The sequence below is a fragment of the Stenotrophomonas sp. STEN054 genome (assembly GCF_056854535.1).
This window is the reverse complement of record NZ_JBXFWG010000020.1, coordinates 1-55,825: the sequence shown is the minus strand read 5'-3', so window position 1 is coordinate 55,825 and position 55,825 is coordinate 1. Positions and strand designations below refer to the sequence as shown.

General features: G+C 67.5%; 51 protein-coding genes and 1 riboswitch (1 of these 52 cut by a window edge). Of the genes, 21 read left to right on the top strand and 30 right to left on the bottom strand.

The window, feature by feature from the left end; genetic code table 11:
* The 9 genes from recO to rpoE all read right to left on the bottom strand — a co-directional run.
* Positions 1–572 carry the 5' portion of a DNA repair protein RecO gene (recO, locus tag AC1VXD_RS10325; RefSeq protein ID WP_482991989.1) on the bottom strand. 148 nt of this gene lie to the left of the window's left edge, so 572 of the gene's 720 nt are visible here — the first part of the coding sequence; its start codon is at positions 570–572; its stop codon lies beyond the left edge, outside the window.
* Between the two features lie 18 nt (positions 573–590).
* Positions 591–1,487 (bottom strand): GTPase Era, encoded by an 897-nt coding sequence (era, locus tag AC1VXD_RS10320; protein WP_108769590.1) that lies wholly within the window; start codon positions 1,485–1,487, stop codon positions 591–593.
* Entirely contained in the window at positions 1,484–2,164 is a 681-nt protein-coding gene (gene rnc, locus AC1VXD_RS10315; RefSeq protein WP_482991988.1) for a ribonuclease III, read from the bottom strand. Before rnc ends, era begins: the two co-directional genes overlap by 4 nt.
* Complete coding sequence (locus AC1VXD_RS10310) at positions 2,154–2,537, bottom strand: DUF4845 domain-containing protein (RefSeq protein WP_482991987.1); 384 nt, start codon at positions 2,535–2,537, stop codon at positions 2,154–2,156. Before AC1VXD_RS10310 ends, rnc begins: the two co-directional genes overlap by 11 nt.
* 32 nt (positions 2,538–2,569) lie before the next feature.
* On the bottom strand, positions 2,570–3,364 hold the full coding sequence (gene lepB, locus AC1VXD_RS10305) for a signal peptidase I (protein WP_482991986.1): 795 nt from the start codon (positions 3,362–3,364) through the stop codon (positions 2,570–2,572).
* A 54-nt stretch (positions 3,365–3,418) separates the two neighbouring features.
* Positions 3,419–5,212 carry a translation elongation factor 4 gene (gene lepA, locus AC1VXD_RS10300; RefSeq protein WP_482992004.1) on the bottom strand — a complete coding sequence of 598 codons (1,794 nt, stop codon included), beginning with the start codon at positions 5,210–5,212 and terminating at the stop codon, positions 3,419–3,421.
* Between the two features lie 180 nt (positions 5,213–5,392).
* Entirely contained in the window at positions 5,393–6,928 is a 1,536-nt protein-coding gene (locus tag AC1VXD_RS10295; protein WP_482991985.1) for a DegQ family serine endoprotease, read from the bottom strand.
* 76 nt (positions 6,929–7,004) lie between these two features.
* Positions 7,005–7,877, bottom strand: coding sequence for a sigma-E factor negative regulatory protein (locus AC1VXD_RS10290; protein WP_482991984.1), 873 nt, complete (start codon positions 7,875–7,877; stop codon positions 7,005–7,007).
* Entirely contained in the window at positions 7,874–8,494 is a 621-nt protein-coding gene (gene rpoE / locus AC1VXD_RS10285) for an RNA polymerase sigma factor RpoE (protein ID WP_482991983.1), read from the bottom strand. Before rpoE ends, AC1VXD_RS10290 begins: the two co-directional genes overlap by 4 nt.
* Before the next feature lie 235 nt (positions 8,495–8,729).
* Here rpoE and AC1VXD_RS10280 point away from each other — a divergent pair, with 235 nt between their 5' ends.
* From AC1VXD_RS10280 to AC1VXD_RS10270, 3 genes are all read left to right on the top strand, one after another.
* A complete protein-coding gene (locus AC1VXD_RS10280) occupies positions 8,730–10,793 on the top strand; it encodes a 3-hydroxyacyl-CoA dehydrogenase NAD-binding domain-containing protein (RefSeq protein WP_482991982.1) in 2,064 nt (687 codons plus the stop codon).
* 633 nt (positions 10,794–11,426) lie between these two features.
* Positions 11,427–12,287: a pirin family protein gene (locus tag AC1VXD_RS10275; protein WP_482991981.1), complete on the top strand. Its 861-nt coding sequence runs from the start codon at positions 11,427–11,429 to the stop codon at positions 12,285–12,287.
* 202 nt (positions 12,288–12,489) lie between these two features.
* A complete protein-coding gene (locus tag AC1VXD_RS10270; protein ID WP_482991980.1) occupies positions 12,490–12,948 on the top strand; it encodes a hypothetical protein in 459 nt (152 codons plus the stop codon).
* Positions 12,949–13,080: 132 nt separating this feature from the next.
* Here the strand turns inward: AC1VXD_RS10270 and AC1VXD_RS10265 are convergent, their stop codons facing one another.
* A complete protein-coding gene (locus AC1VXD_RS10265; RefSeq protein WP_482991979.1) occupies positions 13,081–13,932 on the bottom strand; it encodes a pirin family protein in 852 nt (283 codons plus the stop codon).
* A gap of 233 nt (positions 13,933–14,165) precedes the next feature.
* Between AC1VXD_RS10265 and AC1VXD_RS10260 the strand changes: the two genes are divergently transcribed.
* Positions 14,166–16,247: a carbon starvation CstA family protein gene (locus AC1VXD_RS10260; RefSeq protein WP_482991978.1), complete on the top strand. Its 2,082-nt coding sequence runs from the start codon at positions 14,166–14,168 to the stop codon at positions 16,245–16,247.
* A complete protein-coding gene (locus AC1VXD_RS10255; protein ID WP_108765908.1) occupies positions 16,247–16,471 on the top strand; it encodes a YbdD/YjiX family protein in 225 nt (74 codons plus the stop codon). The genes AC1VXD_RS10260 and AC1VXD_RS10255 overlap by 1 nt, the downstream gene beginning before the upstream one ends.
* Positions 16,472–16,755: 284 nt before the next feature.
* Here AC1VXD_RS10255 and AC1VXD_RS10250 read toward each other — a convergent pair whose 3' ends face one another.
* Positions 16,756–18,006, bottom strand: a complete 1,251-nt coding sequence (locus AC1VXD_RS10250; RefSeq protein WP_482991977.1) for a DUF819 family protein — start codon at positions 18,004–18,006, stop codon at positions 16,756–16,758.
* Positions 18,007–18,186: 180 nt separating this feature from the next.
* On the opposite strand from AC1VXD_RS10250, the gene AC1VXD_RS10245 reads away from it, so the two are divergent.
* Positions 18,187–18,576, top strand: coding sequence for a VOC family protein (locus tag AC1VXD_RS10245; RefSeq protein WP_482991976.1), 390 nt, complete (start codon positions 18,187–18,189; stop codon positions 18,574–18,576).
* A gap of 73 nt (positions 18,577–18,649) precedes the next feature.
* Here the strand turns inward: AC1VXD_RS10245 and AC1VXD_RS10240 are convergent, their stop codons facing one another.
* Positions 18,650–19,936, bottom strand: coding sequence for a sensor histidine kinase (locus AC1VXD_RS10240; protein ID WP_482991975.1), 1,287 nt, complete (start codon positions 19,934–19,936; stop codon positions 18,650–18,652).
* A complete protein-coding gene (locus tag AC1VXD_RS10235) occupies positions 19,920–20,630 on the bottom strand; it encodes a response regulator transcription factor (RefSeq protein WP_482991974.1) in 711 nt (236 codons plus the stop codon). The genes AC1VXD_RS10240 and AC1VXD_RS10235 overlap by 17 nt, the downstream gene beginning before the upstream one ends.
* A 132-nt stretch (positions 20,631–20,762) precedes the next feature.
* Between AC1VXD_RS10235 and AC1VXD_RS10230 the strand changes: the two genes are divergently transcribed.
* From AC1VXD_RS10230 to AC1VXD_RS10215, 4 genes are all read left to right on the top strand, one after another.
* The gene (locus AC1VXD_RS10230; protein ID WP_482991973.1) at positions 20,763–22,466 is read left to right on the top strand and encodes an ArnT family glycosyltransferase; all 1,704 of its coding nucleotides are present in this window, start codon (positions 20,763–20,765) and stop codon (positions 22,464–22,466) included.
* Between the two features lie 111 nt (positions 22,467–22,577).
* The gene (locus AC1VXD_RS10225; protein ID WP_482992003.1) at positions 22,578–23,345 is read left to right on the top strand and encodes a phosphatase PAP2 family protein; all 768 of its coding nucleotides are present in this window, start codon (positions 22,578–22,580) and stop codon (positions 23,343–23,345) included.
* Positions 23,342–24,991 (top strand): phosphoethanolamine transferase, encoded by a 1,650-nt coding sequence (locus tag AC1VXD_RS10220; RefSeq protein ID WP_482991972.1) that lies wholly within the window; start codon positions 23,342–23,344, stop codon positions 24,989–24,991. The genes AC1VXD_RS10225 and AC1VXD_RS10220 overlap by 4 nt, the downstream gene beginning before the upstream one ends.
* A gap of 777 nt (positions 24,992–25,768) precedes the next feature.
* The gene (locus AC1VXD_RS10215) at positions 25,769–27,733 is read left to right on the top strand and encodes a M2 family metallopeptidase (RefSeq protein WP_482991971.1); all 1,965 of its coding nucleotides are present in this window, start codon (positions 25,769–25,771) and stop codon (positions 27,731–27,733) included.
* Positions 27,734–27,808: 75 nt separating this feature from the next.
* Here the strand turns inward: AC1VXD_RS10215 and AC1VXD_RS10210 are convergent, their stop codons facing one another.
* Positions 27,809–28,213: a hypothetical protein gene (locus AC1VXD_RS10210; protein ID WP_482991970.1), complete on the bottom strand. Its 405-nt coding sequence runs from the start codon at positions 28,211–28,213 to the stop codon at positions 27,809–27,811.
* Positions 28,214–28,303: 90 nt separating this feature from the next.
* Positions 28,304–29,530: a multidrug effflux MFS transporter gene (locus tag AC1VXD_RS10205; protein ID WP_482991969.1), complete on the bottom strand. Its 1,227-nt coding sequence runs from the start codon at positions 29,528–29,530 to the stop codon at positions 28,304–28,306.
* Positions 29,531–29,837: 307 nt separating this feature from the next.
* Positions 29,838–29,940, top strand: a riboswitch (glycine riboswitch).
* A 62-nt stretch (positions 29,941–30,002) separates the two neighbouring features.
* Between AC1VXD_RS10205 and gcvP the strand changes: the two genes are divergently transcribed.
* Positions 30,003–32,870: an aminomethyl-transferring glycine dehydrogenase gene (gene gcvP / locus AC1VXD_RS10200; protein ID WP_482991968.1), complete on the top strand. Its 2,868-nt coding sequence runs from the start codon at positions 30,003–30,005 to the stop codon at positions 32,868–32,870.
* 169 nt (positions 32,871–33,039) lie between these two features.
* Here gcvP and AC1VXD_RS10195 read toward each other — a convergent pair whose 3' ends face one another.
* From AC1VXD_RS10195 to AC1VXD_RS10185, 3 genes are all read right to left on the bottom strand, one after another.
* A complete protein-coding gene (locus tag AC1VXD_RS10195; RefSeq protein WP_482991967.1) occupies positions 33,040–33,450 on the bottom strand; it encodes a VOC family protein in 411 nt (136 codons plus the stop codon).
* A 340-nt stretch (positions 33,451–33,790) separates the two neighbouring features.
* Positions 33,791–35,161 carry an amino acid permease gene (locus tag AC1VXD_RS10190; RefSeq protein ID WP_482991966.1) on the bottom strand — a complete coding sequence of 457 codons (1,371 nt, stop codon included), beginning with the start codon at positions 35,159–35,161 and terminating at the stop codon, positions 33,791–33,793.
* 81 nt (positions 35,162–35,242) lie between these two features.
* Positions 35,243–35,977 (bottom strand): PAS domain-containing protein, encoded by a 735-nt coding sequence (locus tag AC1VXD_RS10185; RefSeq protein ID WP_482991965.1) that lies wholly within the window; start codon positions 35,975–35,977, stop codon positions 35,243–35,245.
* A 114-nt stretch (positions 35,978–36,091) separates the two neighbouring features.
* Between AC1VXD_RS10185 and AC1VXD_RS10180 the strand changes: the two genes are divergently transcribed.
* A complete protein-coding gene (locus tag AC1VXD_RS10180; RefSeq protein WP_482991964.1) occupies positions 36,092–38,182 on the top strand; it encodes a catalase in 2,091 nt (696 codons plus the stop codon).
* Positions 38,183–38,205: 23 nt separating this feature from the next.
* A complete protein-coding gene (locus AC1VXD_RS10175) occupies positions 38,206–38,403 on the top strand; it encodes a hypothetical protein (protein WP_482991963.1) in 198 nt (65 codons plus the stop codon).
* A gap of 3 nt (positions 38,404–38,406) precedes the next feature.
* Here AC1VXD_RS10175 and AC1VXD_RS10170 read toward each other — a convergent pair whose 3' ends face one another.
* Both AC1VXD_RS10170 and AC1VXD_RS10165 read right to left on the bottom strand, forming a co-directional pair.
* On the bottom strand, positions 38,407–39,099 hold the full coding sequence (locus AC1VXD_RS10170; protein WP_482991962.1) for an alpha/beta fold hydrolase: 693 nt from the start codon (positions 39,097–39,099) through the stop codon (positions 38,407–38,409).
* A gap of 8 nt (positions 39,100–39,107) precedes the next feature.
* A complete protein-coding gene (locus AC1VXD_RS10165) occupies positions 39,108–39,920 on the bottom strand; it encodes a hypothetical protein (RefSeq protein ID WP_482991961.1) in 813 nt (270 codons plus the stop codon).
* A gap of 162 nt (positions 39,921–40,082) precedes the next feature.
* On the opposite strand from AC1VXD_RS10165, the gene AC1VXD_RS10160 reads away from it, so the two are divergent.
* Positions 40,083–40,619 carry a hypothetical protein gene (locus AC1VXD_RS10160; protein ID WP_482991960.1) on the top strand — a complete coding sequence of 179 codons (537 nt, stop codon included), beginning with the start codon at positions 40,083–40,085 and terminating at the stop codon, positions 40,617–40,619.
* A 72-nt stretch (positions 40,620–40,691) separates the two neighbouring features.
* On the opposite strand, the gene AC1VXD_RS10155 is transcribed toward AC1VXD_RS10160, so the two are convergent.
* Positions 40,692–42,818, bottom strand: coding sequence for a methyl-accepting chemotaxis protein (locus tag AC1VXD_RS10155; protein WP_482991959.1), 2,127 nt, complete (start codon positions 42,816–42,818; stop codon positions 40,692–40,694).
* A gap of 99 nt (positions 42,819–42,917) precedes the next feature.
* On the bottom strand, positions 42,918–43,283 hold the full coding sequence (locus AC1VXD_RS10150; protein ID WP_482991958.1) for a MerR family transcriptional regulator: 366 nt from the start codon (positions 43,281–43,283) through the stop codon (positions 42,918–42,920).
* Positions 43,284–43,362: 79 nt separating this feature from the next.
* Between AC1VXD_RS10150 and AC1VXD_RS10145 the strand changes: the two genes are divergently transcribed.
* The 3 genes from AC1VXD_RS10145 (at position 43,363) to AC1VXD_RS10135 (ending at position 45,464) form a co-directional block, all read left to right on the top strand.
* Positions 43,363–43,767 carry a hypothetical protein gene (locus AC1VXD_RS10145; protein ID WP_482991957.1) on the top strand — a complete coding sequence of 135 codons (405 nt, stop codon included), beginning with the start codon at positions 43,363–43,365 and terminating at the stop codon, positions 43,765–43,767.
* Between the two features lie 94 nt (positions 43,768–43,861).
* A complete protein-coding gene (locus tag AC1VXD_RS10140) occupies positions 43,862–44,818 on the top strand; it encodes a L,D-transpeptidase family protein (protein ID WP_482991956.1) in 957 nt (318 codons plus the stop codon).
* Positions 44,819–44,822: 4 nt separating this feature from the next.
* On the top strand, positions 44,823–45,464 hold the full coding sequence (locus AC1VXD_RS10135) for a M23 family metallopeptidase (RefSeq protein WP_482991955.1): 642 nt from the start codon (positions 44,823–44,825) through the stop codon (positions 45,462–45,464).
* Positions 45,465–45,484: 20 nt separating this feature from the next.
* Here AC1VXD_RS10135 and AC1VXD_RS10130 read toward each other — a convergent pair whose 3' ends face one another.
* From AC1VXD_RS10130 to hflK, 7 genes are all read right to left on the bottom strand, one after another.
* Complete coding sequence (locus tag AC1VXD_RS10130; protein ID WP_482991954.1) at positions 45,485–45,892, bottom strand: hypothetical protein; 408 nt, start codon at positions 45,890–45,892, stop codon at positions 45,485–45,487.
* On the bottom strand, positions 45,855–46,499 hold the full coding sequence (locus AC1VXD_RS10125; protein ID WP_482991953.1) for a nucleotidyltransferase domain-containing protein: 645 nt from the start codon (positions 46,497–46,499) through the stop codon (positions 45,855–45,857). Before AC1VXD_RS10125 ends, AC1VXD_RS10130 begins: the two co-directional genes overlap by 38 nt.
* 72 nt (positions 46,500–46,571) lie before the next feature.
* Positions 46,572–47,216, bottom strand: coding sequence for a hypothetical protein (locus tag AC1VXD_RS10120; protein ID WP_482991952.1), 645 nt, complete (start codon positions 47,214–47,216; stop codon positions 46,572–46,574).
* A gap of 154 nt (positions 47,217–47,370) precedes the next feature.
* Complete coding sequence (locus AC1VXD_RS10115; protein ID WP_482991951.1) at positions 47,371–48,663, bottom strand: adenylosuccinate synthase; 1,293 nt, start codon at positions 48,661–48,663, stop codon at positions 47,371–47,373.
* Between the two features lie 480 nt (positions 48,664–49,143).
* Positions 49,144–49,329 (bottom strand): DUF2065 domain-containing protein, encoded by a 186-nt coding sequence (locus AC1VXD_RS10110; protein WP_079222788.1) that lies wholly within the window; start codon positions 49,327–49,329, stop codon positions 49,144–49,146.
* Between the two features lie 68 nt (positions 49,330–49,397).
* Complete coding sequence (gene hflC / locus AC1VXD_RS10105) at positions 49,398–50,261, bottom strand: protease modulator HflC (protein ID WP_116864314.1); 864 nt, start codon at positions 50,259–50,261, stop codon at positions 49,398–49,400.
* On the bottom strand, positions 50,258–51,391 hold the full coding sequence (gene hflK / locus AC1VXD_RS10100) for an FtsH protease activity modulator HflK (protein ID WP_482991950.1): 1,134 nt from the start codon (positions 51,389–51,391) through the stop codon (positions 50,258–50,260). The genes hflC and hflK overlap by 4 nt, the downstream gene beginning before the upstream one ends.
* A gap of 152 nt (positions 51,392–51,543) precedes the next feature.
* On the opposite strand from hflK, the gene AC1VXD_RS10095 reads away from it, so the two are divergent.
* Together AC1VXD_RS10095 and pilH are read left to right on the top strand one after the other, a co-directional pair.
* Positions 51,544–52,539 carry a YhdH/YhfP family quinone oxidoreductase gene (locus tag AC1VXD_RS10095; RefSeq protein WP_482991949.1) on the top strand — a complete coding sequence of 332 codons (996 nt, stop codon included), beginning with the start codon at positions 51,544–51,546 and terminating at the stop codon, positions 52,537–52,539.
* Between the two features lie 88 nt (positions 52,540–52,627).
* On the top strand, positions 52,628–52,999 hold the full coding sequence (gene pilH, locus AC1VXD_RS10090) for a twitching motility response regulator PilH (RefSeq protein WP_005410644.1): 372 nt from the start codon (positions 52,628–52,630) through the stop codon (positions 52,997–52,999).
* A gap of 141 nt (positions 53,000–53,140) precedes the next feature.
* Here pilH and AC1VXD_RS10085 read toward each other — a convergent pair whose 3' ends face one another.
* Positions 53,141–54,034, bottom strand: a complete 894-nt coding sequence (locus AC1VXD_RS10085; RefSeq protein WP_164074729.1) for a DnaJ C-terminal domain-containing protein — start codon at positions 54,032–54,034, stop codon at positions 53,141–53,143.
* A gap of 226 nt (positions 54,035–54,260) precedes the next feature.
* On the opposite strand from AC1VXD_RS10085, the gene AC1VXD_RS10080 reads away from it, so the two are divergent.
* Positions 54,261–54,743 carry a redoxin family protein gene (locus tag AC1VXD_RS10080; RefSeq protein ID WP_482991948.1) on the top strand — a complete coding sequence of 161 codons (483 nt, stop codon included), beginning with the start codon at positions 54,261–54,263 and terminating at the stop codon, positions 54,741–54,743.
* A gap of 46 nt (positions 54,744–54,789) precedes the next feature.
* Complete coding sequence (locus AC1VXD_RS10075) at positions 54,790–55,362, top strand: ferritin-like domain-containing protein (RefSeq protein WP_482991947.1); 573 nt, start codon at positions 54,790–54,792, stop codon at positions 55,360–55,362.
* The last annotated feature ends 463 nt before the right edge of the window (positions 55,363–55,825 follow it).

Genomic DNA, 55,825 nt, shown 5'->3' with positions numbered 1-55,825 from the left:
GCCGAGCCCGTTGCCGCCGCCCGGCGTTCGCCGCCGCGCTCGCTCAGCAGGCGCTGCGGGCCCTCCTGCGGGTCCAGTTCGTAGCGGGCCGCCGGGTCCACCGGCTGGCCGTCGCTGGCGGTGTCCAGTTCGAAGCCCAACCCCAGCGCCGCCAGCAGCTCACGCTCGAATCGGCGCAGCGTCCACGCCAGACCGGCACCCACCGCCAGCCGCGCGCGCGCCTCGCCGTAGGCCAGGTACAACTCCGGCAGCGGGTCCTGGCGCGGGGCCAGGCGCAGGGTCAGTTCACTCAGGTAGAAACCGGCCAGCATCGCCTGGCCGACCAGGCGCGGGGCCGCGTCCAGCGCCTCGGCGCCGCGCAGCTGGGCCAGTTCACCGCGCTGCAGGCCACTGAAGCGTATCCACTGCAGCGGCTGCAGGGCCGCGCGCAGCACCTGGCCCTTGGCGGTGGACACGCCACGCGCCAGCAGGCCGATTCGGCCGTGCTGCGCGCTCAGTACCTCGACCAGCAGGCTGGTCTCGCGGTAGGCCCGTGCATGCAGCACGAACCCGGTGTCGTCCTCGATCAGCATCGAAGCGACCGTCGCGGCTTATTCGTAGCCGAAGGCCTTCAGTGCGGCCTCGTCGTCAGACCAGCCTTCACGCACGCGCACCCAGGTTTCCAGGAACACTTTGGCCCCGAACAGACGTTCCATCTGCATGCGGGACTTGGCCCCGATGTCCTTCAGGCGGGCGCCGCCCTTGCCGATCACGATGGCCTTCTGGCCTTCGCGCTCGACCCAGATGACCGCACCGATGCGCAGCAGGTTGCCGTCTTCGGTGAAGCGCTCGATCTCCACGGTGGTGGCGTACGGCAGCTCTTCGCCGAGCTGGCGCATCAGCTGTTCACGCACCAGCTCGCCTGCCAGGAAGCGCTGGCTGCGGTCGGTGATCTCGTCCTCGCCGAACATCGGCGGGGCTTCCGGCAGCAGGGCCAGCACGTCGCGGACCAGGGCTTCCAGGCCGTTGCGCTTCTGCGCGGAGATCGGGTGCACGGACGCGAAATCGCGGCCTTCGGTCACCTGCTGCAGGAACGGCAGCAGCGCGCCCTTGTCCTTCATGCGGTCGATCTTGTTGACCACCAGCACCACCGGGATGCCGGCATCGCGCAGCACGTTGAAGGCCAGGCTGTCTTCTTCGTCCCAGCGACCGGCTTCGATCACCAGCAGGCCGGCGTCGACGCCTTCCAGCGAGCCGCGCGCGGCGCGGTTCATCACCCGGTTCATCGCCCGCTTCTGCACCTTGTGCAGGCCGGGGGTGTCGACCAGCACCAGCTGGCCTTCCGGGTAGGTGGCGATGCCCAGCAGGCGATGGCGCGTGGTCTGCGGGCGGTTGGAGACGATGCTGACCTTGGCGCCGACCAGGGCATTGGTCAGGGTCGACTTGCCCACGTTCGGGCGGCCGATGACGGCCACGCTGCCGCAATGATGGGGAGTTTGTTCGCTCACTTGGAATCCAGTTGTTCTAGGACGGCCGCAGCCGCTTGTTGTTCGGCAAGCCGGCGCGAGGGGCCTTCGCCCTCGGTACTGGCGGCAGGGTCCGCGACGTTGCAGCGTACCCGGAAGTGCTTGGCGTGGTCGTCACCGGATTCTGACACCAGTTCGTACTGCGGCAACGCCTTCTGTCGGGCCTGCAGCCATTCCTGCAGGCGGGTCTTGGGGTCCTTCTCCGGCCGGCCTGTGGCCGGAAGGGCCTCCATCGAGGCGGCGAACCAGGGCAGCACGACCGCCCGGCAGGCCTCGAAGCCCACATCCAGGTAGATCGCGGCCACCACGGCCTCGAGGGCGTCGGCCAGGATCGAGTCGCGGCGGTGGCCGCCGGACTTCAGTTCACCCGGGCCCAGGATCAGCCGCTCCCCCAGCTCCAGGGTGCGGGCGATGACCGCCAGCGCGCCTTCACGCACCAGTTCGGCGCGGGCGCGGGTCATCGCGCCCTCGTCGGCCTTGGGCCAGCGCTGGTACAGCGCCTCGGCGACCATCATGTTGACGATGCTGTCGCCGAGGAATTCCAGGCGCTCGTTATGCGGCGCACCGGCACTGCGATGGGTCAGCGCCTGTTTGAGCAGGGCTGGATCGCTGAAAACGTGACCGATCAGGTCACCACGTTGGATGAATTTACTGGGCACCGCTACGAACGAGGTCCTGGGATGATTCGAACTTGCCAACCACGTCGAGGTTGCCCACCAGCGGGCGACGCACTTCGTAATTGACGTTGAGGGTCCAGCCGTTGTCACGACGATTGAACTTGACGTTGGCCGGCTTCACGTTGTCCGAGTAGTTGATGTACAGGCGCTTGAAGAACAGGTCCTGGATCTGCGCCGGCGCCATGGTGCCGACGCCGGGCTCGTTGGCCAGGCTCTTCATCGCCGAGCGCACGGCGTAGTACTCCTGGTACATCGGGAACAGCTTCATGCCGACGTACAGAAAGAAACCAACCACGATCAGGACCACCAGGAAGGAGGTCAGGGTCATGCCGCGCTGCGTGTTCATCGTCTTCATTGCGTTCTCCCCAGATACGCGTGGATGTGAAGTCAGTTGATGCCCGAGCCGATCCGCGACGGCTGGAAGCCATCCTTGCAGAACCAGCCCTGGCAGTTCAGCCAGATCAGGAACGCACGGCCGCGCAGGTTTTCTTCCGGCAGCAGGCCCCAGAAACGGCCGTCATCGCTGTTGTCGCGATTGTCGCCCATCACCAGGTATTTGCCAGCCGGCACGGTCCACTGGCCCTGGCCGCGAGGATAGTCGGTCTCCAGCACGGTGTGGGTGCGCCCCGGCAGGTGCTCGACCAGCAGGTTGGCGCCCTCGCCCTGGCCCTTGTCGCCGGCGTAGATGCCCTTGTTGTCGTACTTCAGCGGCTCGCCATTGAGGATGACACCGTCGCCTTCGAAGACCACGGTGTCGCCCGGCACGCCGATGACGCGCTTGATGAAGTTCTCACCCTTGTTCGGATCGTTGTCGCCGTGGCCCGGGAAGTGGAACACCACCACGTCGCCGCGCGACGGTTCGCCGAACGGCACGAACTTGGTGTTGCTGATCGGCAGGCGCAGGCCGTAGGAGAACTTGTTGACCAGGATGAAATCGCCGATCAGCAGGTTCGGCATCATCGAGCTGGACGGGATCTTGTACGGCTCGGCAATGAAGCTGCGCACGATCAGCACTACCACCAGCACCGGGAAGAAGGCGCGTGAGTAGTCCACCAGCACCGGCTCGGTATCCAGCAGGCCGGCGCGCTGGGCGCGGCGCTTGGCCAGGTACAGCTTGTCGGCCAGCAGGATCAGGCCCGAGGCCAGGGTCAGTACGACCAGGAGGATCTCAAACAATTTCATTCAGGGTCCTTTGCAACGTCACCGGACGAACGGCCCCGGAGGGCCGCTGCGGGCTTACTTGTTGTCCATCTGCAGCACGGCCAGGAAGGCTTCCTGCGGGATTTCCACGCGGCCGACCTGCTTCATGCGCTTCTTGCCTTCCTTCTGCTTTTCCAGAAGCTTCTTCTTGCGCGAAACGTCGCCACCATAGCACTTGGCCAGCACGTTCTTGCGCATGGCCTTGACCGTGGTGCGGGCGATGATCTGCGAGCCGACGGCGGCCTGGATGGCCACGTCGAACTGCTGGCGCGGGATCAGGTCCTTCATCTTCTCGCACAGCTCGCGGCCGCGGCGGTCGGCATGGCTGCGGTGCACGATCAGCGACAGGGCGTCGACCTTGTCACCGTTGATCAGCACGTCCACGCGGACGAACGGGCCGGCATCGAAGCGCACGAAGTGGTAGTCCAGCGAGGCATAGCCACGGCTGACCGACTTCAGCTTGTCGAAGAAGTCCAGCACCACTTCGGCCATCGGCAGCTCGTAGCTGATCTGCACCTGGCTGCCCAGGTAGTTGATGCCGAGCTGGCTGCCGCGCTTTTCTTCGCACAGCTTGATGATGTTGCCGATGTACTCCTCGGGGGTGAGCACGTTGGCGCGGATGATCGGCTCGCGGATCTCCCCGACATGGTTGACCGGCGGCAGCTTGGCCGGGTTGTCCATGTTGACGATGGTGCCGTCGGTCTTCAGGACTTCATAGATCACCGTCGGCGCGGTGCTGATCAGGTCCAGGTTGTACTCGCGCTCCAGGCGCTCCTGCACGATTTCCATGTGCAGCATGCCGAGGAAGCCGCAGCGGAAGCCGAAGCCCATCGCCTCGGAGCTTTCCGGCTCGAAACGCAGCGCGGCGTCGTTCAGGCGCAGCTTGTCCAGCGCTTCGCGCAGGTCCGGGTAATCCTCGGCGTCGACCGGGAACAGGCCGGCGAACACGCGCGGCTGCATTTCCTGGAAGCCCGGCAGCGGCTTCGGCGCCGGGTCGGCGGCCAGGGTCAGCGTATCGCCGACCGGCGCACCGTGGACGTCCTTGATGCTGGCAGTGACCCAGCCCACTTCACCGGCACGCAGCGCCGGCAGCACCTTGCGCTTGGGCGTGAACACGCCGACGTTGTCGACCTGATGGGTACGGCCGGTGGACATGACCTGCAGCTTGTCGCCGGCCTTGATCTGGCCCTGCATGACGCGCACCAGCGAGACCACGCCCAGGTAGTTGTCGAACCAGGAGTCGATGATCAGCGCCTGCAGCTTGTCGGTATCGCGCGGCACCGGGGCCGGAATGCGATGCACGATGGCTTCCAGCACGTCCTGCACGTTCAGGCCGGTCTTGGCGCTGACCGGCACGGCGTCGGCGGCGTCGATGCCGATGACGGCCTCGATCTCGGCCTTGGCGCGGTCGATGTCGGCGGTGGGCAGGTCGATCTTGTTGATCACCGGCACCACTTCAAGGCCCTGCTCGACGGCGGTGTAGCAGTTGGCCACCGACTGCGCTTCCACGCCCTGGGCGGCATCGACCACCAGCAGCGCGCCTTCGCAGGCGGCCAGCGAACGGCTGACTTCATAGGAGAAGTCGACGTGGCCGGGGGTGTCGATGAAGTTCAGGTGGTAGGTCTGGCCGTCCTTCGCTACATACGGCAGCGAGACCGACTGGGCCTTGATGGTGATGCCACGCTCGCGCTCGATCGGGTTCGAATCGAGCACCTGCGCTTCCATCTCGCGGGCCTGCAGGCCGCCGCAAAGCTGGATGATGCGGTCGGCCAGCGTGGACTTGCCGTGGTCGACGTGGGCAATGATGGAGAAGTTGCGGATGTTCCGCATCGAATCAGAAGACATAGGTGGCGGCGGCGCGCGGCGTCGTCAGGGTAACGGTCGATTATCGCATGCCCGGGGCCCCGCCGCGAAAGCGGCCTGATCTGGCCAAGCCCGGAATGGCCGAAGCCCCGCCGGGGCGGGGCTTCGGGGGAGTGACAGGGCCGCCCAGGGGCGGCCGTGAAGGCCTTACTGGCCGGCCTTGACCGCCACGAAGGCGCTGTTGCCGCTGCTGGCACGGACCAGCAGCAGGACCACATCGCCCTTCTTGTAACCGGACAGCGCGCGGTTGAGCGCATCGACACTGCCGACCGGGGTATTGCCGACGCGCAGGACGACCATGCCCGGGGCCAGGCCGGCGTCACGGGCGCCTTCGCCCTTGACCCCGGTGATGCGCACGCCCTCACCCGATTCCAGGCCCAGCTGCTTGCGCTGCACCGCGTTGAGCTCGGTCACGTCCAGGCCCAGCAGGGCATTGGCACCGGACTGCGGCGCGGCGTCGGCATTGGCTGCGGACGGGCCGCGGGCGCTGTCCTGGCCGTCATCGGTCAGCGCGGTCAGGGTGGCGCTGAGCTCACGCGGCTTGCCATCGCGGTACACGACCAGGCTGACCTTGCTGCCCGGGGCCATCGCGCCGATCAGCGGCGGCAGGTCGGACCAGGTGTTGACCGTGCTGCCGTTGACCGAGCGGATGACATCGCCCAGCTGCACGCCGGCCTTGGCCGCGGCACTGCCGGGCACGATCTGGTTGACCAGCGCGCCACGGCTGTCCGGCAGGCCCAGGCCCTGCGCCTTCAGCGAATCGATCGGTTCGACCACCGCGCCCAGCTGGCCACGGGTGACCTTGCCGCTCTTCTTGATCTGCTCGACCGCGCTCATCGCCAGGTCGATGGGGATCGCGAAGCTGATGCCCATGTAGCCGCCGGAGGCGGAGAAAATCTGCGAGTTGATGCCGACCACTTCACCGCGGGTGTTCAGCAGCGGGCCACCGGAGTTGCCCTGGTTGATCGCCACGTCGGTCTGGATGAACGGCACATAGCGCTGGTCCGGACCGCCGGTGCTGCGGCCGACGGCGCTGACCACGCCGGCGGTGACCGAATGGTCGAGGCCGAACGGCGAGCCGATCGCGACAACCCACTGGCCCGGCTTGAGGGTGTTGGAATCGCCCACGCGCACGGTCGGCAGGTTCTTGCCGTCGATCTTCAGCAGGGCCACGTCGTACTGCTGGTCGCTGCCGACCACCTTGGCGGTGAACTCGCGGCTGTCACCCAGCTTCACCTTCACCTCGCTGGCGTCGGCCACCACGTGGTAGTTGGTCAGTACGTAGCCGTCGGGCGAAATGATGAAGCCCGAGCCCATGCCCCGGCCCTTGATGCTGGGGCCGCCGTCCTGGCCCCCCTGGCCCTGCCCCGGCATCGGGAAGTCAGGGCCGAAGAAGCGGCGGAAGAACTCCGGCATGTCCTCGTCGCCCATCGGGCCACGCGACGCCTGGCGGTTGTTGCGGACGATGGTGACGTCGACGTTGACCACGCCGGGGCCGACCTGTTCGACCAGGTTGGTGAAATCAGGCAGGCCGCTGACCAGCGGCTGCGCCGGGGCACGCGGCGCAGCGGCGGCGGCCGGGGCCGCCTGCGGTACGGTCGGCGCGGCGGGCTGGGCACAGGCGACCAGCGGCAGGGTCAGGGCGAGCAGGCCCATGGCCTGCGTGCGGAGTCGGTGAGTCATCGGACGGCAACCTCCGGATCGGATGGAGAGGGGGGAAGGAGGGCCCCGCCAGTGGCGGGGCATGGGCCCGCACGCGTCAGTCGCGCGGGCGCTGCGGCGCTGGCAGTTCTTCCTGCAGGCGCGGTTCGAACGGGTAGAACGCGGCACCACCGGACGAGGTCGGGAAGCTGGCGTTGAGCGCGCCGCCCACGGCCGGGGCCAAGCTGGACTTCGGCCACGGCCGTGCCTGCAGGCTGCCGACATCGCCGAAGGGCAGGTGGCGGGTGCTGCTGGGCACGCTCGGGCTCAGCGCCGGCTGCGCGGCGGCCACCGCACGCTGCGGCGCGTCGTCCCGCTGGGCCACGCGCGCGGCCTGCTGGCTGCGGGTGGCGCTGGCGCGGCGGGCGTCCTGGCGGCGGCTGGCGGCCATCGCCACGGCGGGGGCAGCGACCACGCCCATCGCAGCGGAGTGGGCCGAGGCTTCGGTCACCGCGACCTGGTCGGGCGCAGGCGCCAGTTCGGCCTGGCTGGCCACCACCTGCGGCGGCAGGGCCTCGCTGGGACCGGCATCCTTCAGCTTCTCGCCGCCCATGAACAAGGCCACGGCGGCGACCGAGGCGGCCAGTGCGGCACCGCCACCCCAGGCACGCCAACCGGTGCGGCGCACCTGGCGGCGCGGTTCGGCCTGCGGCGCCGGCTCGGCGGCGATGGCAGCGGCCACGGAGGCGCTGAACCCCGGCGGGGCCAGCAGCGAGGCCTGGCCACGCATCACGTCGCCGAGCAGCTGCCAGCGTTCCTGGCTGCCGGACAGTTCCGGGTCGTGCTCCATGCGGCGCAGCAGGAAGCGGGCCTCATCGGCGCCAAGCTCGCCATCGACCAGGGCCGACAGCTGTTCGCGGTGGCGCTGGTCCAGGCGCTGCCCGGCGGGGGATTGGTGGTTCTGCGATTCGTTCAACGGACTGTGGGTCATACGCGGCTCTTCTCGCGGGTGGCGCTGCCGATGTCCAGCAGCGGCCGGAGTTCAGTGTCGATCGCCTCGCGCGCCCGGAAGATCCGGGACCGCACGGTGCCGATCGGGCACCCCATCTTCTGCGCGATTTCCTCGTAACTCAGGCCTTCCACCTCGCGCAGGGTGATCGCCGACCGGAGTTCTTCCGGCAGCGCGTTGACGGCTTTCATCACCGTCTTTTCCAGCTCCTGGCGCATCAACTCGCGTTCGGGCGTGTCGGTGTCGCGCAGGCGTGTCCCGGTATCGAACTGCTCGGCGTCGCCGATGTCGATGTCATCGGTCGGCGGGCGTCGGTTGTGTGAAGCCAGGTAGTTTTTGGCAGTGTTCACGGCGATCCGATGCAACCAGGTAGAGAACTGGGCATCGCCACGGAAACTTCCGATCGCGCGGTAGGCGCGGATGAAAGTGTCCTGGGCGACGTCCTGACATTCGCTCCAGTCGGCGATGTAGCGACCGACCAGACCGACGACCCGATGCTGGTACTTGCGTACCAGGACATCGAAGGCCGCGCTCTCGCCGCGCTGCACGCGCCGGACCAGTTCCAGATCCAGCTCCTGTGGTGTTTCAACATCGGCCATGAGGGGCCGCACTCCTGTCAGCCCAACCGACGTCGGGCAATGAGACTGCCAATCCCGGGAAAAGTTCAGTCGCCGATCACCTGGCGCCGCACCAGCTTTTAACCACCGTTCCGCTAGCGTCCCGGTCCGGGGCCATGGATCCGGGGTCGCCACCCCCCAGCTATAGGGATTTGACGCGGGGGAAACAACCTCTGGATCATAGCCGCTTCTCCATACACAACCGGATGGAACGTTCATGCTCTCAGGCTTCGATGGTCTCCGCTTCAGCCACTGGCACCCCGAGATCCGCGATGACGGCGTGGTCGTGCTGTCTTTGGATCGTCAGGACAGCAGTGTCAACGCGATGTCGCAGGACGTGCTGCTGGAGCTGGGCGACCTGCTCGAGCGCATCGCCCTGGACCCGCCCAAGGGCGTGGTCATCCAGTCGCTGAAGAAGGCCGGCTTCATCGCCGGGGCGGACCTGAAGGAGTTCCAGGAGTTCGACCGCCGCGGCACCGTGAACGACGCGATCCGCCGCGGCCAGTCCACCTACCAGAAGCTGGCCGAGCTGCCCTGCCCCACCGTGGCGGCCATCCACGGCCACTGCCTGGGCGGCGGCACCGAGCTGGCCCTGGCCTGCCGCTACCGTGTGGCCTCCAATGACAGCAGCACCCGCATCGGCCTGCCGGAGACCCAGCTGGGCATCTTCCCGGGCTGGGGCGGCAGCGCGCGCCTGCCGCAGCTGGTGGGCGCGCCCGCGGCGATGGACATGATGCTGACCGGCCGCACCCTGTCGGCCTCGGCCGCCCGCGGCATCGGCCTGGTCGACAAGGTGGTGGCCCCGGCCGTGGTGCTCGATACCGCCGTGGCCCTGGCCCTGTCCGGCACCACCCGCCCGTTCAAGCAGCGCGCGACCGCCTGGGCCACCAACACCTGGCTGGCGCGCAAGCTGCTGGCCCCGCAGATGGTCAAGCAGGTCGCACGCAAGGCCAAGAAGGACCAGTACCCGGCGCCGTACGCGCTGATCAGCACCTGGCAGCGCACCGCCGGCAAGCCGGTGCAGGCGCGCCTGGACGCCGAGCGCCGCGCGGTGGTGAAGCTGGCCAGCACGCCGACCGCGCGCAACCTGATCCGCATCTTCTTCCTGACCGAACGCCTGAAGGGCCTGGGCGGCGGCGATTCCGGCATCCGCCACGTGCACGTGGTCGGCGCCGGCGTGATGGGCGGCGACATTGCCGCCTGGGCCGCCTACAAGGGTTTCGAGGTGACCCTGCAGGACCGTGAGCAGCGCTTCATCGACCCGGCCATGGAACGCGCGCAGGCGCTGTTCGCCAAGAAGGTGCGCGATGAGAGCAAGCGCCCGGCGGTGGCCGCACGCCTGCGTGCCGACCTGGAAGGCAACGGCGTGGCCGAGGCCGACCTGGTCATCGAAGCCATCATCGAGAACCCGGAGGCCAAGCGTGCGCTGTACCAGACGCTGGAACCGAAGATGAAGCTGGATGCGCTGCTGACCACCAACACCTCGTCGATTCCGCTGGTGGAACTGCGCGACCACATCCAGCGCCCGGCCCAGTTCGCCGGCCTGCACTACTTCAACCCGGTGGCACAGATGCCGCTGGTGGAAATCATCCACCACGACGGAATGGCGCCGGAGACCGAGCGCCGCCTGGCCGCGTTCTGCAAGGCGCTGGGCAAGTTCCCGGTGCCGGTGGCCGGCAGCCCGGGCTTCCTGGTCAACCGCGTGCTGTTCCCGTACATGCTTGAAGCGGCCACCGCGTATGCCGAGGGCATTCCGGGCCCGGTGATCGACAAGGCCGCGGTGAAGTTCGGCATGCCGATGGGCCCGATCGAACTGATCGACACGGTGGGACTGGACGTGGCCGCCGGCGTGGGCAAGGAGCTGGCACCGTTCCTGGGCCTGCAGGTGCCCGAGGCACTGGCGACGGTAGACCCGGCCAAGCGCGGCAAGAAGGATGGCCAGGGCATCTACACCTGGGAAAACGGCCGGGCGAAGAAGCCGGACGTGGCCCGCGACTACCAGGCCCCGGCGGACCTGGAAGACCGCCTGATCCTGCCGCTGCTGAACGAAGCGGTGGCCTGCCTGCACGAAGGCGTGGTGGCCGACGTGGACCTGCTGGATGCCGGCGTGATCTTCGGTACGGGGTTTGCCCCGTTCCGCGGTGGGCCGATCCAGCACATCCGTGCGGTGGGTGCCGATGCGATCGTCGAGCGGCTGAAGGCGCTGCAGCAGCGCCACGGCGACCGTTTCGCCCCGCGCCCAGGCTGGGACAACCCGGTCCTGCGCGAGCCCGTGGTGTGAGTGTGTCGGCCGGGCCTGCGGCCCGGCACCCGCGGTAGTGACGGCCGCTGGCCGGCAAACCTTGAAGCCAGAGCCGGAGCAACAGCCGGCTCTGGCTTTTCTGTTTGTTGGGCGGGGCGGTGTCGGGTTGCGGGGACGCCGTAAACCCGTCCCTGGGGGCTTGGCCGCGGCATCCATGCCGCGGACACCCCGCAACCCCACACCGCCCCGCCCCGCCCCCGACAGTTTCCCGGTGACGGTGGGTGAACTCCGGTTCCGGTAGGTGTCGACCTTGGTCGACACGCTTGGTCCACGCTTGCGTGGATGCGAGCGAAGCGACCGGCGTTTGATTTTGATTTTCTTTTTTCTTTTCCGTGGCTGACGCGCCCGGAAACTGTCAGGGGGCCGGGCGGGTGGGTTGCGCTTGCGCAGGGGCGTGAGCCGCATGGATGCGGCGACCGGGCTTACATGGATGTACTTGCAGCGTCCCCTGCGCAACCCACCCGCCCGGCCAACCACGAGATACGAACCAACCGACCAGCCACGAGGGGCAGCGCCGTTGGCTGGAACAACCTGTTACCCGCATGGGGCATGTGCCCGCCACGACCGCATGCCATGCTGGCGCCCTTGATCCCTGCCAGCGAGAACGCTCGCATGACCACCATCATTGCCCCGCGCGTCCACGACATCGGCGGCCTGGAAGTGCGCCGCGCCGTGCCCACCCTGCAGGCCCGCAGCATCGGCTCGTTCGTGTTCGTCGACCAGATGGGCCCGGCGATCATGCACGCCGGCACCGCCATCGACGTGCGCCCGCACCCGCATATCGGCCTGGCCACCGTCACCTACCTGTGGTCCGGCGCCATCGGCCATCGCGACACGCTGGGCTCGGACCAGGTCATCCGCCCCGGTGACGTGAACTGGATGACCGCCGGCCGCGGCATCGCCCATTCCGAACGCACGCCGCCGCCGGACCGCGACCACGACAACCCGATCCACGGCATGCAGACCTGGGTCGCGCTGCCGAAGTCGCACGAGGAGATCGAGCCGGCGTTCTACCACCATGCCGCCGCCACCCTGCCCGAGCAGCGCCGCAACGGCGCGCGGCTGCGGGTGATCGCCGGCCGTGCCTATGGCGAGGAATCGCCGGTGAAGGTGTTTGCCGATACGCTCAACGTCGCCATCGACCTCGACCCGGATGCGGAGATCGACATCGACAACGGCCATCGCGAACGCGCGTTGTACATCCTCGAGGGCCAGGCCCAGCTGGATGGCGTGGACATCCCGGCCCAGCACCTGGTCATCCCCGAGGCCGGCGCCGTTGGCCGCCTGCGTGCGAAGACGCCGGTGAAGGCGATGCTGTTCGGTGGCGAGCCGCTTGATGGCCCGCGCCACCTGTGGTGGAACTTCGTGTCCAGTTCCAGGGAGCGCATCGAACAGGCCAAGCACGATTGGGAAGCCGGCCGCTTCGGCACCATCCCCGGCGACGACAAGGAATTCATTCCGCTGCCGCAGTGAACGCAGTCGAGCAAGCTGGACTCTACCGCCCGGACCCGGCGGTGATGGTTACGGTTGTAACCGCAATTTGTGCGATCGCTCACATTCCGTTAAGGTCGGGATGACCGTCCGTGCACATGCGGACGGCACGGCATCCGGGGATGGGATGCCACCGCCACCGGCGCGCCGGTGGAGCCTTACGACACGCCACCTTGGGGGATGCATGAAGTTCGCGCCTGTTGTGTTGTCGAGCCTGCTGTTCGTCGCGGCCCAGGCCGCCGCGCAGGCTCCGGTCGAGTGTCCGTCGCTGCCCGCCAGCAGCGGCCTGCAGTGGCAGGAGCAGGCACAAGCAGATTTCGTGGTGTGCCGTGCGGCCACCGCCGATGGCCGCGAAGTGCTGAGCCTGATGCTCAGCCAGCGCGATCCGGGCATTCCGCTCAGTCGTTCGCTTCGCCAGGAAAAGGGCAGCTTCGGCGGTGAATCGATGTACTGGTACCAGCCCGACCTGGGCGGCCAGCAGCCGCCAGGCTATGCCGAGCGGCGCATCAGCGTGATCAAGCTGGACAAGGGCCGCTATGCGCAGATCGCGCTGTACCCGGGCAGCACCCAGGAACTGGGCAATCTGCAGCAGCTGGCGCAGGGCATGAGCCTGACCCCGTCGGCCGTGGCCGACGGACGCTGAGCGGGCACGGGGATGACTGCCTGGCAGCATTCCCGCACTTCAACATTGATCGGTAGCGCCGGGCCATGCCCGGCGAACGGGCGCTTGCGCGCGACGCGGGGAAAGCCGCCGGGCATGGCCCGGCGCTACCCCTCAGAAGCGGCCTTCCTGGAAATCGACGAAGGCCTGCATCAGTTCCTGCCGGGTGTTCATCACGAACGGGCCATGGCGCATGACCGGCTCGCGCAGCGGGCGACCCGCCACCAGGATCAAACGTGCGCCTTCGCGCCCGGCCGACAGGTGCAGCTGCTCGCCGCCGCCCAGCACCGCCAGTTCCTGGCGGGCCACGTCACGCGCGGCGTCCTGCTCACCCACCGCCACCCCGCCCTCGAACACGTAAGCGAAGGCGTTGTGCCCTTCCGGCAGCGTGTAGGTCCAGGCGCGGTCGGCCTCGAGGCTGATGTCCAGGTACACCGGATCGGTGGCCGGCTGGGCGATGGGGCCGGCCGTGCCATCGACGGTACCGGCGATCACCTTCACCTGCACGCCCTCGGCCGGCTGCACCACCGGAATGCGCTCGGGCGCGAACTCCTGGTACTTCGGGTCGGTCATCTTGTCGCGCGCCGGCAGGTTCACCCACAGCTGGAAGCCGCGCATCTGCCCGCTTTCCTGTTCCGGCATTTCCGAATGGACCAGGCCGCGGCCAGCGGTCATCCACTGCACGCTGCCCGGGGTCAGCAGGCCTTCGTTGCCGTGGTTGTCGCGATGGCGCATGCGCCCGTCCAGCATGTAGGTGACGGTCTCGAAGCCACGGTGCGGGTGCTCCGGGAAGCCGGCGATGTAGTCCTCGGCACGGTCGGTACCGAATTCGTCCAGCAGCAGGAACGGATCGAGGTCGGGCAGCGACGGGCCGCCGATGACACGGGTCAGCCGCACGCCGGCACCGTCGGAGGTGGGCATGCCACGGATGGTGCGCTGCACGCGGACCGGTTCGGGAAGGCTCATGGCGACTCCTGTTGGATGGATGCCAGTGAAGATGGACGCCGCACGCCGCAACGCCAATGGCCGGCGCCGCAACCGATTGTTCCATCGCTGGTGTTCGCCGCGCGTCATGTCCGCCGCGCGGCGGCGCCTGCGTTGTGTTCGACCAAAGTACTACCGCAGAAAGGTTCCGTAGCGATTGACCGTGCACAGGTCACGCGGGACCCTTTGAACATCTTTCCGGGAGAGAGCACCTCATGAAAGGGTTTTCCAAAATAGGCTGGGCGGCCCTCGCCCTGCTCGGCGCATTCTGTCTGGGCACCGTGGCCCTGCGCCGCGGCGAACACATCAATGCATTGTGGATCGTGGTCGCTGCGGTATCGCTTTACCTGGTGGCCTACCGCTTCTACAGCCTGTTCATCGCCGACAAGGTGATGCAGCTCGATCCGACCCGGGCCACCCCGGCGGTGATCAATAACGATGGCCTGGACTACGTCCCGACCAACAAGCACGTGCTGTTCGGCCATCACTTCGCCGCCATCGCCGGCGCAGGCCCGCTGGTCGGCCCGGTGCTGGCCGCGCAGATGGGCTACCTGCCCGGCCTGCTGTGGCTGGTGGTGGGCGTGGTGCTGGCCGGCGCGGTGCAGGACTTCATGGTCCTGTTCCTGTCCAGCCGACGCAACGGCCGTTCGCTGGGTGACCTGGTGCGAGAGGAAATGGGCCAAGTGCCCGGCACCATCGCCCTGTTCGGCGCCTTCCTGATCATGATCATCATCCTGGCGGTGCTGGCGATGGTGGTGGTCAAGGCACTGGCCGAGAGCCCGTGGGGCATGTTCACGGTGATCGCGACGATGCCCATCGCGATCCTGATGGGCGTGTACATGCGCTACATCCGCCCCGGCAAGATCGGTGAGATCTCGGTGGTCGGCCTGGTCCTGCTGCTGGCCGCGATCTGGTTCGGCGGCAAGGTGGCGGCGGACCCGACCTGGGGCCCGGCGTTCACCTTCACCGGCACCCAGATCACCTGGATGCTGATCGGCTACGGTTTCGTCGCCTCGGTGCTGCCGGTGTGGCTGCTGCTGGCCCCGCGCGACTACCTGTCCACCTTCCTGAAGATCGGCACGATCATCGCCCTGGCCATCGGCATCCTGGTGGTCATGCCCGAGCTGAAGATGCCGGCACTGACCCAGTTCGCCGCCAGCGGCGACGGCCCGGTGTGGAAAGGCGGCATGTTCCCGTTCCTGTTCATCACCATCGCCTGCGGCGCGGTGTCCGGCTTCCATGCCCTGATCTCCTCGGGCACCACGCCCAAGCTGCTCGCCAATGAATCGCACATGCGCTACATCGGCTACGGCGGCATGCTGATGGAATCGTTCGTGGCAGTGATGGCGCTGGTGGCCGCCTCGATCATCGATCCGGGCATCTACTTCGCGATGAACAGCCCGGCGGCGGTGATCGGTCCGGACGTGGCCTCGGCCGCGCACTACATCACCAACACCTGGGGCTTCACCATCAGTCCGGAACAGCTGACCGCCACGGCAGCGGCCATCGGTGAACCGACCATCCTGCACCGCGCCGGTGGCGCACCGACGCTTGCGGTGGGTATCGCGCAGATCCTGCACGAAGCGATCCCAAGCAGCAGCGACGCGATGATGGCCTTCTGGTACCACTTCGCGATCCTGTTCGAAGCGCTGTTCATCCTGACCGCGGTCGATGCCGGTACCCGTGCCGGTCGCTTCATGCTGCAGGACCTGCTGGGCAACTTCATCCCGGCGCTGAAGAAGACCGAATCGTGGACGGCCAACATCATCGGCACCGCCGGCTGCGTGGCGCTGTGGGGCTACCTGCTGTACACCGGCGTGGTCGATCCGTTCGGCGGCATCCAGACGCTGTGGCCGCTGTTCGGCATCTCCAACCAGATGCTGGCCGGTATCGCGCTGATGCTGGGCACGGTGGTGCTGTTCAAGATGAAGCGTGACCGCTACGCGTGGGTGACCGCGGTTCCGGCCGTGTGGCTGCTGATCTGCACCACCTACGCCGGCTTCATCAAGATCTTCGACAGCAACCCGGCGCAGGGCTTCCTGGCCCAGGCGCACAAGTACCAGGCGGCGATCGCCAGCGACACGATCACCGCGCCGGCCAAGTCGGTGGCGCAGATGCAGCAGATCGTGGTCAATGCCTACGTCAACACCAGCCTGACCGCGCTGTTCCTGCTGGTGGTGGGTGCGGTGCTGGTGTACTCGATCAAGACCATCCTCGCGGCGCGCCGCAATCCGCAGCGCAGCGACCGCGAGACCCCGTACGTGGCGCTGAAGCCGCACGAAATGGTGGATCTGTAATGAGCACGCAACTGGTTCCCGTCGGCCAGTACCAGACGCACCGCCGCATCTGGCGGCGCCTGGTGCAGACCGCACGGCTGTGCTGTGGGATTCCTGATTACGACAACTACGTCCGGCACATGCTGGAGAAGCATCCGGATCAGGAACCGATGGATTACAAGACGTTCTTCCGCGAGCGGCAGGAAGCGCGGTATGGCGGTCGCAACGGCGGCCGCTGCTGCTGAGGTTCCAGGTTCGATAGCTTCAGTAGATCCACGCCACGCGTGGATGAGACCTTCCAGCTGTCGAATTTGAGTGCGGGGTCAGATCCGTTTTCCAAAGGGAAACGGATCTGACCCCATTTTGCTTATCGCTATCTGACAGATTTCATCCACGCATGGCGTGGATCTACTGGCCGCCAGCCAACGGTCGAAGACGGGTGCGTCCGGTTACGGGGGACGTGAGCGCCATGGATGACCGGCCAGCGGCCGGCACCACCGCGGACGCCAGGCGCTCCCGGCCGAATTACTCAGCCGTTGGCCATCCACTTCAGGATCAAGCCGGTGACATAGGCCAGGCCGGTACCGGTGGCATAGCCCACCGTGCCCAGCAGCACGCCCACCGGTGCCAGCGAAGGATGGAATGCCGCCGCCACCACCGGGGCCGATGCCGCCGCACCGATGTTGCCCTGCGAGCCGATGGCGAAGAAGAACAGCGGCGCACGCAGCAGCTTGGCCACCACCCACAGCACCAGCACGTGCGTTGCCATCCAGATCGCGCCGAGCAGGAACAGCCACGGCCGGTCCAGAAGCGAGAGCAGATTCATCTGCATGCCGATGCAGGCGATCAGGAAATACAGGAACACCGTGCCCAAGCGCGAGGCGCCGGCGGCTTCCAGGCGGCGCGCGCGGGTGAAGCTCAGACCCAGGCCCATCGCGGTGGACAGCAGGATGACCCAGACGAACGGGCTGTCCAGGCTGAACTGGCTGGCCCAGCTGACGTTGGCCTTGAACCAGCCCGCCAGCGGCGCCGCGATCGCATGGGCGAGACCGACGCCACCCAGCGCCACGCCGACGATGATCATCAGGTCGGTCATGCTGGGAATACGGGCGTTCTGTGCGTCGTAGGCGCTGATGCGCGCCTTCATCTCGTCGATGGCGCGGGTATCGGCGCCGTTGCGGGTATCGATCTGCTGCGCACGGTTGGCCAGGAACAGCAGGATGGCCATCCACAGGCTGGCGCAGGCCACGTCGACCACCGCGAACTGGCCGAAGGTGGTGGCGTCGGTACCGAACACCTCACGCATGGCCACCATGTTGGCGCCCCCACCGATCCAGCTGCCGGCCAGCGCGGCCATGCCGGCCCAGGTATCACCGGCCACCGTTTCCGGGTGGATCAGCTTCATCACCTGGAAGGAGACGATGGCACCGAGCATGATGCCGGCGGTACCGGCGCAGAACACCACGAGCAGTTTCGGGCCGAGCTTGGCGATGCCCTTCAGGTCGATCGACAGGGTCAGCAGGACCAGCGCGGCCGGCAGCAGCACGTCGCGGGCCACCGGGTTGTACAGCGTAGTGTTGTGGCCATCGATGACACCGGTGGTGTTGTAGATGGCGGGGATGAAGTAGCACAGCAGCAGGGCCGGCACCCAGGCGAAGATTTTCTTCAGCAGCGGGGTCGGGCCACTGGCCGCCCAGAAGATCAGGGCAAGGGTGGCGGCAATCAGGCCGAGGCCCACGATGTCGTTGCTGATCAGGGCAGTAGCGGGTTCGGTCGGCATGGGATCCTCTGTCGATCGAAAGAGCGGAAAAAAAACGCCGCAGGATGCGGCACTGCCCGAGGTTAACATCGCCTTCACGCCGGGTCATGCTGCGCTGCTTGCCGCGGCCCCACGACCTGCGCAGAATTGCCCCATTCCCGACGCCCTATCGCCACCGGCACATCGCCATCGGAGCAGGTCATGCAACTGGGTGCTTTCTCGGTCAGCCTGTCAGTAAAGGATCTGGCGGCCTCGCGCGGGTTCTACGAAGCGCTGGGCTTCGTGGTGACCGGCGGTGATGCCGCACGCAACTGGCTGGTTCTGCGCAATGGCGGCATCGTCATCGGCCTGTTCCAGGGCATGTTCGAAGGCAACCTGCTGACCTTCAACCCGGGCTGGGACCAGTTCCGGCAGGAGCTGGGCATGTTCCAGGATGTGCGCGAACTGCAGGAGGCGCTGGATGCGCAGGGCATCGAACTGACCACGCGCACGGATCCGGACGGACAGGGCACGGGGTATCTGCAGCTGGCCGATCCCGACGGCAACGTGATCCTGATCGACCAGCACGTGGAGCGCCCGAAGGCGCGGTGATTGCTCGGGCAGGCGTCGATGTTGATCGACGGAAAGCATGCCAACCAAGGTTGGCATCTACCAGGACGGTCGGTCAGCAGGGACGCGATGCGCCGAAATCGAGGGTGACCAGGGTGCCGCGCGGCTCGACGGGTTGCAGGTGCAGGGTCCAGCGCAGGTGCTCGCACAGGCGTGCGATCAGGTCCAGGCCGATGCCACCGCGGTCGGCGCGTTCTCCACGGGCCATGCGCGCGTGGATGGCGGCAATCTCTTCCGGTGCCATGCCATGGCCCGGGTCCTGCAGGGTCAGTACCGCCTGCGGGGTCAGCCGCAGTTCGATATGGCCCCGCCCGCTGTTCTCGATGGCATTGCGCAGCAGGTTGCCGATTGCGGCCTGCACCACCGCCAGCGGCGCGACGATATCCACCGGTGCGGCCTGGATGCCGATGCTCAGGTCCTTGTCACCCAGCAGGTGGCGATGGTCATCGACAATCTCCGGCAGCAGCTGGTCCAGCGCGATGCGCTCGGCGCGCGCGGCCAGCCGGGCCGGATCGCGGGCCAGCACCAGCAGCAGTTCGATCAGCTGCTCCACGCCCTGCGCCGTGCGCAGTACGCGCTGTATCTGCTGGCGCGCGCGTTCGGGCAGGCCCGGCTGCTCCAGCGCCAGTTCGGCGGCACCGGTCATCACCGCGATCGGCGTGCGCAGCTCGTGGCTGGCCGTACTGATGAACACCCGCTCGCGCTCGACGAACTGCTCGTTGCGGTCCAGGTAATCGTTGAGCGCGTCGGCGATCGTGTGCAGTTCCGAACTGCCGCGCGGATCGACATCGATGCGCTGGCCCTGCTCGCCCGGCCGCAGCGCACCGATGTGCTGGGCCAGCAGGCTCAGCGGGCGCACGACGCGTTCCATGCCGAACGAGGCCATCAGCACGGTGACGAACACCATGATGATGCCGGCCAGCATCACCCAGCGCGTGGCGAACTGTTCCAGGTCGTGGAAGTCGGAGATGTCCAGCGCCAGGGCGACCCGCCCCATCGCGCCGGTATCGCGCACCATCACTGCGGTTTCGCGCTCGCCGACCATCACCCCGTCATGCAGGCCCGGATGCAGGTCGCGCAGGGTTTCAGGCAGGTCCGCTTCGTCGAAACGGTACAGGCTGAGGGTATCCGAGTCCTGCCAGTGGTACTGCGGCTCGTGCTCGGTGTGCTCGACGATGCTGTCCAGTTCGGAGTTGAGCAACGCGCGCCAGGCCGCATGCTCGGCATGTTCGTGCACGTAGTTGCCCACGCTGAACACCGCCAGCGAGATCAGCGCCAGGTAGCCCAGCAGCCAGCCGATCACCCGCCGGTACAGCGGTCCCGGCTTAGGCGCTTTCTTCATCGCATCCACTGCCTGCACTGCCACTGGCTGCCAACCGGTAGCCGACGCGCGGCAGGGTATGGATCAGCTTGTCGTTGAAGGGGCCATCCACGCTGCGGCGCAGTTCGTAGACGTGCGAACGCAACAGGTCGCCATCCGGCGGCTCGTCGCCCCACAGGGCGAATTCCAGCTGCTGGCGGGTGACCGCGCCAGGGCTGGCCCGCATCAGCACTTCCAGCAGCTTGCGGCAGGCCGGGTAGAGATGCAGCGCCCGGCCGCCACGCTGGGCTTCCAGGGTCGCCAGGTCCAGCACCAGGTCGGCCACCTGCAGGCGCTTGCGCGGGTTGCGCCCCCGCGCGCGCGTCAGCAGGGCCTCCAGCCGAACCTCCAGCTCGGGCAGGGCGAAGGGCTTGGTCAGGTAGTCGTCCGCACCGGCGCGGAAGCCGGCAATCTTGTCCGGCAGCTCGTCGCGGGCGGTCAGCATGATCACCGGCACTTCCGAGCCCTGGTCCGTACGCAGCCGGCGCAGCACTTCCGGCCCTTCCATGCGCGGCAGCATCCAGTCCAGGATGACCGCGTCGTAGGGGTGGCTGGCAGCCAGGTGCAGGCCGGTGATGCCGTCGGGGGCCACGTCGAGGACGTGCCCGCGCGACTCGAAATAGTCGAACAGGTTGGCAACCAACTGGCGGTTGTCCTCGATCACCAACAGGCGCATGCGCAGAATGTCCACATAAGTTCGTACCATGGTAGCGCTGACCATGTCGGAATGCGGTCGCCCTGCGCCCGTTTCCGACGCCTCTCCCACTTCCTGTTTCCGACAATGGCCGTTTCGCTCCCGGAGCCCGCTGTGCCCGTAGCCCTGCCCCGCCGCTGGTTCCTGCCCCTGCTTTGGGTGCTGATGATCGTCTCGTTGGGCGCCGGCATCGGCATGCGCCAGCCGCAGCCGCCGGACGAGCCGCGCTTCGTGCTGGCCGCGCGGGCCATGGTCGACAGCGGGGAATGGCTGCTGCCGCACCGCGGCAGCGAGCTCTACGCGGAAAAGCCGCCGGTGTTCATGTGGCTGCAGGCCGTCGCCCACCAGGTGGTCGGCAGCTGGCAGTGGTCGTTCCTGCTGCCCTCGCTGCTGGCGGCCCTGCTCAGCCTGTGGCTGGTCTCGGACCTGGCGCGACGGCTGTGGTCGCCACGGCATTCCCTGTACGCGATGGCGGCGCTGTTCTGCACGCTGCAGTTCGGGCTGATGGCCAAGCGCGCACAGATCGACATGGTGCTGGTGGCGATGACCACCGTGGCCCTGTGGGGCCTGCTGCGCCACCTCGGTGAACGCCGCAACCTGCCGGCGCTGTGGCTGGCCGGCTTTGCCGCCGGCCTGGGTACCGTGACCAAGGGCGTGGGCTTCCTGCCGTTGCTGATGGTGCTGCCCTGGTTCGGCTGGTGGCTGTACCAGCGCCGCCGTGGGCAGGCCGTGTCCGGACCACACCCGGCCACCCTGCTGTGGCTGTTGCCGGCCTTCCTGCTGGGCACGGCGGTGTGGCTGGCGCCGCTGGGCTGGGCCCTGCTGCACGAACCCAGCGCATCGCTGCAGTCGTATGCGCACGAGCTGCTGTTCAAGCAGACCGGCACCCGTTACGCCAACGCCTGGCACCACCGCCAACCGGTCTGGTACTACCTGCAGGTGATCCTGACGCTGTGGCTGCCCGGCAGCCTGTTGCTGCCGCTGCTGGCCAAGCCCTGGGGGCGCCGCCTGCGCCGCGGCGACCGCCGGCAGTGGCTGCTGCTGGGCTGGGCGCTGCTGGTGCTGCTGTTCTTCAGCGCCAGCCCGGGCAAGCGCGAGGTCTACGTGCTGCCGATGCTGCCGGCGATGGCCCTGGCCGTGGCGGCGCTGCTGCCGGCCCTGCTGCGCCGCCTATGCGTGCGCCGCTACCTGTTCGGCTACAGCCTGGTGCTGATGCTGGCCACCGGCACACTGGGGGTGATGATGATGACCGACAGCCACTGGGTGCAGGCCCAGCTGGCGCGACGGGCGATGCCTGATTCGCTGCTGCCGGTGCTGGGCAATGGCCTGCTGGTCTTCGCCATTGCCGTGGCCACGCTGGCGGTCTGGCTGCGGGTGCGTCGTGCGGCACTGCTGGTGCTGCTGACCCACGGCATGCTGTGGATGCTGTACGGGCTGGTGCTGATGCCCACGCTGGATCCCTACGCTTCGGCTTCTGCGCTGATGCAGCGGGTCGGCAAGCGGATCGGTCCGGATGCCGAGCTGGCCCTGGTGGCCTGGCGCGAACAGAACCTGCTGCAGGCCGACCGGCCGGTGCGTGAGTTCGGCTTCAAGCGCCCCTGGGCCGAGCAGTGGCACGATGCCGGCCCGTGGCTGGCCGAGGCTCCGGAAAAGCGCTGGGTGCTGGTGCTGGACAAGGCCATGAGCCCCTGCGTGGATCCGGCTCAGGTGATCGACATCGGCATCGCCAACCGGAACCGTTGGCAGCTGCTGCCGGGCAGTGCCTGGGACGCCACCTGCCATGCCGAACGTGCCGGTGCATCGGAAGAAGAAGACTGAACGGTGGCTCGCGCCGGGGCCGCGTTAACCCGGGGCGAACGGGTGTACGACCCTTCTCCGACATGACGGCGACGAGCATGGCGGCGGATTCCTGCCATGGCCGCTTCCCGCATGCCCGCTCGTCCCCTTGTCCCGGCTTTTGCCTTCACGCCTTCGTGGCTGGCATCGCGTTGCGCACTGACGCACCTGCTGCTGCCGTTGGCCGTTGGCGCTCCGCTGTTCGTCTTATTGATGGGCTTTGGGGGTGACCAGTGGGTGGCCGACCATCTGTTCCGCCTGGAAGGCGGCCACTGGGCATTGCAGGATGCCTGGCTGACCCGCGCGGTCGTGCACAAGGGCGGCAAATGGCTGAGCACGGCGGCGGCTCTGGTGGCGATCCTGCTGTGTTTCCACCAATGGCGTCGCGGCCGCGACCGCACCCTGCGCTGGGCGCTGCTGTACGTGGTAGTCGCGATGGCACTGGGCACCGGCCTGATCTCGCTGCTCAAGGCGCTGGTGCCGATGGACTGCCCCTGGGACCTGCTGCGCTATGGCGGCCACGAACCCTTCATCGGCCTGCTGGCCAGCCGCCCCGAGGGCATGCCTGCACGCGCCTGTTTCCCGGCCGGCCATGCCAGCGCCGGCTACGCCTGGCTGTGCCTGTACTTCTTCGCCCTGCTCTGGCGCCCGGCGTGGCGCTGGGCCGGGCTGTGGATCGGACTCGGCAGCGGCCTGGTGTTCGGCATCAGCCAGCAGCTGCGTGGCGCCCATTTTCTTTCGCATGATGTTGCCACGGCCTTGCTATGTTGGCTGCTGTCGCTGGGCCTGTTCCTGATCGCGGAGCGGCTGCTGGCCCGGCGCACGCTGGAACGTCCGACCCGCCAGGAGGCACGTGCATGAATGCATCGGTCCATCGTTCGCTGCGCCTGCCGGCGCTCGCCAGCCTTCATCGCTGGCGCCCGCAGCTGTCCACCGAAGCGCTGATCGCGCTGACCAGCCTGTTCTTCGCCGTGGCCGGCAACGGCCTGTTCTGGCACAGCGCCATGGCCAGCCATCCCGGCAGCCTGCGCTACGCGCTGTCGCTGTTCCTGCTGCTGCTCGGCGCGCACGGCGTGCTGCTGGGCATCCTCGTCTGGCGCTGGAATGCCAAGGTCGTGACCAGCGTGCTGCTGCTGGTGACCGCCTTTGCCGCGCACTACATGAGCCAGTTCCACATCTACCTCGATGCGGACATGCTGCGCAACGTGCTGGCCACCGACCCGAAGGAAAGCCGCGAGCTGATGACGGCCTCGCTCGTCTGGCCAGTGCTGCTGCTGGCGGTGCTGCCGATGGTGCTGCTGTGGCGGGTGGAACTGCGTCGCCGCAGCTGGGGCCGCACGCTGCTGTGGCGCGTGGGCTTCCTGCTGGTGGCGGCGGTCACCGCCGTGGGTGGCGCGCTCATTTCTTTCCAGGATGTCTCGGCGCTGATGCGCAACCAGCGCGAAGTCCGCTATCTGGCCACCCCGGCCAATGTGCTGCTGGGCCTGCCGCGTGCGCTGCGCAGCGACAACCCGGTGCAGCGCGCGCCGAAGCTGCCGATCGGCACCGATGCCAAGGCCACCCCACGCGCCCCGACCAGCAAGCCGCGGCTGCTGGTGATCGTGATGGGCGAAACCGTGCGTGCGCAGAACTGGGGCCTCAACGGTGGGCGCAATACCACCCCGGAACTGGCGCAGGCACCGGTGATCAATTTCCCGGACATGCATTCGTGCGGCACCAGCACCGAAGTCTCGCTGCCCTGCATGTACTCGCCCTGGGGCCGCCACGAGTACGATGAGAAGAAGATCCGCGCGCACCAGTCGCTGCTGCACGTGCTGAACCGCGCCGGCGTCACGCCGCTGTGGCGTGACAACCAGTCCGGCTGCAAGGGCGTCTGCGAAGGTCTTGATTTCCAGTCGCTGTCCGACGCGACCACGCCCGGCCTGTGTGCCGATGGCCGCTGCATGGATGAGATTCTGCTGCAGGACCTGGCCACGCAGGTGCGTGCCAAGCCGGGCGATCGGGTGGTGGTGCTGCACCAGCTGGGCAACCACGGCCCGGCCTACTTCGAGCGCTACCCAGCCGCCTTCGCGCGCTTCAAGCCGACCTGCGACACGCGTGACATCGGCCGCTGTTCGCGCGAGGAGATCGTCAACAGCTACGACAACGCGGTGCTCTACACCGACCACTTCCTGAGCAAGACAATCGGCACGCTTCAGGGCCTGCAGGACTACGACACGGCGATGATCTATCTGTCCGACCACGGTGAGTCGCTGGGTGAGAAGGGCCTGTTCCTGCACGGCGTACCGTATGCGATCGCCCCGGCTGAGCAGACCAGCGTGCCGATGACGATGTGGTTCTCGCCGGGCTTCGCCCGCAGCCGCGGGCTGGACCTGCAGTGCCTGCGCAAGCGTTCGGCGGCGTACACCGACCACGACAACCTGTTCCCGTCGGTGTTGGGGCTGATGCAGGTGAAGACAGCACTGTACGAACGCGACCGCGACCTCTTCGCCGGCTGCGAGAGCTGAGGGGTGGTGTGTTCTGGCAGGGCTTGCAGCCCTGCACCTGCGGTAGTGCCGGCCGCTGGCCGGCAACCTCAACAGCAAGAGCTGGCTTTCCGTGGGTTGGCGGGGTGGGTCCGGTTGAGGGGGACGGTGCAAGTACGTCCATGTAAGCTCGGTCGCCGCATCCATGCGGCTCACGCCCCCTCAACCGGACCCACCCCGCCTTCGACAGACTTCCGCGATCTGTCGGAACCTGCTGCTGATGGTGGGTGCCGACCGTTGGTCGGCACGGGGTTGGATATCGATGTCTGACAGATGTGTCGACCAACGGTCGACACCTACCAACAGCCGCGTGTCCCAGTAGATCCACGCCATGCGTGGATGATTTATTCGATATCCCACAGATGTGCCGACCAACGGTCGGCACCCACCAACAGCAGGTTCCAACAGCCGCGTGAACCTGTCGAAGGCGGGGCACTGTGGGTTTGCGGGGTGTGAGCCGCATGGGCCCGAGGCATGCCTCGGGCGGGTTGGGCAGGACGCCCAACCCCGGTCTTGCCGTGTGCGCAGGACAGCGCACACGAGCAAGCGGCGACCAAGCCCCCATGGATGGGTTTACGGCGTCCCCGCAAACCCACAGTGCCCCGCCATCCCACGGATAGGCTGCTTTTGACGTTGACGTTGCCTTGGCCTCTGCAGGTGCAGGGCGCAGCCCTGCCGAACCCCACCAACCTTCCCCACTTGCGGTAGGCACGCGCGCCCACTAGCCTTCGGCCGTCGTTCACCACCCAAGGACCGCCCGTGACTCACCGCCATCTCCTGCTGGCCTCGGCTATCGCCGCCGCCACCCTGGCCCTGGTCGCCTGCAAGAAGGAACCTTCGCCCGGCACCGAGGCCGCCACCGCCAGCGCGTCCGCCGGCGAGACCGCCGACCAGTTCGTCGCCCGCATCAACGCCGAATTCAAGGCCGCCTACCCGGAGATGACCTCGGCACAGTGGCTGTCCTCCACCTACATCAACAGCGATTCCGAACGCATCGCCGCCAAGGCCAACGAGCGCTCGCTGACCCAGCTCAACAGCTGGATCGAACAGGCCGGCAAGTTCGAAGGCCAGCCGATGAGCGAGGACAGCAAGCGCGCCATCCACCTGCTGAAGCTGATGTCCTCGATGCCGGCCCCGCGTGATCCGGCCAAGCTGGCCCAGCTGACCCAGATCGCCACCCGCATGGAAGGCAGCTACGGCGCGGGCAAGTACTGCACCGATGCCAACGATCCCAACTCCTGCCGCCAGCTCGGCGAGCTGGAACAGGTGCTGGCGCGCAGCCGCGACTACGACGCGCAGCTCGATGCGTGGCAGGGCTGGCACAGCACCACCAAGAGCATGCGTGGCGATTACCAGCAGTTCGTCAGCCTGGTCAACGAAGGCGCCAAGGGCATGGGCTTCACCGATGCCGGGCAGATGTGGCGTAGCGGCTACGACATGCCGCCGGAGCAGATCGGGCCGGAAACCGACCGCCTGTGGGAACAGGTCAAGCCGATGTACGAGCAGCTGCACTGCTATGCGCGCGGCAAGCTGGACAAGACCTACGGCAAGGACAAGGCCGAAGTGGGCAACGGCCTGATCGCCGCGCACCTGATGGGCAACATGTGGCAGCAGGACTGGTCCAACCTGTGGGACCAGCTGGAACCGTACCCGGGTGCCGGCAGCCTGGACATCACTGCGGCGCTGGAAAAGCAGTACCAGGCCAACCTGAGCGCGGCGCTGGCCAAGGCCGGCAAGGACGCCAACGTCGCCGCGCAGTACAAAGCGCAGCGCGAGGCTGAACTGCGTACCGCCAAGCAGATGACCGAACGCGCACAGGACTTCTACGTGTCGCTGGGCATGCCCTCGCTGCCGCAGTCGTACTGGGAACGCACCCAGTTCATCAAGCCCGATGATCGCGACGTGGTCTGCCACGCCAGTGCCTGGGACATGAACATGGAAGGCGACGTGCGCACCAAGATGTGCATCAAGCCGAACGAAGAGAACTTCACCACCATCTACCATGAGCTGGGCCACCTGTATTACGACCTGGCCTACAACCCGCTGCCGCCGCTGTTCCAGGGCGGTGCCAACGATGGCTTCCACGAAGCGATCGGCGACACCATCGTGCTGGCGATGACGCCCAAGTACCTGAGCTCGATCGGCCTGGTGGACGCACCGACCGAGAGCCGCGAGGCGGTCATCAACAACCAGATGCGCATGGCCCTGTCGGGCGTGTCGTTCCTGCCGTTCGGCCTGATGATCGACCGCTGGCGCTGGGGTGTGTTCGATGGTTCGATCACCCCGGACAACTACAACAAGGCGTGGTGGGACCTGAAGGCGAAGTACCAGGGCGTGGCGCCGGCCAGCACCCGCGGCGAGGAATTCTTCGATCCGGGCGCGAAGTACCACGTGCCGGGCAACACCCCGTACACCCGCTACTTCCTGGCGCGCATCCTGCAGTTCCAGTTCTACAAGGGCCTGTGCGATGCGGCCGGCTTCAAGGGCCCGCTGCATGAATGCACCTTCTACGGCAACAAGGAAGCCGGGCAGAAGTACTGGGCGATGCTGAGCAAGGGCGCCAGCCAGCCGTGGCAGGCCACGCTGAAGGAACTGACCGGCAGTGACAAGCTCGATGCCGGCCCGATGATCGAGTACTTCAGCCCGGTCAACGACTGGCTGAAGCAGCAGAACCAGGGCCAGATGTGCGGCTGGCAGGCCAGCGCGGCACCGGCGGCGAAATGAAAGAAGGGGCGGGTCCGCAAGGATCCGCCCCTTTGATTTCGCCCCCGGGCATGCCCCGGCGCTACCCACTGCGGGTCAGTTGTTCTTCTTCGCCGCCATCGCCGCGGCCAGTTCGGCCTTGTATTCCTCGAAAGTCTGGCCCTTCTCCTTGGCCTCGGCCTGCGCGGCATCGCGCAGCGCATCGGAGTACACCAGGCGCACCGGCGTGCCCTTGCGCTCGTGCAGTTCGCCGGCCTGCATGATCAGCGCCAGCACCTGCGCGGCACTCTCGCTGTGGCCGGCGATGCGGCCATCCATGCCCAGCACCCATTCGCCATCGCGGCGCACGACGCCGGCCAGCAGCGTGCGCTGCGCATCGCGCAGTTCGGCATGCGGCTCGACAGGCGAGCCCACCGGCGAGGCCTGCGCGGCGGCCTTGCTGGCAGCCTTTTCTTCCTGGCGGCGGCGCTGGTCGCGGCGGGTCTTGGAGGTGGTGGACATGGGGGCGATACCGCTACGAGGGGGCGCAAGGATAACGCACCCCGGCCACGACGCCGTTTCACGGGCGCGTCGATCACTGGCCCGCGCTGCTCAATGGCCCGTGGCCACTGCCTGCACTGCGCGCTCGCGGCGGTGTTCCCAATACCAGAATACGAAGCCGCCGGCGAAGAAGGCGGCCTGGCCCAGGGCCAGGTGCAGCGGGCTGCCGCTCAGCAGCGGCGACACCACGCCGGCCACCACGGTGCTGATCATCAGCTGGATGAACGCCTGCAGCGAGGACGCCAGGCCGCGCTGGTGCGGGTACATGTCGAGCACGGCCAGCGCCAGGATCGGGAAGATCAGCGCCATGCCCATGCCGCCCAGGAAGATCGGCAGCACCGCCCACGGCAGGGCGAACTGCGGCGCCAGGGTCACGTAGCCCACGTTGAGCAGCACCGACAGCGCGCACAGGCTGAAGCCGATGCCGATCTGGCGGGTGGGCGTGGTGCGCCCGGCCATGCGCCCGGACAGGAACGAACCGGTGGTCATGCCGCCGATAGTGGGAATGAACAACCAGGCGAAGCCACCTTCGCCCAGGTGCAGGTGCTGCATCACAAACACTGGTGCCGAGGCGATGTACAGGAAGATGCCGCCGAAGTTGATGCTGCCGGCCAGGGCCAGGCGCAGGAAACGCGGGTTGAAGCCGATGCGCACGTAGTCACGCAGCAGGCCACGTGGCGACAGCGGCACGCGAGCGGCCACCGGGTGGGTTTCCGGCATGAAGCGTGCGGTGCAGACCAGCAGCAGCAGCGAGAACACCACCAGGAACCAGAAGATCAGCGGCCAGCCGGCGCCACTGAGCAGGATCCAGCCACCGATGATCGGCGCGATGGCCGGAGCGATGCCGAACAGCATCGACACCTGGCTCATCAGCCGCTGCGCATCGTGGCCGTGGTACAGATCGCGGATGACCGCGCGGCCGACGATCATGCCGACGCCGGCCGACAGGCCCTGCAGCGCGCGGAACACCAGCAGCGTGCTCAGGTCGGTGGACAGCGCGCAGCCGACCGAGGCACCGATGAACACCACCAGGCCGCCGAGGATCACCCGCTTGCGGCCCCAGGCATCGGACAGCGGCCCGTGCGCCAGGCTCATCAGCGCATAGAACAGCAGGTACACGCTGATGGTCTGCTGCACGGCCACTTCGTCCACCGCCAGGCGCTGGGCCAGCTGCGGGAAGGCCGGGAAGATGGTGTCGATCGAGAACGGGCCGAACATGGCCAGGCCTGCGAGCAGCAGGGCCATGCGTCGGGTGGAGGGGGCAACAGCGGGGGTCATCGGCAAAGCGTCCGGCTGGGCCATGCGTGGCACGCACGGCGGGCGCCGATCCCCTGCAGCAGGGACGGCGCCAGATGAATACGAGAGTGCGGCCATGATAGGCCGGGATTGCGGCCGATGCCATCGACCGCTGCACGAAACGCACGGCCGGGCCATCGGCCATTCAGGCCCGCAGGCCCCCTGCCCCCGCTCCGGGCCGTGTTCAGCCGCGGCAACCAGCTATAATCGGCGGGCAACATGGTGGGAGAAGCGGAACACCGCTGCCGAAGGCGCAACGCCCGTAATCGCTCAGGCCCGATACCACCCGTAACAGAACTCTGGAGAGACCGGTTCGATCCGGCGCCGAAGGGGCACGAAGCTGCGGCCAGCCGCGCTTTTAAACTCTCAGGCAAAAGGACAGAGGGGCGCCCCGCAGACCGCCAGCCGGCGGCTTGTGCCCGTGCGTGTGCCCTTTCCTGACGGATCCTTCGCCATGTCCCAGAACACCCCCTCCCTGCGTGAGCTTGAGCATCATTCCGCGTTCGTCGAGCGCCACATCGGCCCCAACGACGCCGAGATCGCGCAGATGCTCGACGTCGTCGGCCACGCCACGCTGGATGCGATGACCGATGCCATCGTGCCGGCCAGGATCAAGTCGCCCGCACCGCTGGCACTGCCGGAATCGATGACCGAAGTGCAGGCGCTGGCGAAGATCCGCGCGATCGCCGACAAGAACACCGTCCTGCGCAGCTTCATCGGCCAGGGCTACTACGGTACCCACACGCCGAACGTGATCCTGCGCAACATCCTGGAAAACCCGGCCTGGTACACCGCCTACACCCCGTACCAGGCGGAAATCTCGCAGGGCCGCATGGAAGCGCTGATCAACTTCCAGACGCTGTGTGCCGACCTGACCGGCATGGAGATCGCCAACGCCTCGCTGCTGGACGAAGCCACCGCCGCCGCTGAAGCGATGACCCTGGCCAAGCGTTCGGCCAAGTCGAAGTCGGACACCTTCTTCGTGCACGATGCCGTGCACCCGCAGACGCTGGAACTGCTGCGCACCCGCGCCGAGCCGATGGGCATCGTGCTGCGCGTGGGCACCCCGGCCGAAGCAATGGAAGCGGAGGCCTTCGGCCTGCTGCTGCAGTACCCGGACACCTTCGGCCAGGTCGGCGACTACAAGGCGCTGGTCGATGCCGTGCACGCGCGCGGCGGCCTGGTGGCCGTGGCCACCGACCTGCTGGCGCTGACCCTGCTGGCCGCCCCCGGCGAATGGGGCGCGGACATCGTGGTCGGCAACAGCCAGCGTTTCGGCGTGCCGTTCGGTTTCGGCGGCCCGCACGCTGCGTTCATGGCCTGCCGTGATGCCTACAAGCGTTCGATGCCGGGCCGCCTGATCGGTGTCTCCATCGATGCCGAAGGCAAGCCGGCCTACCGCCTGACCCTGCAGACCCGCGAGCAGCACATCCGCCGCGAGAAGGCGACCTCCAACATCTGCACCGCGCAGGTGCTGCTGGCGGTGATGGCCTCGATGTACGCCGTCTACCACGGCCCGGAAGGCCTGGCCCGCATCGCCCGCCGTACCCACCGCCTGGCTTCGATCCTGGCCGCGTCGCTGCGCAGCGCCGGCGTGCAGGTCGGTAGCGACTTCTTCGACACCCTGCACATCACCGGCGTGCACGCCGCTGAGATCCACGCCAAGGCCCGCGCCGCCGGTTACAACCTGCGCGCGATCGACAGCGACTCGGTCGGCATCAGCCTGGACGAGACCGCGACCCGCGCCGACATCGTCGCCCTGGCCGCCGTGTTCGGTGCGCAGGCCGATGTGGATGCGCTGGATGCCAGCACCGCCGACGAACTGCCGCCTGCCCTGCTGCGCCAGTCCGCGTTCCTGACCCACCCGGTGTTCAACACCCACCACAGCGAGCACGAGTTGCTGCGCTACCTGCGTTCGCTGGCCGACAAGGACCTGGCGATGGACCGCACGATGATCCCGCTGGGCTCGTGCACCATGAAGCTCAACGCCACCGCCGAGATGATCCCGGTGACCTGGCCGGAGTTCTCGCAGATCCATCCGCTGGTGCCGGCCGACCAGGCGCTGGGCTACAAGGAACTGATCGAGACGCTGGAAGCGATGCTGGTCGAATGCACCGGCTACGACGCGGTCAGCCTGCAGCCGAACTCCGGTGCGCAGGGTGAGTACGCCGGCCTGCTGGCGATCCGCGCCTACCACCGCTCGCGCGGTGAGGACCACCGTGACATCTGCCTGATTCCGGATTCGGCGCACGGCACCAACCCGGCTTCGGCACAGATGTGCGGCATGAAGGTCGTGGTGACCAAGACCGATGCCAACGGCAACGTCGATGTCGAAGACATCCGCGTCAACGCCGAGAAGTACAGCGACCGCCTGGCCGCGATCATGATCACCTACCCGTCCACGCACGGCGTGTTCGAGGAGGAAGTGGCCGAGATCTGCGAGATCATCCACCAGCATGGCGGCCAGGTGTATACCGACGGCGCCAACATGAACGCGCTGGTCGGCGTGGCCAAGCCGGGCAAGTGGGGTTCGGACGTTTCCCACCTGAACCTGCACAAGACCTTCTGCATCCCGCACGGCGGCGGCGGACCGGGCGTCGGCCCGTGCGCGGTGAAGGAACACCTGGCTCCGTTCCTGCCGGGCAAGCTGGGTGACAACGGCCCGGTCGGCATGGTCAGCGCGGCCAGCTTCGGCAGCGCCTCGATCCTGCCGATCAGCTGGATGTACATCGCCATGATGGGCAGCGAAGGTCTGCGCAAGGCCACCCAGGTGGCCCAGCTCAACGCCAACTACATCGCCAGGCGCCTGGCTCCGCACTTCAAGACCCTGTACACCGGCCGCAACGGCCTGGTGGCGCACGAGTGCATCCTCGACGTGCGTCCGCTGGAGAAGACCAGCGGCATCGGTGCCGAGGACGTGGCCAAGCGCCTGATCGACTTCGGCTTCCATGCTCCGACCTTGAGCTTCCCGGTCGCCGGCACGCTGATGGTCGAGCCGACCGAGAGCGAATCGCTGCACGAGCTGGACCGCTTCATCGACGCGATGATCCAGATCCGCGAGGAAATCCGCGCGATCGAAGACGGCCGTCTGGACCGCGAGGACAACCCGCTGAAGAACGCCCCGCATACCGCGACGGCGGTGACGGCCAGCGAGTGGACCCACGCCTACCCGCGCGAGCTGGCGGCCTTCCCGCTGCCCAGCCTGAAGCTGCAGAAGTATTGGCCGCCGGTGGCCCGCGTCGACAACGTGTACGGCGACAAGAACGTGATGTGCGCCTGCATCCCGGTCGATGCCTACAAGGACGACGAAGTCGAGGCGTAAGCCGTTGCTGCAACGGTTATCAAAACGGCCCGCGCAAGCGGGCCGTTTTCGTTTCCATCAACGCATGGCGTGGCTCTACGACCTGCCATGGCGCATCCGGGCCGTTTGCTTTCCATCAACGCGTGGCGCACTCTCCACTAGATCCACGCCATGCGTGGACGCTTTGCCGTCACGGGTCCGGCATCTGCCCCAGGCTCAACTGCCACGACACGCCGTAGCGGTCCTGCACCCAGCCGTAGCGGTTGCCGAAATCGTAGTCACCCACCGGCATCAGCCAGTGCCCGCCCTCGCCCAGCACGCGTGCCGCGCGCTCGAACTGCTCGCTGCCGGCGCATTCGACAAACAGCGAGATCGACGGACTGAAGGTGAAGTCGTGCACGTCCAGGCTGTCGAAGCACAGGTAGTGCGTGCCCCCCAGCAGGAAGATGGCCTGGCGCACCTGGCCGGGCACACCGGCGCCGGCACCTTCGGGGTGGTGTTGCAGGGACAGCAGGCGGAAATCGGCGAAGGCGTCGGCGTACAGGGCCATGGCGGCCTCGGCCTGGCCGGTGAACATCAGGAACGGGCGACTGCGCAGCATGCGGTACTCCTGTTCGACAGGCCGATGACGGCCTACACGATCAGGATGGCACGACGGATGTATGTCTTCTGTAGAGCCGAGCCATGCTCGGCTGACGGGCGCTGCCCTTGTAGAGCCGAGCCATGCTCGGCTGACGGGCGCTGCCCTTGTAGAGCCGAGCCCATGCTCGGCTGACGGGCGCTGCCCTTGTAGAGCCGAGCCCATGCTCGGCTGACGTCTGCGCAAACAGCAGCCGACCGTAGGGTCGGCTCTACAAAGCCAAAGCAACAGCAGCCGACCGTAGGGTCGGCTCTACAAAGCCAAAGCAACAGCAGCCGACCGTGGGGTCGGCTCTACAGAATCAGGCTTCGCGCAGGCGCCGGGCGATGGCGCTGCTGGCGGCGATGACGGCGGTCAGCGCCACCATCGACAGGAACTGCAGGCGCGTGTGCGCCTCGCTCAGCAGCAGGCCGAAGATCAGCGCCAGCACGGCCAGTCCCAACACGGTCAGCCACGGGAACGCAGCCATGCGGAACGGCAGGCGGGTGCCCAGGCGGTCGGCCCGGCGGCGCAGCACCAGCTGCGAGACCAGCGACAGCGTCCACACCAGCAGGCAGGTGGAGCCGACGATGTTCAGCAGCACCGGCAGCACCTTGTCCGGGAACAGCAGCTCCATGATGGTGGCGGCAAACCCGAACAGCACGCTGGCCAGCACGGCGATCACCGGCACCTGGCGCGGGTCGGTCCAGCCCAGCACGGCCGGTGCCTCGCGGCGCTGCGCCAGCGAATACATCATGCGCGAGGCACCGTAGAGGTTGGCATTGAGCGCCGACAGCAGCGCGATCACCGCGATCAGGGTGATGGCCGTGGCCGCGCCCGGAATGTTGGCGACCGCGAGCACCGCGGCAAACGGCGACTTCAGCGATTCGCTGGTCCACGGCACCACCGCGATGATCACGCTGAGCGAGCCGATGTAGAACACCAGGATGCGCCAGGCCACGGTGCGGATGGCGCGGGCGATGCTGCGCTCGGGGTCCTCGGTCTCGGCCGCGGCCACTGCAACGATCTCGGTGCCCCCAAAGGCGAACACCACCACCAGCAGGGCCGCGCCGATGCCGGCCAGGCCCTTGGGCGCGAAGCCGCCGTGCTGGGTGAAATTGCTCAACCCCGGCGAAGCCACCTGCGGCAGCCAGCCCAGCAGCAGGGCGATGCCGATGGCGATGAAGGCCAGGATCGCCGCCACCTTGAGGATCGCGAACCAAAATTCGAACTCGCCGAAATTCTTCACCCCGAGCAGGTTGATCGCAGTGAAGAACAGCATGAAGGCCAGTGCCGCCATCGGTACCGGTACCACCGGCCAGACCGTGGCCAGCAGGCCGGCCGCACCCACCGCCTCGGCGGCGATGACGATGACCAGCTGCACCCACCACAGCCAGCCCACGGTGGCACCGGCGGTGGCGCCCATGGCATCGGCCGCGTATACCGAGAACGCGCCGCTGGTCGGCTTGGCCGCCGCCATTTCGCCCAGGGCGTTCATCACGATGATCACCAGCGCGCCGGCGACGAGATAGGACACCAGCACGGCCGGGCCGGCCGCCTGCACGCCTACGCCGGAACCAAGGAACAGGCCGGCACCGATCGCGCTGCCCAGGCCCATCATGATCAGCTGGCGCGGCTTCAGCGAATGGCCGAGGCGGGAAGACGAGGCAGGCGTAACGGGGCTGGCGGGCATCGGCGGGACTGGCGGCGGCTACAGGGGCGTCACCTTACATTGTCCCCCACCCACGGGGATAGGCACAGTGCAGCAGACCGCTCAGGGCAACACGGCGTCGCCGACAGTGCCACCGACATTCTCCCCGATGCGCGCGCGATAGGCGCGCGGCGAGAAACCGGTTTCAGCCTTGAATTTGCGGGTGAACGCGCTCTGGTCGCTGAAGCCGCAGGCTTGACCGATGCAGGCGATGCTGTCGTCGCCGTGCAGCAGGTGCATGGCCATCTGGATGCGCAGCCGGGTCAGCACCTGCTGCGGGGTCATCTGGAACACCTTGCGGAAGCTGCGCTCCAGCTTGGACAGCGAGAAGCCGGTGATGTCCAGCAGGGTCTGCATGCGCACGTTCTCGGCATAGTGCGCGTTGAGGTGGGCCAGGGCGAGGCGCAGCTGCTCGTACTGGCTGCCCAGGCTGTCCTTCTGGCCCAGGTCGCGGGAGATGCCTATCAAGCCCTGGATGCTGCCGTCCACCAGCAGCGGACGCTTGCAGGTCAGGCACCAGCCTGGCTCGCGATTGGCGAACAGGTGCAGCTCCATCAGGTTCTCGATCACCTCGCCGGACAGCACGCGCGCGTCCTGGTCCACGTAGTCCGCGCTCAGGCCGGTCGGGTAGATCTCGGCGGCGGTACGGCCGATGACATCCTTGCGCGCACGCAGGCCCAGCCGTCGCAGCATGGTCTGGTTGACGTGGGTGTAGCGACCCTGCCGGTCCTTCATGAAGAACAGCACGTCCGGAATGGCGTCGAACAGGGCTTCGATGTCGGTGGGTTCGACTCGCATGGGGCAAGCATACCCGAGCCCGGTTTTGCCTGTACGTTCACTCCAACCCAACCGAGCGTTAACGGGCTACAAAGGATTGTCACTGCTTACCCCTGCAACTTCGGAGACATCCCGATGGCCGCCAGCAAGCCGACCGGCAAGCGCGCACCTTCCCCCAGCACTGACCAGCACCGCGGCGAGGGTGACGAACTGCATCAGCTTGCCGGCGGCAGCCACCCGGCGCTGACCACCAACCAGGGCATCCCGGTAGCCGACAACCAGAATTCGCTGCGCGAGGGCCCACGCGGCCCCACCCTGCTGGAGGATTTCATCCTCCGCGAGAAGATCACCCACTTCGACCATGAGCGCATTCCCGAACGCATCGTGCATGCGCGCGGCAGCGCCGCGCATGGCTATTTCGAATTGACCGCGTCGCTGGCGAAGTACACCCGCGCCCGCGTGCTCACTGAAGTCGGCACGAAGACGCCGGTGTTCACCCGCTTTTCCACCGTGGCCGGCGGCGCTGGTTCGGTCGACACCCCGCGCGACGTGCGCGGCTTCGCGGTCAAGTTCTACACCCCGGAAGGCAACTGGGATCTGGTCGGCAACAACATCCCGGTGTTCTTCATCCAGGATGCGATGAAGTTCCCTGACCTCGTGCATGCGGTGAAGATGGAGCCGGACCGCGCATTCCCGCAGGCCGCCAGCGCGCATGACACGTTCTGGGATTTTATCTCGCTGATGCCTGAATCGATGCACATGATCATGTGGGCGATGAGCGACCGTGGCATTCCACGTTCGCTGCGCATGATCGAAGGCTTCGGCGTGCACAGTTTCCGCCTGTTGAACGAGGCTGGCGAGTCCACCTTCGTCAAGTTCCACTGGCGGCCGAAACTGGGCATCCAGTCCACTGTGTGGGACGAAGCGCTGAAACTGCAGGCGGCCGACAACGATTTCCATCGGCGCGACCTGTTCGAGGCGATCCAGCGTGGCGACTTCCCCGAATGGGAATTGGCCGTGCAGCTGTTCACCGAGGAAGAGGCCGAGGCGTTCCCGTTCGATCACCTCGACCCGACCAAGATCATCCCCGAATCGCTGGTGCCGCTGAAGGTGATCGGGCGGATGGTGCTGGACCGCTGGCCGGACAATTTCTTCGCCGAAACCGAGCAGGTGGCGTTCTGCCCCGCCAACGTGCCGCCGGGCATCGACTTCAGCAACGACCCGCTGCTGCAGGGCCGGCTGTTCTCGTACCTGGACACGCAGCTGATCCGCCTGGGTGGGCCCAACTTCCACCAGATCCCGGTGAATGCGCCGAAGTGCCCGTTCGCCAACCACCAGCGCGACGGCCACATGCAGATGCAGGTGCCGAAGGGGCGCGTGGCCTACGATCCGAGCTCGCTGGAAGACGACAGCCCGCGCGAAACCCCTGCCGGCTTCCGCAGCCACGCAACCGCCGACGACGGCCGCAAGGGACGCACGCGTGCGGCGAGCTTCGCCGACCACTACAGCCAGGCGCGTGCCTTCTTCCGCAGTCTGGAAAAGCCTGAGCAGGCGCACCTCGCCTCGGCGCTGGTGTTCGAACTGTCCAAGGTGGAAACGCTGAAGGTGCGCGTGCGTACCGTCAGCCATCTGCGCAACATCGACGAATCATTGGCCAAGCGCGTGGCCGACGGACTGGCTTTGGGCGACCTGCCCGACGCTGCGCCGACCGCAACGCCCGCCCAGGACATGCCCGCCGTTCCCGAGGTTCGCATCATCGGCCGCACGAAAGACACGCTGCAGGGGCGCTGCATCGGCATCCTGTTCGACGAGGGCTCCGATGCGGGGCTGATCGCCGGCCTGCGCAAGGCCGCGCAGAAAGCCGGTGCCGAAGTGAAGCTGGTGGCGCCGAAAGTGGGCGGTGCCACGCTCAGCGACGGTAAGCGCCAAGCCGCCGATGGCCAGCTGGCCGGTACGCCCTCGGCCGTGTTCGACGCCGTGGCCGTGGTGCTCAGCGCAGAGGGCGCCAAGGCGCTGGCCAGGGAAGCCGCCGCCGTCGAGTTCGTCAGCCACGCGTGGGCACACCTGAAGGCCATTGCCAGCGATGCCGGCGGCCAGGCGCTGCTGAAGGCGGCGCGCGTGGGCAACGACGCCGGCATCGTCGAAGCGGAAGACGCCAAGGGCTTCCTCGCTGCCGCAGCCACCCGTCAGTGGGCGCGCGAACCGAAGCTGCGCCTGCTGGCCTGATCGTCCCTCACAGGAGAAGCGACATGCCCCGTGGTGACAAATCCGCCTACACCGACAAGCAGAAGCGCCAGGCCGAGCACATCGAGGAAAGCGAACGCGAGCGCGGCACCCGTAAAAGCACCGCCGAACGCATCGCCTGGGCCACCGTCAACAAGCAGGATGGCGGTGGCAAGCACAGCGGTAGCGGCCGCAAAGCAACGAAGAAGGCGGCCGACGGCTGAGCGTCAGCGGGGCAGCGCGTTCACCCACCGCGCCACTGCTTCGGCCGCCTGTACGGGGCGCGCCTGCAACAGCAGGTGCGGCCCCTGCAGCGCGACGTGCCGCGCCTCGGGCAACAGCGCCTGCAGTTCCGCAACACTGGGCGGCCACAGCAACCGGTCCTGCCGCGCCTGCAGGTGCAGCGTGGGCACGGCGATCCGCGGCAGCAGCGCACGCACGTCCACGCGCAGGGTGCTGGCGGCCCGATGCCGCAGCACGCGGCTGGGCACATGGGCCAGGGCTTGGCGCAGTGCCTGCACGTTCTCCGGCGTCCGCCACTGCCCCAGCAGCACCCGCGCCATCACCGGCAGCGGCGGCAACGGCCATGCCGCGGACAGCGCCACCGCGCTCGCTGCGGGCACAGGCACCGGCCGTCGCGCGAACGTGGTGCTGAGCACCAGCCCACCCAGGCCGGCGGGCGCCTGCGCGGCGATCTGCACTGCCAGCGGGCCCGCAAATGATTCGGCCAGCAGCACCCATGGCTGCCGTGGAAGCTGCGGCTGCAGCCATGCGACCAGGGTCGGATAGTCCTGCGCCTCGTGTATGGGCAGGGACAGTGCCTCCGCGTCGAGTCCGTGCGCACGCATGGCCTCGAGGAACGCACCCGACATGCCCACGCCACCGTCCAGGCCGGGCAGCATCAGCACACGGGGGCGCACCGGCGGGTTCAACTGCCGGGCCCCGGCGCGGAGGCCGGCGCAGGCGCAGGCGCAGGCGCAGGCGCCGCCACGGTAACCGCCTGCAGCGTGCGCACCGCCGCGATCGGAATGGCCTCGGCACGCCGCTGCTGCGGCCACCAGACGAACAGGAACGCGCTGCTGGAACCGAGCAGGCGCGCGGTGCCCGGCAACGGCGCGCGGTCGCCATTCAACTGCAGGCGGATCACTTCGCCGCTGCCGGCGTTGCGGATCTGCTCCCCGCGCACCGTCACGTAGTTCGCCGCGCCCAGCGCCATGAACGCGGCCACGGCCAGGGTCATCGCGGTCAGCGGGCGCAGGCCCACGCCCTCCCAGCTGGTCAGTGCCGAGCGCGTCAACACCACCCGCCACACCCAGTTGCGCGTGCGCAGCTGTTCCAGCTTGGCGGCATTGCGCATGCGCAGGGTTTCCGGCCAGCTCACCACCAGCACCAGCAGCAGGCCTGCGGCCAGCAGCACCACGTACGCCGGGTCGCGGATGCCGGCCACCAGGAAATCGCTGGGCTGCAGGTAATCCAGGATCGACAGCTTGAAGCCCCGGTAGAACCAGAAACTGCACCACAGGCCCAGCAGCGAGACCAGCAGGTAGGCCACGGTGAACAGCAGGGCCGGCTCACGGCGCATGCGGCGCAGCGCCTGCATCACCGCCGAATCATCATTCCCACCGGTCAGCGGCAGGATCGACCAGTCGGTCGGCGCTTCAGCTGGGGGCATGGCGGGCGCGGCCATGCCCTGCATCCGTGGCACGTCGCCGTAGGCGCCTTCGGCCTCGTTGCTGTCCATGCTCCCTCCCCCGGTGTCTGCAGCGAGCATCGCCGAAATCGCTGACGGGTGGTAGGGCGAGGTGCTGCCGATGGGACGCGCCGGCCCAACTCTGCCAACCGGCGGCCGCCTGCGCCATACTCGGGTCACCGCCGCGGGAAGCGGCCCTGATGGAAGATCACCATGCAATGGACGCGTAACCTGGCCCTGTTCGCGCTGCTTCCGCTGACCGCAACCGCCGCAGGCGACTGGGTCCAGCCCGATGGCCGCCCCGTGGCGCAGACAGAATCGACGAAATCCCATGACGGTTTCGGCGCAACCCTGCTGGTCACCACCGACCCCGACTGGCTGGCCAAATGGCAGACGCCGGCCGATACCACGCCCAAATTCAGCGTGGCCAGCGAAGTACATGCCGGTGAGCAGGTCAGCATCATCGCCTTCATTTCCAACCCGCAACTGGACGCAAAGGGCGTGGCACAGGTGGAGTGCGATGTGCGCGTGACCCTGCCCGATGGCAGCGTTGCCACCGAGCAGAAGGAGCTGCCCTGCTTCAGCTCCGCCCTGGAAGGACCGTCGCACCAAGTATTCCTGACCAATCTGCGCATTCAGTTCACCGCACAGGCCGATGCCCCGAAGGGCACCTGGACCGTGCAGGTGGTCGCCCGCGATACCCTGCGGGGCGTCAGCCTGCCGCTGCAGGCAAGCTACAGACTTCGCTGACCCCGTATACAGTTCGTAACGTACGTGCACCGCATCCGCGCCGGCGCTGGTGCCGGCGCTGATACGGCTTGATCACGCTGCGCGAGCTACCACGGCTGACGCCGGCCGGCCCTGCTCGATCTGGAACACCGACACCGAGGTGGTCAGCGCATTGGCCTGCTCTTCCAGCGCGCGGCTGGCCGCGGTCGCCTCTTCCACCAGAGCGGCGTTCTGCTGGGTCACCTGGTCCATCTGCACCACCACCTGGTTGACCTGCTCGATGCCCGCGGCCTGTTCCTTGCTGGCCGCAGCGATGTCGCTCATCAGCTGGTTGGTGCGCGAGCTGGCGTGGGCCAGGCGGGCGATCGCCGCCTCGGACTGCACGGTCACGGCCAGCCCGCTCTGCACCTTGGCGGCGGCGTCTTCGATCAGTTCCTTGATCTCCTTGGCGGCCACACCCGCACGCTGCGCCAGGGTGCGCACTTCGCTGGCGACCACCGCGAATCCACGGCCCTGCTCACCGGCGCGTGCCGCTTCGACGGCAGCGTTCAGCGCCAGGATGTTGGTCTGGAACGCGATGCCGTCGATCACCGTGGAGATCTCGGAGATGCGTGCCGACGACTGGTCGATCTCGCCCATCACCGTTGCCATCTGCACCATGGCCTGTTCGGTCTCGCGTACGGCGGCGCCGGCTGCATGCGCTTCGCTGTCGGCCTGGCGTGCAAGCTCGGCGTTCTGGCGCACGGTGGAGGTCAGCTCTTCCATCGACGCGGCTGCTTCTTCCAGATTGGCGGCCTGCTGCTCGGTACGGCGCGAGAGATCACTGTTGCCGGCGGCCAGTTCCTGCGCGGCGTTGTTGATGCTGTCGGCCGCCACCTGGATGCCACGGACGATGCCGGTCAGCTGCGCGGTGGTGGTGTTGGCATCGTCGCGCATGCGGGCGAAGACGCCCTCGTAGTCACCGTCCATGCGCGCGGTCAGGTTGCCGTGCGAGATCGCGCGCAGCACGTCGGAGACATCGGCGATGCTCGCCTGCGAGCTGGCCATCATCGCGTTGAGGTGTTCGACCATCGCGCGGTACTGGAACTGGAACGCCTCGACATCGCCGCGCACGCTGAAATCACCCGCGCCGGCGGCCCGGGCCAGCGTGTCGATCTGGGCGCTGATCGCCATCAGGCTCTGCTTCACCGCGGCCAGGGTGCGGGTGAACGCGCCCTTCGCGCCGGGATACTGCGGCAGGTCGCGGCTGAGATCGCCGATCGCGTAGCGCTGCATGACTTCGGCCATCAGCAGTTCCACCTGCACGTGCGATTCCACCAGGCTGTTGGTGGCCTGCACCATGCGGCCGAAATCGCCGGGGAAGGCGCTGGCATCCATGCGGTAGCCGATGGCGCCAGCCTCGTGCTGTTCGGCCATCTGCAGCTGCGCGCCGATGGCGGCCTGCACGCTCTGCCGCACGCTGCCCATGGCCTCGCCCAGCTGGGTCAATTCATCGCGGCCACCCAAGTGGAAGGACTGGTCCAGCTCACCCTTGGAGAGCCGCTGTGCCAGCTGCACTGCGCGCGCCAGCGGGCCGGTCAGGCTGCGGCCGATCATCACCGAGGCCGTGATGCCGACCAGCAGCGCTACGCCGCCCAGCACCAGCAGCTGCAGCAGGCTGCGCTCGCCGAGACGGATCGCTTCGGCGGCCGCCTCGCGGCTTTCCTTCTCCTCGAAGGCCACGCCATCGGCCAGCGCCTTGTTCCAGCCGTTGGCCGCGACCTGCACCGGGCCCAGGGTCAGCGCGATGGCGCCGGGGAAATCACCCTGGTCCATCAGTTCGCTGGTCTGCTTGTTCAGCGGCCGGGCAATGGCCCGCTTCGCCGCGATGGCCTCGCCCACGGCCTTGCCGTCGGCATCGCTAGGCAGTGCCTGGTAGGCGGTCCAACTGGTTTCGTAGCGCTTGACCAGGTCGGCGATGCGCTGCTCGTCGGCCTCGCGAGCGTCACCTTGGCGGATCAGCATCTCGCGACGCACGACCATCATCTGGTTGTTGGCATCGAGCATCTGCGACAGCAGGCGCACCTTGGTCACGCTGACCTCGACCACCTGCTGCATCGCGCGCTTCTGCACAGTCGTGGCGGTGGCACCGGTGACGACAACGGCGGCCACCAGCAGCAGCAACAGGCCAAAGCCCAGACCAAGACGCCAGGCAACCCTGACATTCCTCAAATAGTTCATGGGGGGGATCCAAACGGGGGGATAAGCCTGTATCGGCCTGTCTCACGCCGCCTTGACGTGGCCTCCATGAACAACCGGGTCACGGTTCAGAATCCGGCTTCAGCCCACGGTGCTACGGGGCTGGAAGGGGCAGGCGCTGGCCACGCGCGTGGCCAGATCCTGGCGCAGGGCACCGAGCGCGGCGATGCGGGCATCGATGTCCGCGAGTTTTTCCTGCAGCGCGGCCGCCAGCAACGGGCCGGCATCGGCCTGCTCCCACAGCCTGGGCAGGCGCTGGCCGATCTCGGCCAGGGTGAAGCCGAGCTGCTGGGCGGTGCGGATGTAATGCACCAGCATCGCGGTTTCATCCGGGTAATCGCGGTAGCCATTGGCCAGGCGCCGCGCGCCGATCAGGCCCTGCTTCTCGTAGAAACGCAGGGCTTCGCGCGAGAGGCCGCAGGCCTGAGCCAGTTCTCCAATCTGCATGGGGGCTCCAGAAAACGCTTGACCCTGAAGTTTACTTCAGCCCTGACAGTACGCCCTCTTTCTCCTGTTGAAGGCGTCCATGCTCACCTCCCGTTATCTCCGCATCGTCCGCGCCAGCGCCTTCTACGACCTGCTGGTCACCCTGCCCTTCGCCCTGCCTTGGACGTTCGCACCCCTGCACGCGGCGATGGCTGCGCTGGCCGATGCCTGGCAGCTGCCGGGCCAGGTACCGGCGCTGGACCCGCTGCACATGCTGCTGGCCAACCTGCTCGGCTCGGTGGTGGTGATGTGGTCGCTGGCCCGCGTGCTTGCCCCCAGCGTGCTGCTGGGCCGGCTCGATGCCGCCGCACGCGGGCTGTTCGCGCTGTGGCAGGTGTATGCGGTGCTGCACGGTGCCAGTGCGATCCTGCTGCTGTTCACCGTCGCCGAGATAGGCTTCGGCGTGCTGCAGAGCTGGCGCATCCAGGATCAATCCGCACGTTGAGCGCTCATCTGCCGCTCAGCAACACGCCCGTGTTTTCACGCGGGCTGGCCGCGGGGTGCAGGCATGGTGGGGGCACGTTCTTCAGGAGCTTCCCATGCGTTCACCCCGTGTCGCCGTGCTTGCGCTGTCGCTGCTGGTTTCCCCTGCATTCGCGCAGGCCCCGCCGGCCAACCTGCCTGCGCCCATCGCCGAGCGCGCGGGACCGGACATCGCCGCCCGCTCGCCGCTGCACGCACAGGTACTGCTGGACCGCGCCAATTTCTCGCCCGGCCAGATCGATGGCGAGGTGGGCAGCAACCAGCGCCGCGCGGTGTCCGGCTTCCAGGCCGCGCACGGGCTGACCGTCACCGGCGAACTCGACGATGCCACCTGGAAGGCACTGCAGGCCGATGCCAACGCGCCACTGGCCAGCTACACGCTGACCGCCGACGACGTTGCGGGTCCGTTCCAGCCGGTGCCGAAGGGTCCCGCCGCACAGGCCAAGCTGAAGGCGCTGGGCTACGGCAGCGTGGAGGAAGCCTTGGGCGAGCGGTTCCATGCCTCGCCCGAGCTGCTGAAGGCGCTCAACCCCGGCGTCGATTTGGGCAAGGCCGGCAGCCGCATCCAGGTACCCAACATCGCACCGGCGCCGCTACCGAAGGCGGCCAAGCTGGTGGTCGACAAATCCGATTCCACTCTGCAGTTGCTTGATGCAGCCGGTAAGGTCATCGCGCAGGTGCCGGTGTCGTCGGGCAGCCAGCACGATCCGCTGCCGATCGGTGAATGGAAGATCCTCGGTGTGTCCCGCGACCCGACATTCCACTACAACCCCAAGCTGTTCTGGGATGCGCGCAAGGGCGAGAAGAAGGCCACGCTGCCGCCGGGCCCGAACAATCCTGTCGGCCGGGTGTGGATCGACCTGTCCAAGCCGCATTACGGCCTGCACGGCACGCCCGAGCCGGGCCACGTGGGCAAGACCGAATCGCATGGCTGCGTGCGCATGACCAACTGGGATGCGCTGCGCGTGGCCGATGCCGTGGATACCTCGGTCCCCGTCGTGATGCAGGAGTGACCCGATGCGTCTTTCGCAGCTGATCGTACTGGGCGTGCTGCTGGGGCTGGGTGCCGGCTGGTGGCTGCGCCGCGATGCGGGTGAGCCGGTGGCGGTTGCCTGGCCCGCAGCTCAAACGGCGGTGGCCACGGCGCCGCCGGCTGCGGCTGCAACGCCGCACGCGGACGCCCCGGTTCCCACGACCATGCCCCCGTCCAGCACCAGCGATGCGCCAACCGGCCTGCTGCTGCCGGTGCAGGGCATCCAGGCCTCTCAGCTGCGCGACACCTTCACCGATGCACGCAGCGAGGGCCGCGTGCACGATGCCATCGACATCATGGCCGACGCCGGCACGCCGGTGCTGGCGGTGGCCGATGGGACGGTGGAAAAACTGTTCGACAGCGAGCGCGGCGGGCTGACGATCTACCAGTTCGAGCCCAGCGGCCGCTGGTGCTACTACTACGCCCACCTGCAGCGCTATGCCGATGGCCTGGCCGAAAAGCAGGTCATCAAGCGCGGTGAGGTGATCGGCTATGTCGGCAGCACCGGCAATGCCAGCGCCGATGCCCCGCACCTGCATTTCGAGGTGCATGTGCTGGGGCCGGAAAAGCAGTGGTGGAAGGGCGAGTCGATCAACCCGTACCCGTTGCTGCAGGCGGGGCGCTGACGCGTCAGCACCCGCTTTGCTCAGAGGCCTGAGGCAACACGCACCACGTCACAGGCCGTAATCAGGTCTTCCACCAGGCGGCCGCTGACATCGAGTTCGCCCTCGTACTCAGCGATGTTGCGCTGCTGGTGGCATTTGTCGAGCACGCGCCATACCTCCGGACCAACGCCGAGCGTGTGCTTGAGCGACTGGAACACGATGTAGCGGTTGCTGGGCCGGAAACCCTGCGCGCGAAGCGCGGCGAGGCTCAACGCGTGCGCAGCGTTGTAGGCAAGATCGAAACGACTTTCCAGCGACAACGTGGCATTGCGTGCGTCACGCAGCCGCGCAAGGCCCGAGCGCTGCAGGCCTTCGATCTCGCGCGGATCGGGCGGTTCAACGGTGAGCGGTTTACCCGCCCCGACCAGATTCTGCAATGGCGAGGTCATCCTTTCCTCCAATCACCCACACCTTGGGTTGTTCGAGAACACGCTGCAGGAAGGCATTGCCCTTGCGCAGGCGATCATGCAGTTCGTCATGCGTGTACAGCGTCGGGTTCACCGGCCGTCCCAGGCGATCTTCCAGCGGATCGAGCACGGCCATCAGCTCAGCATAGCCCAGCGTATCGGAGACCAGCATCAGATCGATGTCGCTGTGCGCGCTGTCCGTGCGCTTGGCCACCGAGCCGAAGACGAAGGCCAGTGCAATCTGGTCCTGCAACGGTTGCAACGCCTCGCGCAGCGGCTGCGCCAGACCGATGGTCTTGTGCACCAGCGCCACCAGCTCGGCATGGATCGGTGAGCCGGCAAACGCGCGATAGCGCTTCTGGTTGCCGACCCTACGCTGCTCGACCAGGCCGCTTGCGACCAGCTTGGCCACTTCGCGCTGCACGGCGCCGGAGCCTGCACCGCTGCCGCTGATCAGCTCGGAAATGCTGAAATCACGACGATCCTGCCCGAACAGCAGGGCCAGCACCCGTTGCTGGGTCTGGGTGAACAGCGCGTCGGCCAGCCCGATGGGGCCGGTGGAAGACGTATTGGGAGCTTCATTACCCATATTGGGCATTATTGTACCCATATTGGGCATCTGGCAAGTAGCCTGCCCCACCCCACCGGGCATGGCCCGGCGCTACCGCGCCCGAGGACGGGGTTGCCACCTCCGCAGCGCGATGCTGGCCGTCGCCAGTCCGCCACCCGCGATCAGCAGCAGCAGCCCCACCGGCTGCCAGAAGAAGAACGGCCACAGCCACAGGTAGTCCAGGTCGGTCAGCTTCAGCACGTCCATCGGCGGCAGCAGGTCCACCGAGGCCGCACGGCCAGCCAGCGCCGGGTCGACCTCCAGCACGGTCAGCCGCAGCCAGGAACGACCGCGTGGCAGTGCATCACCGCGGCCATAGCCGAAGTACGAGGCGGCGAACCGGTCTCGCTCGACCGATTCCAGCGCGCGGGTGGTTTCCGGTTCGGGTGCGCCCGAGCGTGTCTTGGCGCGGAACTCGGTTTGATCGGTCGGGGTTTCCGCGCGCAGGCGCACTTCCGGATCGATCGCAGGATCGGCGCCGTCATCCGCATAACGCAGGCGCAACCGCAGCGGGTCGTTGATGAAGCGGTAGACCGTGACCCCGGCCGTCGCACCGGGCTGCAGCACCAGCGGCAGGGTCTGCGTGCGCGAGGCCAGGTGGTTGGCGACCGCGCCCAGCACCAGCACGATGCAGGCCAGCGTCCACAGGCTCCACAGCAGCCACAGGGTCACCCGTGCGACCGTCTCGCCCTTCATGCCGAAATCTCCGTCATCGCTGCGCGTCCCTGCCGGCTGTGCCGCCACAGTACCGAAAACGAAAAAGCCCCGCTTGCGCGGGGCTTTACCTGTCACCTACGCCGGGCATGGCCCGGCGCTACCAGTGCGCTTCCGGGCATGGCCCGTCGCTACCTCAGGCGAACGGATCCTGCAGGACCATGGTGTGGTCGCGGTCCGGGCCGGTGGACACGATGCTGATCGGGCAACCGGCCAGCTCTTCCAGCGAACGCAGGTAGGCACGTGCGGCCGGCGGCAGCTCGTCCCAGTTGGTGATGCCGTGGGTGTTCTCGCTCCAGCCCGGGAACTCCAGGTACACCGGGGTGCAGTCTTCCCAGCCCTGCGCGTCCAGCGGCGCGTACTCGGTGCGCTTGCCGTTGTATTCGTAGGCGATGCAGACCTTCAGCTTTTCCATGCCGTCCAGCACGTCCAGCTTGGTGATGCACAGGCCGCTGATGCCGTTGATGGCCACGGCGCGCTTCAGCGCGACGATGTCCATCCAGCCGCAGCGACGCGGACGACCGGTGGACGCACCGTATTCGGCGCCGCGGTCACGGATGCCCTGGCCGATTTCATCGTCCAGCTCGGTCGGGAACGGGCCGCCGCCGACGCGGGTGGCGTAGGCCTTGGCGATGCCCAGCACGTAGTCGATCGCATCGGCGCCGACGCCGGCACCGGCCAGCGCGCCACCGACGGTGGTGTTGGAGCTGGTGACGTACGGGTAGGTGCCATGGTCGATGTCCAGCAGTGCGCCCTGCGCGCCTTCGAACAGCACGCGCTTACCCTGCTTGCGCAGGTCATGCAGGATGCCGGCCACGTCGGACTTCATCGGCTGCACGTATTCGCCGAAGGCCAGGGCTTCGTCGAAGGTCTTCTGGAAGTCGACCGCATCGGTGTTCAGATACTTGGTCAGCACGAAGTTGTGGTAATCCAGCGCGGTACGCAGCAGCTCTTCCAGCTGCTTGGGGTAATGCAGGTCGGCGATGCGGATGCCACGGCGCGCCACCTTGTCTTCGTAGGCCGGGCCGATGCCGCGGCCGGTGGTGCCGATCGCCTTGCCGCCGGCAGCGCGTTCGCGCGCCTGGTCCAGGGCGATGTGGTACGGCATGATCAGCGGCGCGGCCGGGGAGATCTTCAGGCGCGAACGCACTTCCACGCCGGAGGTTTCCAGCTCGGCGATCTCCTTCTGCAGCGCGGCCGGCGAGATGACCACGCCGTTGCCGATCAGGCACAGCGCATCGTCACGCAGGATGCCCGACGGGATCAGGTGCAGGACGGTCTTCTTGCCATTGATGACCAGGGTGTGGCCGGCATTGTGGCCGCCCTGGAAGCGCACCACGGCGCCGATTTCCTCGGTGAGCAGATCGACGATCTTGCCCTTGCCTTCATCGCCCCACTGGGCACCCAACACTACGACAGACTGACCCATGACGGGCTCCTCGATTTGTTGCGGCCATCGGGGCCGCGGACGGGTAAACCGTGGCGGGGCTGGCCAGCACCCGGAAGGCGGCTCCAACGGGGAGCGGCCGGCGATGGAAGGCCCAGACACGGAAAAAGCCGAACGGGGAGGCCCGTCCGGCTTTTGTGCATTATCCGGGTTTCCGTGGTCGGGTGCCACCTTTCCGACGGACGGCTTTACCGGCCGGTCAGGCCGGCGTCTCATGTAGAGCCGAGCCCATGCTCGGCTGCCCTCCCGCCGCTGCGCGGCGCCGCCCGCGCCCAGGCTCGGGCGCTACAGCCGGGCGCCCGTGTAGAGCCGAGCCCATGCTCGGCTGCTGTGCCGCCGCTGCGCGGCGCCGCCCGAGCATAGGCTCGGGCGCTACATCCGGTCGCCTCTGTAGAGCCGAGCGCAGGCTCGGGCGCTACACCCGACCGCGCCGGCTTGCCGGCCCGCGGCCGACCCCACCATTCAGTGCCTTGCCCACCACAGCAGGCTCAGGCCGGCCAGCAGCACCAGGCCGCCGAAGCTGCGCAGGGCCGGGCTGGGCAGGTCCAGCAGGCGCTCGGCCATGCGCTTCCAGGCCAGCGGCGCGACGAACAGCAGCAGGCCTTCCAGCACGGCCACCAGGCAGACGGCCGCGAACAGATCTTTCATGTGGGGCACTCCGGAAAAAACACGGGGCCCGGCATCTGGCCGGGCCCCGTGGGATCTTGCCGAACGACTCAGCGGTCGTTCTTGAGGTACTGCAGGAACGGGTCGTTCTTGTCCAGGACGATCACGCCGTTGCCGTCGGTCATGGAGCCACGGTAGGCCTCCAGGCTGCGATAGAACGCATAGAACGACGGGTCGGCCGAGCCGGCCTTTCCGTAGATGCGGGCCGCATCGGCATCGCCTTCACCGCGCAGGCGCTGGGCATCGCGCTCGGCCTCTGCGATCAGCACGGTGCTGTCACGGTCGGCCTGGGCACGGATGGTCAGCGACTGCTCCTCGCCCTCGGCGCGCAGCTTGGCAGCTTCCTGCTTGCGCTGTGCGCGCATGCGCTCGTACACGTCGTTGATCACCTGGCTGTCGGTGGGCAGGTCGACCTGCTTGATGCGCAGGTCGATCATCTGCATGCCCAGCCCGGACACCGCTTCGTTGATGTCCTTCAGCTGCGCGGCGATCAGCTCGCTACGGTCGCCGGACACCAGCTGCTGCAGGGTGCGCGAGTTGATCTGGTTGCGCAGCGAATCGGTGATGATCGGCTGCAGGCGGGCATTGGCCACGCGCGGGTCACCACCGGTGGCACGGAAGTAGTCGCCCACGTTGGAGATGTAGCCCACGGCGAAGAAGTCGACGCTGACGTCCTTCTGCTCGGCGGTGAAGTAACGCGCGGGTGCCGTATCCAGCACCTGGAAGCGGCGGTCGAATACGCGCACGGTTTCCACCACCGGCACCTTGAAGTGCAGGCCCGGCTTGATGTCCGAACGCACCACCTTGCCCAGGTTCAGAACCATGGCGGTCTGGTCCTCGCGGACCACGTAGACCGAACCCAGCAGGGCCAGCAGGGCCGCCACGACGACGGCAATCCAGATAGAACTTCTCATCGGCTGCCCTCCTCACGGCCGCTCGGACGCCCGGTCGGGCGGGCCACCGGCCGGCCCGGATCACGGGAAACTTCGGTTGCGGTACCCGGCAGCGACGGCATCACCACCTCCGGATTCGGCACCGGGGCCGGGGCCGAGGCGCCCGGACGGGTGTCGCCGGTCATCGGCACGTAGATCAGCTGGCGACCATCGCCACCAATCACCTTGCGGTTCTCGCTCAGCACCTGCTGGACGGTTTCCAGCCACAGGCGCTTGCGGGTGACTTCCGGGGCGTCCTTGTACTGGGCCTGCAGCAGGCTGAAGCGCTGCGCGTCACCCTCGGCCTTGGACACCACGGCCTGCTTGTAGCCTTCGGCGGTGGTACGGGCACGCGAGGCCTGGCCTCGGGCTTCCGGCACGACCTTGGCGGCGTAGGCCTGGGCTTCGTTGATCAGGCGTTCCTTGACCTGCTGGGCACCGTTGACCTCGTCGAAGGCCGGCTTGACCTCCTCCGGCGGACGGGCGTCCTGCAGGGTCAGGCCGGTCACGGTCAGGCCGGTCCTGAACGCACCCAGCAACGTCTGCAGACGCTCCTCGGCGGCCACGGCCAACGGGCCACGGTTGTTCAGCACCGAATTGAGGTCGGCGCGGCCGACTTCCTCGCGCACCGCGCTCTGCGCCGACTGTTCCAGCACCTGGTCGGCATCGACGGTACCGAACAGGTACTGCTGCGGATCATCAATGCGGTACTGCACGTTGAGCGAGACGTTGACGATGTTCTCGTCGCGGGTCAGCACCGGCACCTGGATCGAGAAGGTCTTGATCTCGGTGGCGTTGACCTTGGTGACCGATTCGATCGGCCACGGCAGCTTGAAGTTCGGGCCCGGGGTCAGGATCCGCGAGAACTGGCCGAAGCGCAGCACCACGCCGCGCTGCTGTTCGCCGATCAGCTGGAAGCTGGAGAACAGCACCAGCAACACGACCGCCACCGCCACCCAACGCAGGATGCCGCCATCGAACAGGTCCTTCAGCGGCCCGGGCAGACCGCCCCAGCCACCACCATTGCCACCGCCACGCGACCCGAACGGCCCGCGTCGATTGTCCTCGGGGCCTTGTCCGCCCTTGTTGCCGCCGGGTGTATTCCAGGCCATGCACGCTCCATCAATATGTGGGCTGCGGCGCGGGCCCTTCCCGCGGCGCCAGCCGTGAATCTTCACCGATCATACAAGATGGGGCGGACTGGCAGGTTTGAAAGGGCCATGACCGGGTAAGGTGGCGTTTTCCTCGAAGTCAGGCAGCGCCGATGGCCCCCACCACCCCGTTCACCGCCTTCCGGATCGAAAACGACGATGCTGGCTACCGCAGCGGCCCAGTCCAACTGGGCGTGGACGACCTCAGCCCCGGCCAGGTGCTGATCCGCGCCCACTGGTCCTCGGTCAACTACAAGGACGCCCTGGCCGGCACGGGCAAGGGCAAGATCCTGCGGCGCTTCCCGCTGGTCGGTGGCATCGATGTGGCCGGCACCGTGGTCGCCTCCAGCGACCCGGCCTGGCGCGAAGGCGATGCGGTGCTGGCCACCGGCTGCGGGCTCAGCGAGACTCGTGACGGCGGCTACAGCCAGTACGTGCGGCTGGAATCGCGCGCGGTCATCGCCCAGCCTGCCGGCCTGAGCCCGCGCGAAGCGATGGTGCTGGGCACGGCCGGCTTCACCGCCGCGCTCGCCCTGCTGCGCCTGCAGGACAATCGGTTGACCCCGGGGCACGGCCCGCTGGCGGTGACCGGCGCCACCGGCGGGGTCGGCGCGCTGGCCGTGGACATCTTCAGCCGTGCCGGTTACGACGTGCATGCGATCAGTGGCAAGCCTGAGCAGGCCACCTTCCTGCACGACATCGGCGCCGCCGAGGTGCTGCCGCGCGAAGCACTGGCCGATACCGCGCCGCTGCAGTCAGCCCGCTTCGGCGGTGGCCTGGACAATGCCGGTGGATCGATGCTGGCCAGCTTGCTGGCGCAGACCGTGCCCTATGGCAGCGTGGTCAGTGCCGGCCTGGCCGCCAGCCCGAAACTGGAGATGACGGTGATGCCGTACATCCTGCGTGGCGTGTCACTCCTGGGCGTTTCTTCGGCCAGCGCGCCGCGCGACCTGCGTGAAGCGGTGTGGGCGCGACTGGGCGGCGAGTGGAAGCCGCAGCACCTGGACCGCATCTGCACCGCCGAAGTCGGCCTGGCGGACCTGCCGGGTGTGTTCGAACGGATGCTGGCCGGTGGCTCGCTGGGCCGCACGGTGGTGCGGATCGACTGAACGTCGCAGGCAGGCGACGGACGGCAGCGGCCGTGTTCCCACCCGCAACGTGCCCGCACTACACTGCGGGCATGACACGGGGAACAACATGGCACGCATTCTGATCGTCGACGACTCACCGTCGCAGCTGTTGGGGATACAGCGCATCGTCGAGAAACTCGGGCACCAGATTCTGACCGCCACCGACGGCGCGGCCGGGGTGGAAACAGCCAAGGCTGAACTGCCCGACCTGGTGCTGATGGACGTGGTGATGCCCAACCTCAATGGTTTCCAGGCCACCCGCACGCTCGCCCGCGATGAGGCGACCCGGCACATTCCGGTGATCCTGGTGACCACCAAGGACCAGGACACCGACCGCATGTGGGGCATGCGCCAGGGCGCCAAGGCCTATATCACCAAGCCATTCTCGGAAGACGAACTGTCCGAGGTGCTGGAACGCGTGTTCGCCGGCCAGGGCTGAGGCGATTTCTGTAGAGTCAAGCCATGCTCGACTGCTGTTGGTTACGGCAGTCGAGCATGGCTCGACGCTACATGTCAGAGCCGCCGGGCATGGCCCGGCGCTACCTTCAAATGGTCTTGCCGCCGGCGTTCCTCCGGCCGGTCAGATCGTTTCGCCGAAGGCCTTTGCCAGGTTCCGGTACGCCTTCTTCTGCGCTTCGTCCGTTGCCGCCGGGGCCACGATCTCCAGCTCCACGATCTGGTCGCCATCCGGGTTGCCCGGCAGGCCGCGGCCGCGCAGGCGCAGCTTGCGTCCAGCATCGGAATCGGCCGGGATCTTCAGTTCCACCGCGCCGCCCAGGGTCGGCACGCTGATGCTGGTGCCCAGCGCTGCCTGCCACGGAGTCACCGGCAGCGTATAGAGGATGTTGCGGCCATCGACCTCGAACTGGGGGTGGGCGGCGTATTCAACTTCCAGCAGCAGGTTGCCGCCATGGGTGCCCTGCCCTGACAGGCGGATCACCTGGCCCGGGCGGATGCCCTTGGGCACGCGCACGTCCAGCTGCTTGCCGTTGACGGTGATGCGCAGGCTGTCGCCGCCGTAGGCCGCTTCCAGCGGCACCGACAGCTTGGCCCGGGTATCGCGGTTGGGCGCCTGGCCATGGCTGCTGAAACCCGGGCCGGGGCCGGCGCCTTGGCCGCCGCGCTGGCGCGCGAACAGGCTTTCGAAGAAATCGCTGAAGCCGCCGCCGGCACCGCCGCCGCCGAACACTTCCTCGAAATTGAAGCCACCGGCACCGCCGTAGTTCGGCGGCACGTTGAATTCCTCGCCCGGGCGGTAGCCCTGCGCGCGCAGCTGGTCATAGGCCGCGCGCTTTTCCGGATCGCGCAGCGCCTCGTAGGCCTCGTTGACCGCCTTGAACTTGTCCTCGGCGCCGGCCTCCTTGCTCACGTCCGGGTGGTACTTGCGCGCCAGCCGCCGGTAGGCGGTCTTGATCTCGGCCTCGCCCGCACTCGGTTCCACCCCCAGGGTGGCGTAGTAATCCTTGAATTCCATCCAGCTACCTCGATCTGCTTCGGCCGCGCCGGTGGCGCCGCCCCGGGTTCATTCTACGCGCCGGCATGCTACGCCGCTGCCCGTGGGGCGCCGGTGACGCCAACTGATCCAGCGCAATGCGGCTGCTGTGGCCCTGCCCCAGGATGGGGTGGGCACACCCGGTTTCCACTGTCTTGACGCCACCGTCCCATCTGCCCCACTAGCCTGTCCGCAGCAAGGAGTTCCCATGACGATCCATGTCGGCGCCCGTATACCAGAAGTCACCCTCAAGCGCATCGGCGAGGGCATCGAAACGCGGGACACCCATACCCTGTTCGATGGGCGCCGGGTGGTCCTGTTCGCCGTGCCCGGCGCCTTCACCCCGACCTGCTCCGCCCGCCATCTGCCTGGCTTCGTGGAGAAGTTCGCGGCCTTCCGCCAGCGGGGCATCGACGTGTACTGCATGGCGGTCAACGATCCGTTCGTGATGAAAGCCTGGGCTGCCGACCAGCACGTGCCCGAGGGCCTGCTGATGCTGTCCGACGGCAACGCTGAACTGACCCGTGCACTTGGCCTGGAGCTGGATGCCAGCGCCTCGGGCATGGGCCTCCGTTCGCGTCGCTTCGCCCTGTACGTCGACGACGGTGTTGTTCGCGCCACCTGGATCGAGGAGCCCGGTCAGTTCGAGGTGTCCTCGGCCGACTACGTGCTGGAACACCTCCCCGTTTGATCCCCCCACGTTTGCCCCCCCACAGATGAAAGGAAACCGGCCAGCCATGTCCAAGAAGCCAGCCAACCCGTCCCACTCCGCAAAGCCCAATGGCATCACCGATCGTGAAACCCTGCGTGAACGCGCGCGTCGGAATATCGAGGATGGGGCCATCACCGAGAGCTACAGCGCGGACCGCGAAGAGGTCATCAAGCTGCTCAACGATGCCCTTGCCACTGAGTACGTCTGCGTGCTGCGCTACTACCGCCATTACTACATGGCCAAAGGCATGCTGGCCGATGCGGTCAAGGCCGAGTTCCTCGAACATGCACACCAGGAGCAGGACCACGCCGGCAAACTGGCCGAGCGTATCGTGCAGCTGGGCGGCGAACCGGACTTCAACCCGGACACGCTGACCGCGCGCTCGCATGCCGAGTACAAGGAAGGCAGCGACCTGCGCGACATGGTGCGCGAGAACCTGGTGGCCGAGCGCATCGCCATCGACAGTTACCGCGAAATGATCAACTTCATCGGCGACCGCGATACCACCACCAAGCGCATCCTGGAGGACATCCTGGCGCAGGAGGAGGAGCACGCCGATGAGTTCGCCGACCTGCTGGACGGGTGGATCGGTAAGTAACGGTTACGGCGCCGCTCACCGCTGTAGAGCCGAGCCTACGCTCGGCTGAACACCGAACGCACCCCGCGAAAGCAGCCGAGCATGGGCTCGGCTCTACCAGAGCATTTCAGCAATCGCACCGGTAGCGCCGGGCCATGCCCGGCGTCAGCGTTCACCGACCTGCTGGACGGGTGGATCGGTATGTAACGGTGACGGCGCCGCTCACCGCTGTAGAGCCGAGCCTACGCTCGGCTGAACACCGAAAGCACCCCGCGAAAGCAGCCGAGCATGGGCTCGGCTCCACCAGAGCATTTCAGCGGTCGCAGCCGCTCACCGCTGTAGAGCCGAGCCTACGCTCGGCTCAACGCCGAAAGCACCCCGCGAAAGCAGCCGAGCATGGGCTCGGCTCTACCAGAGCATTTCAGCAATCGCACCGGTAGCGCCGGGCCATGCCCGGCGTCAGCGTTCACCGACCTGCTGGACG

Excerpts from the sequence above, each read along its gene's own strand:
- AC1VXD_RS10310 (WP_482991987.1), bottom strand. The coding sequence starts at position 2,537 with ATGAAGACGATGAACACGCAGCGCGGCATGACCCTGACCTCCTTCCTG.
- lepB (WP_482991986.1), bottom strand. The coding sequence starts at position 3,364 with ATGAAATTGTTTGAGATCCTCCTGGTCGTACTGACCCTGGCCTCGGGC.
- lepA (WP_482992004.1), bottom strand. The coding sequence starts at position 5,212 with ATGCGGAACATCCGCAACTTCTCCATCATTGCCCACGTCGACCACGGC.
- AC1VXD_RS10295 (WP_482991985.1), bottom strand. The coding sequence starts at position 6,928 with ATGACTCACCGACTCCGCACGCAGGCCATGGGCCTGCTCGCCCTGACC.
- AC1VXD_RS10290 (WP_482991984.1), bottom strand. The coding sequence starts at position 7,877 with ATGACCCACAGTCCGTTGAACGAATCGCAGAACCACCAATCCCCCGCC.
- rpoE (WP_482991983.1), bottom strand. The coding sequence starts at position 8,494 with ATGGCCGATGTTGAAACACCACAGGAGCTGGATCTGGAACTGGTCCGG.
- AC1VXD_RS10280 (WP_482991982.1), top strand. The coding sequence starts at position 8,730 with ATGCTCTCAGGCTTCGATGGTCTCCGCTTCAGCCACTGGCACCCCGAG.
- AC1VXD_RS10275 (WP_482991981.1), top strand. The coding sequence starts at position 11,427 with ATGACCACCATCATTGCCCCGCGCGTCCACGACATCGGCGGCCTGGAA.
- AC1VXD_RS10270 (WP_482991980.1), top strand. The coding sequence starts at position 12,490 with ATGAAGTTCGCGCCTGTTGTGTTGTCGAGCCTGCTGTTCGTCGCGGCC.
- AC1VXD_RS10265 (WP_482991979.1), bottom strand. The coding sequence starts at position 13,932 with ATGAGCCTTCCCGAACCGGTCCGCGTGCAGCGCACCATCCGTGGCATG.
- AC1VXD_RS10260 (WP_482991978.1), top strand. The coding sequence starts at position 14,166 with ATGAAAGGGTTTTCCAAAATAGGCTGGGCGGCCCTCGCCCTGCTCGGC.
- AC1VXD_RS10255 (WP_108765908.1), top strand. The coding sequence starts at position 16,247 with ATGAGCACGCAACTGGTTCCCGTCGGCCAGTACCAGACGCACCGCCGC.
- AC1VXD_RS10250 (WP_482991977.1), bottom strand. The coding sequence starts at position 18,006 with ATGCCGACCGAACCCGCTACTGCCCTGATCAGCAACGACATCGTGGGC.
- AC1VXD_RS10245 (WP_482991976.1), top strand. The coding sequence starts at position 18,187 with ATGCAACTGGGTGCTTTCTCGGTCAGCCTGTCAGTAAAGGATCTGGCG.
- AC1VXD_RS10240 (WP_482991975.1), bottom strand. The coding sequence starts at position 19,936 with ATGAAGAAAGCGCCTAAGCCGGGACCGCTGTACCGGCGGGTGATCGGC.
- AC1VXD_RS10235 (WP_482991974.1), bottom strand. The coding sequence starts at position 20,630 with ATGCGCCTGTTGGTGATCGAGGACAACCGCCAGTTGGTTGCCAACCTG.
- AC1VXD_RS10225 (WP_482992003.1), top strand. The coding sequence starts at position 22,578 with ATGCCCGCTCGTCCCCTTGTCCCGGCTTTTGCCTTCACGCCTTCGTGG.
- AC1VXD_RS10220 (WP_482991972.1), top strand. The coding sequence starts at position 23,342 with ATGAATGCATCGGTCCATCGTTCGCTGCGCCTGCCGGCGCTCGCCAGC.
- AC1VXD_RS10210 (WP_482991970.1), bottom strand. The coding sequence starts at position 28,213 with ATGTCCACCACCTCCAAGACCCGCCGCGACCAGCGCCGCCGCCAGGAA.
- AC1VXD_RS10205 (WP_482991969.1), bottom strand. The coding sequence starts at position 29,530 with ATGACCCCCGCTGTTGCCCCCTCCACCCGACGCATGGCCCTGCTGCTC.
- gcvP (WP_482991968.1), top strand. The coding sequence starts at position 30,003 with ATGTCCCAGAACACCCCCTCCCTGCGTGAGCTTGAGCATCATTCCGCG.
- AC1VXD_RS10195 (WP_482991967.1), bottom strand. The coding sequence starts at position 33,450 with ATGCTGCGCAGTCGCCCGTTCCTGATGTTCACCGGCCAGGCCGAGGCC.
- AC1VXD_RS10190 (WP_482991966.1), bottom strand. The coding sequence starts at position 35,161 with ATGCCCGCCAGCCCCGTTACGCCTGCCTCGTCTTCCCGCCTCGGCCAT.
- AC1VXD_RS10185 (WP_482991965.1), bottom strand. The coding sequence starts at position 35,977 with ATGCGAGTCGAACCCACCGACATCGAAGCCCTGTTCGACGCCATTCCG.
- AC1VXD_RS10180 (WP_482991964.1), top strand. The coding sequence starts at position 36,092 with ATGGCCGCCAGCAAGCCGACCGGCAAGCGCGCACCTTCCCCCAGCACT.
- AC1VXD_RS10175 (WP_482991963.1), top strand. The coding sequence starts at position 38,206 with ATGCCCCGTGGTGACAAATCCGCCTACACCGACAAGCAGAAGCGCCAG.
- AC1VXD_RS10165 (WP_482991961.1), bottom strand. The coding sequence starts at position 39,920 with ATGGACAGCAACGAGGCCGAAGGCGCCTACGGCGACGTGCCACGGATG.
- AC1VXD_RS10160 (WP_482991960.1), top strand. The coding sequence starts at position 40,083 with ATGCAATGGACGCGTAACCTGGCCCTGTTCGCGCTGCTTCCGCTGACC.
- AC1VXD_RS10155 (WP_482991959.1), bottom strand. The coding sequence starts at position 42,818 with ATGAACTATTTGAGGAATGTCAGGGTTGCCTGGCGTCTTGGTCTGGGC.
- AC1VXD_RS10150 (WP_482991958.1), bottom strand. The coding sequence starts at position 43,283 with ATGCAGATTGGAGAACTGGCTCAGGCCTGCGGCCTCTCGCGCGAAGCC.
- AC1VXD_RS10145 (WP_482991957.1), top strand. The coding sequence starts at position 43,363 with ATGCTCACCTCCCGTTATCTCCGCATCGTCCGCGCCAGCGCCTTCTAC.
- AC1VXD_RS10140 (WP_482991956.1), top strand. The coding sequence starts at position 43,862 with ATGCGTTCACCCCGTGTCGCCGTGCTTGCGCTGTCGCTGCTGGTTTCC.
- AC1VXD_RS10135 (WP_482991955.1), top strand. The coding sequence starts at position 44,823 with ATGCGTCTTTCGCAGCTGATCGTACTGGGCGTGCTGCTGGGGCTGGGT.
- AC1VXD_RS10130 (WP_482991954.1), bottom strand. The coding sequence starts at position 45,892 with ATGACCTCGCCATTGCAGAATCTGGTCGGGGCGGGTAAACCGCTCACC.
- AC1VXD_RS10125 (WP_482991953.1), bottom strand. The coding sequence starts at position 46,499 with ATGGGTAATGAAGCTCCCAATACGTCTTCCACCGGCCCCATCGGGCTG.
- AC1VXD_RS10120 (WP_482991952.1), bottom strand. The coding sequence starts at position 47,216 with ATGAAGGGCGAGACGGTCGCACGGGTGACCCTGTGGCTGCTGTGGAGC.
- AC1VXD_RS10115 (WP_482991951.1), bottom strand. The coding sequence starts at position 48,663 with ATGGGTCAGTCTGTCGTAGTGTTGGGTGCCCAGTGGGGCGATGAAGGC.
- AC1VXD_RS10110 (WP_079222788.1), bottom strand. The coding sequence starts at position 49,329 with ATGAAAGATCTGTTCGCGGCCGTCTGCCTGGTGGCCGTGCTGGAAGGC.
- hflC (WP_116864314.1), bottom strand. The coding sequence starts at position 50,261 with ATGAGAAGTTCTATCTGGATTGCCGTCGTCGTGGCGGCCCTGCTGGCC.
- hflK (WP_482991950.1), bottom strand. The coding sequence starts at position 51,391 with ATGGCCTGGAATACACCCGGCGGCAACAAGGGCGGACAAGGCCCCGAG.
- AC1VXD_RS10095 (WP_482991949.1), top strand. The coding sequence starts at position 51,544 with ATGGCCCCCACCACCCCGTTCACCGCCTTCCGGATCGAAAACGACGAT.
- pilH (WP_005410644.1), top strand. The coding sequence starts at position 52,628 with ATGGCACGCATTCTGATCGTCGACGACTCACCGTCGCAGCTGTTGGGG.
- AC1VXD_RS10085 (WP_164074729.1), bottom strand. The coding sequence starts at position 54,034 with ATGGAATTCAAGGATTACTACGCCACCCTGGGGGTGGAACCGAGTGCG.
- AC1VXD_RS10080 (WP_482991948.1), top strand. The coding sequence starts at position 54,261 with ATGACGATCCATGTCGGCGCCCGTATACCAGAAGTCACCCTCAAGCGC.
- AC1VXD_RS10075 (WP_482991947.1), top strand. The coding sequence starts at position 54,790 with ATGTCCAAGAAGCCAGCCAACCCGTCCCACTCCGCAAAGCCCAATGGC.